54 protein-coding genes (1 of these 54 cut by a window edge) are annotated in these 55,932 nt (G+C 69.8%); 20 read left to right on the forward strand and 34 right to left on the reverse strand.

Features of this window, described 5'->3' with window-relative positions; all coding sequences use genetic code 11:
• The 3 genes from AW270_RS20135 to AW270_RS20145 form a co-directional block, all read right to left on the reverse strand.
• Positions 1-801, reverse strand: partial view of an RNA-binding domain-containing protein gene (locus AW270_RS20135; protein ID WP_061296603.1) — the start only. It extends 960 nt beyond the left edge of the window; only the first 801 of its 1,761 coding nucleotides appear in the window; its start codon is at positions 799-801; the stop codon falls past the left edge of the window.
• A 122-nt stretch (positions 802-923) separates the two neighbouring features.
• Complete coding sequence (locus AW270_RS20140) at positions 924-1,895, reverse strand: alginate O-acetyltransferase AlgX-related protein (RefSeq protein ID WP_061296605.1); 972 nt, start codon at positions 1,893-1,895, stop codon at positions 924-926.
• 10 nt (positions 1,896-1,905) lie between these two features.
• Complete coding sequence (locus tag AW270_RS20145) at positions 1,906-3,219, reverse strand: MBOAT family O-acyltransferase (RefSeq protein ID WP_245674781.1); 1,314 nt, start codon at positions 3,217-3,219, stop codon at positions 1,906-1,908.
• 168 nt (positions 3,220-3,387) lie between these two features.
• Between AW270_RS20145 and AW270_RS20150 the strand changes: the two genes are divergently transcribed.
• Positions 3,388-4,149, forward strand: a complete 762-nt coding sequence (locus AW270_RS20150; RefSeq protein WP_061296609.1) for a hypothetical protein — start codon at positions 3,388-3,390, stop codon at positions 4,147-4,149.
• Positions 4,150-4,225: 76 nt separating this feature from the next.
• On the opposite strand, the gene AW270_RS20155 is transcribed toward AW270_RS20150, so the two are convergent.
• The 3 genes from AW270_RS20155 to AW270_RS20165 are packed head-to-tail and all read right to left on the reverse strand — an operon-like array spanning position 4,226 to position 7,060.
• Positions 4,226-5,368 carry an alpha/beta hydrolase gene (locus AW270_RS20155; RefSeq protein WP_082801689.1) on the reverse strand — a complete coding sequence of 381 codons (1,143 nt, stop codon included), beginning with the start codon at positions 5,366-5,368 and terminating at the stop codon, positions 4,226-4,228.
• Between the two features lie 10 nt (positions 5,369-5,378).
• A complete protein-coding gene (locus tag AW270_RS20160; RefSeq protein WP_061296614.1) occupies positions 5,379-6,047 on the reverse strand; it encodes a response regulator in 669 nt (222 codons plus the stop codon).
• Positions 6,044-7,060 (reverse strand): sensor histidine kinase, encoded by a 1,017-nt coding sequence (locus tag AW270_RS20165; RefSeq protein ID WP_061296616.1) that lies wholly within the window; start codon positions 7,058-7,060, stop codon positions 6,044-6,046. Before AW270_RS20165 ends, AW270_RS20160 begins: the two co-directional genes overlap by 4 nt.
• Before the next feature lie 82 nt (positions 7,061-7,142).
• On the opposite strand from AW270_RS20165, the gene AW270_RS20170 reads away from it, so the two are divergent.
• A complete protein-coding gene (locus tag AW270_RS20170; protein WP_061296619.1) occupies positions 7,143-7,826 on the forward strand; it encodes a response regulator transcription factor in 684 nt (227 codons plus the stop codon).
• Here the strand turns inward: AW270_RS20170 and AW270_RS20175 are convergent.
• Complete coding sequence (locus tag AW270_RS20175) at positions 7,786-8,424, reverse strand: TetR/AcrR family transcriptional regulator (RefSeq protein WP_061296622.1); 639 nt, start codon at positions 8,422-8,424, stop codon at positions 7,786-7,788. The genes AW270_RS20170 and AW270_RS20175 overlap by 41 nt on opposite strands.
• A 71-nt stretch (positions 8,425-8,495) precedes the next feature.
• Here AW270_RS20175 and AW270_RS20180 point away from each other — a divergent pair, with 71 nt between their 5' ends.
• Positions 8,496-9,203 (forward strand): SDR family NAD(P)-dependent oxidoreductase, encoded by a 708-nt coding sequence (locus tag AW270_RS20180; RefSeq protein WP_061296625.1) that lies wholly within the window; start codon positions 8,496-8,498, stop codon positions 9,201-9,203.
• The gene (locus AW270_RS20185; protein ID WP_061296627.1) at positions 9,200-9,577 is read left to right on the forward strand and encodes an SgcJ/EcaC family oxidoreductase; all 378 of its coding nucleotides are present in this window, start codon (positions 9,200-9,202) and stop codon (positions 9,575-9,577) included. The genes AW270_RS20180 and AW270_RS20185 overlap by 4 nt, the downstream gene beginning before the upstream one ends.
• Here the strand turns inward: AW270_RS20185 and AW270_RS20190 are convergent.
• Positions 9,563-10,789: a sensor histidine kinase gene (locus tag AW270_RS20190; RefSeq protein ID WP_061296629.1), complete on the reverse strand. Its 1,227-nt coding sequence runs from the start codon at positions 10,787-10,789 to the stop codon at positions 9,563-9,565. The genes AW270_RS20185 and AW270_RS20190 overlap by 15 nt on opposite strands.
• A gap of 90 nt (positions 10,790-10,879) precedes the next feature.
• Between AW270_RS20190 and AW270_RS20195 the strand changes: the two genes are divergently transcribed.
• Complete coding sequence (locus AW270_RS20195) at positions 10,880-11,500, forward strand: phosphatase PAP2 family protein (RefSeq protein WP_082801690.1); 621 nt, start codon at positions 10,880-10,882, stop codon at positions 11,498-11,500.
• Here AW270_RS20195 and AW270_RS20200 read toward each other — a convergent pair.
• Positions 11,488-11,862: a DoxX family protein gene (locus AW270_RS20200; RefSeq protein WP_061296634.1), complete on the reverse strand. Its 375-nt coding sequence runs from the start codon at positions 11,860-11,862 to the stop codon at positions 11,488-11,490. The genes AW270_RS20195 and AW270_RS20200 overlap by 13 nt on opposite strands.
• A gap of 77 nt (positions 11,863-11,939) precedes the next feature.
• On the opposite strand from AW270_RS20200, the gene AW270_RS20205 reads away from it, so the two are divergent.
• On the forward strand, positions 11,940-12,416 hold the full coding sequence (locus tag AW270_RS20205) for a MarR family winged helix-turn-helix transcriptional regulator (protein ID WP_061296636.1): 477 nt from the start codon (positions 11,940-11,942) through the stop codon (positions 12,414-12,416).
• A 130-nt stretch (positions 12,417-12,546) separates the two neighbouring features.
• Positions 12,547-13,818 (forward strand): C40 family peptidase, encoded by a 1,272-nt coding sequence (locus AW270_RS41320; protein WP_245674782.1) that lies wholly within the window; start codon positions 12,547-12,549, stop codon positions 13,816-13,818.
• On the opposite strand, the gene AW270_RS20215 is transcribed toward AW270_RS41320, so the two are convergent.
• Positions 13,815-14,192 carry a DUF2255 family protein gene (locus AW270_RS20215; RefSeq protein ID WP_061296640.1) on the reverse strand — a complete coding sequence of 126 codons (378 nt, stop codon included), beginning with the start codon at positions 14,190-14,192 and terminating at the stop codon, positions 13,815-13,817. The genes AW270_RS41320 and AW270_RS20215 overlap by 4 nt on opposite strands.
• An 83-nt stretch (positions 14,193-14,275) precedes the next feature.
• Entirely contained in the window at positions 14,276-14,752 is a 477-nt protein-coding gene (gene rraA, locus AW270_RS20220) for a ribonuclease E activity regulator RraA (RefSeq protein WP_061296642.1), read from the reverse strand.
• 54 nt (positions 14,753-14,806) lie between these two features.
• Between rraA and AW270_RS20225 the strand changes: the two genes are divergently transcribed.
• Both AW270_RS20225 and AW270_RS20230 read left to right on the forward strand, forming a co-directional pair.
• Positions 14,807-15,202: a hypothetical protein gene (locus AW270_RS20225; RefSeq protein ID WP_063819279.1), complete on the forward strand. Its 396-nt coding sequence runs from the start codon at positions 14,807-14,809 to the stop codon at positions 15,200-15,202.
• Positions 15,199-15,525: a hypothetical protein gene (locus AW270_RS20230; protein ID WP_061296644.1), complete on the forward strand. Its 327-nt coding sequence runs from the start codon at positions 15,199-15,201 to the stop codon at positions 15,523-15,525. Before AW270_RS20225 ends, AW270_RS20230 begins: the two co-directional genes overlap by 4 nt.
• Here the strand turns inward: AW270_RS20230 and AW270_RS20235 are convergent.
• The gene (locus AW270_RS20235) at positions 15,522-16,652 is read right to left on the reverse strand and encodes a cytochrome P450 (protein ID WP_245674783.1); all 1,131 of its coding nucleotides are present in this window, start codon (positions 16,650-16,652) and stop codon (positions 15,522-15,524) included. The genes AW270_RS20230 and AW270_RS20235 overlap by 4 nt on opposite strands.
• Before the next feature lie 59 nt (positions 16,653-16,711).
• Here AW270_RS20235 and AW270_RS20240 point away from each other — a divergent pair, with 59 nt between their 5' ends.
• A complete protein-coding gene (locus AW270_RS20240) occupies positions 16,712-17,680 on the forward strand; it encodes a TetR/AcrR family transcriptional regulator (RefSeq protein WP_369408998.1) in 969 nt (322 codons plus the stop codon).
• On the opposite strand, the gene AW270_RS20245 is transcribed toward AW270_RS20240, so the two are convergent.
• The 3 genes from AW270_RS20245 to AW270_RS20255 are packed head-to-tail and all read right to left on the reverse strand — an operon-like array spanning position 17,654 to position 20,608.
• Positions 17,654-19,159, reverse strand: coding sequence for a tripartite tricarboxylate transporter permease (locus AW270_RS20245; protein WP_061296652.1), 1,506 nt, complete (start codon positions 19,157-19,159; stop codon positions 17,654-17,656). The genes AW270_RS20240 and AW270_RS20245 overlap by 27 nt on opposite strands.
• Before the next feature lies 1 nt (position 19,160).
• The gene (locus AW270_RS20250) at positions 19,161-19,643 is read right to left on the reverse strand and encodes a tripartite tricarboxylate transporter TctB family protein (RefSeq protein ID WP_061296655.1); all 483 of its coding nucleotides are present in this window, start codon (positions 19,641-19,643) and stop codon (positions 19,161-19,163) included.
• The gene (locus AW270_RS20255) at positions 19,643-20,608 is read right to left on the reverse strand and encodes a Bug family tripartite tricarboxylate transporter substrate binding protein (RefSeq protein WP_061296815.1); all 966 of its coding nucleotides are present in this window, start codon (positions 20,606-20,608) and stop codon (positions 19,643-19,645) included. Before AW270_RS20255 ends, AW270_RS20250 begins: the two co-directional genes overlap by 1 nt.
• 131 nt (positions 20,609-20,739) lie before the next feature.
• On the opposite strand from AW270_RS20255, the gene AW270_RS20260 reads away from it, so the two are divergent.
• Both AW270_RS20260 and AW270_RS20265 read left to right on the forward strand, forming a co-directional pair.
• A complete protein-coding gene (locus tag AW270_RS20260; RefSeq protein WP_245674784.1) occupies positions 20,740-22,302 on the forward strand; it encodes an ATP-binding protein in 1,563 nt (520 codons plus the stop codon).
• Positions 22,299-22,961: a response regulator gene (locus AW270_RS20265; RefSeq protein ID WP_061296660.1), complete on the forward strand. Its 663-nt coding sequence runs from the start codon at positions 22,299-22,301 to the stop codon at positions 22,959-22,961. Before AW270_RS20260 ends, AW270_RS20265 begins: the two co-directional genes overlap by 4 nt.
• On the opposite strand, the gene AW270_RS20270 is transcribed toward AW270_RS20265, so the two are convergent.
• Both AW270_RS20270 and AW270_RS20275 read right to left on the reverse strand, forming a co-directional pair.
• On the reverse strand, positions 22,943-23,869 hold the full coding sequence (locus AW270_RS20270; protein WP_063819272.1) for a nucleotidyl transferase AbiEii/AbiGii toxin family protein: 927 nt from the start codon (positions 23,867-23,869) through the stop codon (positions 22,943-22,945). The genes AW270_RS20265 and AW270_RS20270 overlap by 19 nt on opposite strands.
• Positions 23,866-24,585: a type IV toxin-antitoxin system AbiEi family antitoxin domain-containing protein gene (locus AW270_RS20275; protein ID WP_157522291.1), complete on the reverse strand. Its 720-nt coding sequence runs from the start codon at positions 24,583-24,585 to the stop codon at positions 23,866-23,868. Before AW270_RS20275 ends, AW270_RS20270 begins: the two co-directional genes overlap by 4 nt.
• Before the next feature lie 287 nt (positions 24,586-24,872).
• On the opposite strand from AW270_RS20275, the gene AW270_RS20280 reads away from it, so the two are divergent.
• A complete protein-coding gene (locus AW270_RS20280; RefSeq protein WP_061296664.1) occupies positions 24,873-26,660 on the forward strand; it encodes an elongation factor G in 1,788 nt (595 codons plus the stop codon).
• 51 nt (positions 26,661-26,711) lie between these two features.
• On the opposite strand, the gene AW270_RS20285 is transcribed toward AW270_RS20280, so the two are convergent.
• The 5 genes from AW270_RS20285 to AW270_RS20305 all read right to left on the reverse strand — a co-directional run bounded on the left by AW270_RS20285 (position 26,712) and on the right by AW270_RS20305 (position 30,643).
• The gene (locus tag AW270_RS20285; protein ID WP_061296666.1) at positions 26,712-26,957 is read right to left on the reverse strand and encodes a hypothetical protein; all 246 of its coding nucleotides are present in this window, start codon (positions 26,955-26,957) and stop codon (positions 26,712-26,714) included.
• Complete coding sequence (locus AW270_RS20290; RefSeq protein WP_245674785.1) at positions 26,958-27,248, reverse strand: DUF6247 family protein; 291 nt, start codon at positions 27,246-27,248, stop codon at positions 26,958-26,960. It abuts the gene before it with no gap.
• Between the two features lie 68 nt (positions 27,249-27,316).
• The gene (locus AW270_RS20295; protein WP_061296671.1) at positions 27,317-27,916 is read right to left on the reverse strand and encodes a YoaK family protein; all 600 of its coding nucleotides are present in this window, start codon (positions 27,914-27,916) and stop codon (positions 27,317-27,319) included.
• Positions 27,917-27,933: 17 nt separating this feature from the next.
• On the reverse strand, positions 27,934-29,472 hold the full coding sequence (locus tag AW270_RS20300) for a glycosyl hydrolase family 18 protein (protein WP_061296673.1): 1,539 nt from the start codon (positions 29,470-29,472) through the stop codon (positions 27,934-27,936).
• 217 nt (positions 29,473-29,689) lie between these two features.
• On the reverse strand, positions 29,690-30,643 hold the full coding sequence (locus AW270_RS20305) for an SDR family oxidoreductase (RefSeq protein ID WP_061296675.1): 954 nt from the start codon (positions 30,641-30,643) through the stop codon (positions 29,690-29,692).
• A 60-nt stretch (positions 30,644-30,703) separates the two neighbouring features.
• On the opposite strand from AW270_RS20305, the gene AW270_RS20310 reads away from it, so the two are divergent.
• Both AW270_RS20310 and AW270_RS20315 read left to right on the forward strand, forming a co-directional pair.
• Positions 30,704-31,252: a TetR-like C-terminal domain-containing protein gene (locus tag AW270_RS20310; protein ID WP_061296676.1), complete on the forward strand. Its 549-nt coding sequence runs from the start codon at positions 30,704-30,706 to the stop codon at positions 31,250-31,252.
• 591 nt (positions 31,253-31,843) lie between these two features.
• The gene (locus tag AW270_RS20315) at positions 31,844-33,331 is read left to right on the forward strand and encodes an endo-1,4-beta-xylanase (RefSeq protein ID WP_061296677.1); all 1,488 of its coding nucleotides are present in this window, start codon (positions 31,844-31,846) and stop codon (positions 33,329-33,331) included.
• Positions 33,332-33,410: 79 nt separating this feature from the next.
• On the opposite strand, the gene AW270_RS20320 is transcribed toward AW270_RS20315, so the two are convergent.
• The 5 genes from AW270_RS20320 to AW270_RS20340 form a co-directional block, all read right to left on the reverse strand.
• A complete protein-coding gene (locus tag AW270_RS20320) occupies positions 33,411-35,069 on the reverse strand; it encodes a glycoside hydrolase family 27 protein (protein ID WP_061296678.1) in 1,659 nt (552 codons plus the stop codon).
• A 34-nt stretch (positions 35,070-35,103) separates the two neighbouring features.
• Positions 35,104-36,918, reverse strand: a complete 1,815-nt coding sequence (locus tag AW270_RS20325; protein WP_061296679.1) for a family 43 glycosylhydrolase — start codon at positions 36,916-36,918, stop codon at positions 35,104-35,106.
• Positions 36,919-36,982: 64 nt separating this feature from the next.
• Positions 36,983-38,461 (reverse strand): non-reducing end alpha-L-arabinofuranosidase family hydrolase, encoded by a 1,479-nt coding sequence (locus AW270_RS20330; protein WP_245674786.1) that lies wholly within the window; start codon positions 38,459-38,461, stop codon positions 36,983-36,985.
• Between the two features lie 12 nt (positions 38,462-38,473).
• Entirely contained in the window at positions 38,474-39,940 is a 1,467-nt protein-coding gene (locus AW270_RS20335; protein ID WP_061296681.1) for a glycoside hydrolase family 10 protein, read from the reverse strand.
• 87 nt (positions 39,941-40,027) lie between these two features.
• Positions 40,028-42,088 carry an RICIN domain-containing protein gene (locus AW270_RS20340; RefSeq protein WP_061296682.1) on the reverse strand — a complete coding sequence of 687 codons (2,061 nt, stop codon included), beginning with the start codon at positions 42,086-42,088 and terminating at the stop codon, positions 40,028-40,030.
• A 590-nt stretch (positions 42,089-42,678) separates the two neighbouring features.
• Here AW270_RS20340 and AW270_RS20345 point away from each other — a divergent pair.
• Positions 42,679-43,719 (forward strand): LacI family DNA-binding transcriptional regulator, encoded by a 1,041-nt coding sequence (locus AW270_RS20345; protein WP_061296683.1) that lies wholly within the window; start codon positions 42,679-42,681, stop codon positions 43,717-43,719.
• A 220-nt stretch (positions 43,720-43,939) separates the two neighbouring features.
• Here AW270_RS20345 and AW270_RS20350 read toward each other — a convergent pair whose 3' ends face one another.
• The 4 genes from AW270_RS20350 to AW270_RS20365 form a co-directional block, all read right to left on the reverse strand.
• A complete protein-coding gene (locus AW270_RS20350) occupies positions 43,940-44,998 on the reverse strand; it encodes a threonine synthase (RefSeq protein WP_218009292.1) in 1,059 nt (352 codons plus the stop codon).
• A 113-nt stretch (positions 44,999-45,111) separates the two neighbouring features.
• A complete protein-coding gene (locus AW270_RS20355; protein ID WP_061296685.1) occupies positions 45,112-49,455 on the reverse strand; it encodes a galactose-binding domain-containing protein in 4,344 nt (1,447 codons plus the stop codon).
• 180 nt (positions 49,456-49,635) lie between these two features.
• A complete protein-coding gene (locus AW270_RS20360) occupies positions 49,636-50,274 on the reverse strand; it encodes a response regulator (RefSeq protein ID WP_061296686.1) in 639 nt (212 codons plus the stop codon).
• On the reverse strand, positions 50,271-51,227 hold the full coding sequence (locus AW270_RS20365; protein WP_061296687.1) for a sensor histidine kinase: 957 nt from the start codon (positions 51,225-51,227) through the stop codon (positions 50,271-50,273). The genes AW270_RS20360 and AW270_RS20365 overlap by 4 nt, the downstream gene beginning before the upstream one ends.
• Positions 51,228-51,541: 314 nt before the next feature.
• Between AW270_RS20365 and AW270_RS20370 the strand changes: the two genes are divergently transcribed.
• Positions 51,542-52,192 carry a DUF2306 domain-containing protein gene (locus AW270_RS20370; protein WP_061296688.1) on the forward strand — a complete coding sequence of 217 codons (651 nt, stop codon included), beginning with the start codon at positions 51,542-51,544 and terminating at the stop codon, positions 52,190-52,192.
• On the opposite strand, the gene AW270_RS20375 is transcribed toward AW270_RS20370, so the two are convergent.
• Entirely contained in the window at positions 52,134-52,562 is a 429-nt protein-coding gene (locus AW270_RS20375; protein WP_157522294.1) for a hypothetical protein, read from the reverse strand. The genes AW270_RS20370 and AW270_RS20375 overlap by 59 nt on opposite strands.
• A gap of 58 nt (positions 52,563-52,620) precedes the next feature.
• Between AW270_RS20375 and AW270_RS20380 the strand changes: the two genes are divergently transcribed.
• The 3 genes from AW270_RS20380 to AW270_RS20390 are packed head-to-tail and all read left to right on the forward strand — an operon-like array spanning position 52,621 to position 54,650.
• Positions 52,621-53,607: a DUF6745 domain-containing protein gene (locus AW270_RS20380; protein WP_061296690.1), complete on the forward strand. Its 987-nt coding sequence runs from the start codon at positions 52,621-52,623 to the stop codon at positions 53,605-53,607.
• A complete protein-coding gene (locus AW270_RS20385; RefSeq protein WP_061296691.1) occupies positions 53,607-53,996 on the forward strand; it encodes a DUF8820 family protein in 390 nt (129 codons plus the stop codon). The genes AW270_RS20380 and AW270_RS20385 overlap by 1 nt, the downstream gene beginning before the upstream one ends.
• Positions 53,997-54,053: 57 nt before the next feature.
• Positions 54,054-54,650, forward strand: coding sequence for a class I SAM-dependent DNA methyltransferase (locus AW270_RS20390; protein ID WP_061296692.1), 597 nt, complete (start codon positions 54,054-54,056; stop codon positions 54,648-54,650).
• A gap of 4 nt (positions 54,651-54,654) precedes the next feature.
• On the opposite strand, the gene AW270_RS20395 is transcribed toward AW270_RS20390, so the two are convergent.
• Positions 54,655-55,014: a PASTA domain-containing protein gene (locus AW270_RS20395; protein WP_061296693.1), complete on the reverse strand. Its 360-nt coding sequence runs from the start codon at positions 55,012-55,014 to the stop codon at positions 54,655-54,657.
• 41 nt (positions 55,015-55,055) lie between these two features.
• Entirely contained in the window at positions 55,056-55,823 is a 768-nt protein-coding gene (locus tag AW270_RS20400) for a putative protein N(5)-glutamine methyltransferase (RefSeq protein WP_061296694.1), read from the reverse strand.
• Between the last annotated feature and the right edge of the window lie 109 nt (positions 55,824-55,932).

Below are 55,932 nucleotides of genomic sequence, written 5' to 3' on the forward strand. Positions count from 1 at the left end.
TCCCTGCCGCGATCCAATGGACTGAAGTACCTCCTCAAAGGCCAGCACCGCTGGTGACTGCAAGCGGATGATCGCATCCGCTTCTCCTGCCTGTGTCCGACGGTGCTGGTAGACGACAAGATCGTGAGCGGTTGATGACGCGCTTTCGCAGAGCAGGATCTCCCCGGCCCGGTTCAGCGAACCGTCATCCGCGATGACTTTCAGGACTCGGAGGAGGTCGAGGTCGGACAGGCGGCCATATGACTGGCGTGCCGCGTCCGAGGAATATTGGAGGAGGCGTCGGCAATATCGAATGGCGAACGGGTCGACGTCTTCCGTCGTGCGTCCGCTGGGAGTCGACGACCAATCGATTCCGCGCCGTTCTTCAGTGAGACGACTGATGTCCAATGGACGCATCGGAACGCACTGATCGTTGATGCGATGGTAGGCGTAACCCTTGGTCGTGGAGTAGACGTCGAGGCCGGCGGGGACGGAGATCACCAGCAATCTCGCACCCGCGAAATCCACTGAGGAGATCTCTACCAGCAGGTTGGGACTCGTCAGTTGATGGATTCTTCCTCGCAGTACCACCGGGTCGATGGCACAACCTACGAACGCGTCCTGTCCCGCCTTGGAGTCGACGACCCCGACGATGATGAAGCCGCCACTCGCATTGGCGAAGCAGACCGCAGCCTCGGTCAGATCGCTGCAGGCCTCCTTGAAGTCGGGCTTCGCCTCCTTGAAGTCCAGCCTCTCGTTCTCGCACTTACGCGCGATGGTGCCCGACTGGACAGCCTTCAGCGCCTGGAGAACGAGGTCCATCGTTTGATGCCTCCTTTGGGGAAAGTAATACAGTGCAGGCTATACCCAAAGGAGGCTCAAAGGAGGGCTTCTTGGCCGTGTCCGCGAGGCCCTGACCTGTGATGACGGGCAGAGACCAGTGTTCAGCCCGAATCGAGCAGGGCCGAGCTGCCGCCGACCAGGTGGCGTTCGACGATCTCGACGATGACCGTCTCCGCGTCGTCCCACTCCACCGGGCCGTCGTTGCGCTGGTAGGTCAGGTTCGCGAAGTAGGGGCGCAGCCAGGGCATCGAGTTGCGGGTGAACGAGTCGCCGATCAGAACGGTCTTGGGCTCGTACCGGGGAGCGCCGTCGCGGGCGAGCTCATACCGGTCGATCAGCTCCTCGCGGGGCGCGCCGAGCAGCGGGCCGAGGTCGCCCTCGCGGTGCGCCTGGCCGGTGAAGACGAGGTCGGTCTCGGCGGCCAGGTCGGGGTCGAGGGCGCGGGCCACCTCGGCGGCGTAGAGGGCGGCGGCGCGGTCGGTCCAGTGGCTGTCGGTGCGCCAGTAGGCGGGTTTCCCCGTCTCCCGCTGGAGTTGCTCCAACGGGGTCCGCAGGTCGACGTACCCAGGGAGGTTCGCGGCTTGGAGCGCGGTCCAGAATTCGGCTTTGCGGTCGAGGAGGCACCGGCGGCCGGGGAAACGGGCGGGGAGCCACTGCGGGGAGATCGTCGTCTTGTCGGGGGCGACCGTGAGGACGAAGCGTTTGCCGGCCGCCTCGACCCGCTCGCCCAGCCGGCGCAGGGCGTCGATCGTCTCGCTGATCGGGCGTCTCTGGTGGCATGCCTCGGTCACGTCGTCGCCGAAGTAGAGCCAGTCGTCCTCGCCCTCGATGACCTTCGGGTAGCCGTGGCCGTAGGCCGGTGCGTGGCCGAAGAGCGACTCGGTCAGGAAGACGTTGGCGCGGACGGCCTGCTGGCGCAGCGGCATGTGGGCGGTGGCCCAGGCGTCCCAGTTCCCGCCGATGGCGGGGACGGGCGGCAACGGCTTGTTCTCCATCTCCACGGCGCGCACGCCGACCGTGAACGCCATCGCCGGGGCGAAGAAGAAGAGCAGCGCGGCCAGGCGGGTCCGCATGGCGTCCACCTCAGAACTGGTAGTAGAGGAACGGGCTGAACGTGCCGGCGGCGACCAGCAGCGCGGTGTAGGGGGCGGCCACCCAGGTCACCGCCGCGCGCAGCGGGCGGGGGCCGCTTTCGAGCCGCAGGCCGAGCGGGCGGCCGGGCAGGAACACGATGACCAGTGCCAGCGCGAAGACGGCGAGGCGTTGCGGGTTGGCGGCGTGTTCGACGAACTCGTCGAGCGGGCCGGGCCGCCACGTCACCATCGCGCCGAGCATGTTCCACGCGACCGGCATGCTCTCGGCGCGGAACACCACCCAGCCGAAGACGACCAGGAGGAGGGTGACGGCGCGACTGCGCAGCGGGCCGAGCAGGCGTTCGGCGACCAGCAGCAGGCCGTGGTAGAGGCCCCAGACGAGGAAGGTCCAGTCGGCGCCGTGCCACAGACCGCACAGAATGAAGATCGCCATCAGGTTGCGATAGGTCTTCCACGGGCCCTCCCGATTTCCGCCGAGCGGGATGTAGACGTAGTCGCGGAACCACCGCGACAGCGACATGTGCCATCGACGCCAGAAATCGGTTATCGACCGGGCCGAATAAGGCCGGTCGAAATTCTCCGGAAGCCGGAAACCGATCATGAGACCCAAGCCGATTGCCATGTCCGAGTATCCGGAGAAGTCGAAATAAATCTGCAGCGTGTACGCCAGCGCGCCTACCCATGCCGTCACGGTGGACATCTCGGCGCCCGGCGCGAAAGCGGCGTCGGCGATCGGCGCCAGCGAGTCGGCGATGACGACCTTCTTGGCCAGGCCCAGTGCGAACCGGGGGAATCCGGCGGCCAGACCGCCTTCCACCGGCTTCTCCAGTTGCCCCGAGATCTCGTGATAGCGCACGATCGGACCCGCCACGAGCTGCGGGAACATCGCGATGTACGTCACGAACCCGACCACGCTGGTCTGTGCCGGAGTGCTGCGGCGGTAGACGTCCACGATGTAAGAGATGTGGTGGAAGGTGAAGAACGAGATGCCGATCGGCAGCGCCAGTTCGACCAGGGGAACGCCTTCCAGGCCGAGCGCGCGAATCTGCTCGGTGGCGAATCCGGCATACTTCCAGATGGCCAGAATGGACAAGTTCCACGTGATCGCCGCGACCACGACGGCCTTGCGGTGACGCTCGATCCGGTCGAGCATTCGCCCCGCCGCGTGGTTCACCGCGATGGCCGACACCAGCAGCAGCGTGTACGCCCCCGCCCCCCACGCGTAGAAAACCAGGCTGGCCGCCGCGACGATTCCGTTGCGTAATCGGGGCAGCAGCCAATAGGCCACCAGGGTGACCGGCATGAAGAACCACAGAAACAGTGGCGAGGCAAAAGACATCGTCGGGCATTCCACCAAAGAACAGATGTGCTCGGCATAAGCGATTTTCCCGGTTCCGTCCGCGATCAGCCCTGATCCTGTGACACGCGGCACCCTCCTGAACCGCCGTGCCCGGCCTTACGTCTCTGGGGCATGAGACTGAGAACCACCCTGCTGGTGGCCCTGTTGTCGCTGGTCACGGCCTGTGGCGGCGGCGAACCCACGGCGACCGCCGCCGAGCCGGAGCAGCCCGCCGCGGCGGCCCCGGCCACCCCGGTCGCGGTCCTGCGGGCCGAAGGCGGGTTCGTCACCGCGAGCATGAACGTGCTGCGCGCCCCCCGGGTCGTCGTCTACAGCGACGGCCTGGTGATCGCCGATGCGGCGTACAAGATGAATCTTTCCGAGGCCGAGGTCACCCAGACCGTCGAGGCCCTGCGCAAATATCTGACCGGTCAGCCCGCGACCGTCACGCCGAAGCCGGGCGCGCCGATGGTGACCGACATCCCGGCGACCGTGCTGGGCGTGGCCGGGGCCGACGGCAAGCTGATCGAGGTGAAGGCTGAGGCGCTCGACCAGGTCGCCGACTTCTACCCGAAGGAGCTCGTCGACGCCAAGAAGCTGCTCGACGGCCTGGTGACCAAGGCGACGGAGAAGAACGAGAAGTACACCGCCGACCGGGTGCGGGTGGTCGCCGAGTCGGTGCCGACCGCCGAGGGCAAGAGGACGCCGTGGCCGGCGGGCGTGCCCGAGCCGTCGGGCCAGATCGACCCGGTCTGGCAGCACGACCTGACCGGCGCCGAGGTCCCGGCCCTGATCAAGGTCGCGCCCCCGGTCCCGGACGGCGGCCTGCCCATCTTCACCACGAAGACGGGCGTGTACGTGCTGTCGTGGCGGTATCTGCTGCCGGACGAGTGACGCCGGGGGTGGCCCCGCCGGGGAGCGTGCGGCGGGGCCTGAAGCCTTAGTTTGTATGGTAACCAAATGAATAAGGCTAGGAAAGGAAGTCCAGCAGGATCTGGCGGCTGTGCTGGGCGGGCAGGCTGCCGTAGGCGTCGTCGGGGGCGTGCTCGGCGAACGGCAGGATCCTGGTGGTCACCGGGACGCGGCTCTCGGTGAGCAGGCGGGCGAAGGCGGTGACGTCCTGCGGCCGGGCGCCGCGGTCGCGGTCGCCCACGACGAGCAGGGTCGGCATGAGGCCGGGCCTCACGAAGCTCGTCGGGGAGACCTCGCGGTAGCGGCCGGGGACCTGCGCGGGGGTGCCGCCGGTGTACTGCTCGGCGGCGTGGCGGCTGCCCATCTCGTTGCGGGTCCACATCGCGGTCACGTCGGTCACGGGGTAGAAGCCGACCACGCTGGCAGGGGGCGGCGGGGCCTCGCCGCAGCTCGACCCGATCTCACCGGCCCGCAGACGGTAGGCGGCGTTCAGGGCCAGCCCGCCGCCGGCCGACATGCCGCCCATCGACAGCCGGTCGGGGTCGAGCCGGAAGCGGGCCGCGTTGGCGCGGGTCCAGGCCAGCGCGCAGACGAAGTCCTGCGGAGCCTTGTCCCAGGTGGGAGCGCCGGGGGCGGACAGCCGGTAGTCGACGGCGATGGCGGCCACGCCGTGGTCGGCCAGCCAGCGGCCGGTGCCGCGCAGGTCGCTCCGGTCGAAGGTCTGGAAGCCGCCCGCGTGGGCCAGCACGATCGCCGGCGCCCGGGAGACCCCGCGCGGCAGGTAGACGTCGGCCTTGAGGTCGCCGCCGAACGTCTCGGTGACGTCGGGCTTCACGTCGGGGTAGGCGAACTCGGTGAACATCTCCGTCCACCGGACGTCGGTCCCGGCGGCGTAGGCCGCCTTGGCCTGGATCCCGGCGACGACGACGGCCGCCGCCGTCGACACGGCGGTGATCACCGTCAGCGCCCGGCCCCACCGCCGCAGTCCCAAGCGCCAGGCCAGCAGGCCCAGCAGCAGACCGGCCAGCCCGATCAGGGCGACGTGCAGGGGATACTGGCCGGTCAGGACCGGGCCGATGATCCCGGCCTTCGGGATCGCCGGGACGTACGCCCCCAGGACCAGCGCCCCGGCCACGAAGGCGAGCAACGAGGCCAGCAGGGCGAGCAGGATTTTGGGCACGGCGAAGAGAACTCTTGTCATCAGGGGTTCCTCAGAAGGTCAGCCGGCCGGGGGTGACCAGGCCGGTCTCGTAGGCGAAGACGGCCGCTTGGGTGCGGTCGCGCAGGTGGAGCTTGGACAGGATGCGGCCGACGTGTGACTTCACGGTCTGCTCGGCCACGTGGATGGCGGTGGCGATCTCGGCGTTCGACAGGCCCTGGGCGACCAGGACCAGCACCTCGGTCTCCCGTTCGGTCAGCCCGGCGATCCGCTCGGTGACGCCGGGGAGAAGCGGGCCGCCCTGGCGGGCGAACCGGGTGATCAGGCGGCGGGTCACCCCGGGGGCGAGCAGCGCGTCACCGGCGGCGACGACCCTGATCGCCTCGGCGAGCTGACCGCCGGAGGCGTCCTTCAGCAGGAACCCGCTCGCCCCGGCGCGGAGCGCCTCGTAGACGTATTCGTCGAGGTCGAAGGTGGTGAGGATGAGCACCCGGGCCGGGCGGGTGCGGGTGATCTCCCGGGTGGCCTCGATACCGTTCATCTCCGGCATCCGGACGTCCATCACGATCACGTCGGGGGAGAGCCCGGCCGCCTTCGCGACGGCGTCGGCGCCGTCGACGGCCGTGCCGACGACCTCGATCCCCGGCTGGACGCCGAGCAGGATCGAGAAGCCCTCCCGGACCATGGCCTGGTCGTCGGCGATGAGCACGCGGATGGTCATGACGTCTCCGAGACGGGCAGCACGGCGCGGACGGCCCAGCCGCCGTCGCCGGTGGGTCCGGTGGTGAGGGTGCCGCCCAGCATGGCGGCGCGTTCCCGCATGCCCAGGATGCCGTGCCCCGCTCCGGGCGAGGGCGCGGGCGGCCCGCCGGGCGCGGTGTTGGTGACGTCGATCCGGAGCTCGCCGCCGTCGAGGGCGACCCGCACGCCGACGGTCGCGCCGGGGGCGTGCCGCATCGCGTTGGTGACCGCCTCCTGGACGATCCGGTACGCGTTCAGGCTGACCCCGGGCGGCAGGCTGCCCAGGTCGCCGGAGGTGTCCGCGCCCTCCACCAGCCGGTCGAGATCGGCCAGCGACGGCTGCGGCGCGGTCGAGGGGTCGGCGCGGAGCACGCCGAGCAGCCGCCGCAGCTCGGCCAGACCCTCCAGAGCGGTCGCCCGGATCGTGGCGAACGCCTCGGTCAGCTCCGGCGGCGGATCGCTCACCCGGTAGGGGCCGGCGTCGGCCTGGATCGAGATCACCGACATGTGGTGGGCGACCACGTCGTGGAGCTCGCGGGCGATCCTGGCCCGCTCTTCGAGGACGGCGTTCTCGGCGAGCTGCCCGGCCAGCCGGTCACGCGCCTCCTGGCGGCTGTGGACCAGCCACCCGGCCGCCCCGGCCCCGGCGACGGCGGCCACCGCGACCGGCCCGCCGAAGACCGCCGGCAGCGCGCCGACCAGCGTGAACGCGGCCGTCGTACGCGGCGTCTCCCGCAGGGCCAGCAGCAGGACGATCCCGGCCTGGACGGTCCAGCCGTACACGGCGTCGGTGGCGGTCGGCGGGTGGACCAGGTGCACCCCGGTCAGCAGCGCGGTCGACGCCGCCCAGGCCGGGACCGGCCACCACAGCGCCGCCACCAGCATCGCGGCGTGCACGATAGCCGTGACCTGGGCGAACTGGTCGTCGCCCGTCATCGCCAGGAGCGCCGCGGCCACCACGACCAGGGCCCTGAGGAGCAGTCGGAACGTCATGGCTCCCACGGTAGGAACCGGGGCCCCTGGTCCGCGTCACTCTCAGGTAGGGGCCGGGAGGCCGGTGCGGGAGGATGAGCGGATGGCAGGAACGAAGGTGCTCGTCGTCGAGGACGACCCGGCGATCGGGGCCGAGCTCACCGAGGCCCTCGGCGTCAACGGGTACGCCCCGACCCTGGCCGTCGACGGGCGCGCCGCCCTCCGGGCGGTCGAGGAGGAGGCGCCCGACCTGGTGCTGCTCGACCTCGGGCTGCCCGACCTCGACGGGGTGGTGGTGTGCCGCAAGCTGCGGCTGGCCGCGCCCGAGGCGGTGATCGTCGTGCTGACCGCCCGGACCGAGGAGCTCGACGTGGTGGTCGCCCTCGACGCGGGGGCCGACGACTATCTGACCAAGCCCTTCCGGCTGGCCGAGCTGATGGCCCGGCTGCGGGCCCACCTGCGCCGCCAGGCCGTGGTCGCCCCCGGGCGCGCGCTGACGGTCGGCGGCCTGCGGCTCGACGTCGCGGCCCGGCGTGCCTACCTCGACGGCGTCGAGCTCTCGCTCCGGCCCAAGGAGTTCGACCTGCTGGCGGTCCTGGCCGGGCAGCCGGGCGAGGTCGTGACCCGCGAGGAGCTGATGGACCGCGTGTGGGACGAACACTGGTTCGGCTCGACCAAGACGCTCGACGTGCACGTGTTCGCGCTGCGCCGGAAGCTGGAGGAGCCCGGCGGCAAGGCCCCCCGCATCACGACGGTGCGGGGGCGCGGCTACCGGATGGAGGCCTGACCGCCTCGCCGACCTGGAGCAGGCGCAGGCTGCTGGCCCAGAGCTGGTCGAGCTGACCCGGGTCGTTGAAGAGTTTGGCCAGCATGACCATGCCCTCGATCTGGGCCACGATCGACTTCGCCGCGCCCGGCGCGTCGATGGCGGGCACCTCGCCGAGCGCCTGGGCCGCCTCGATGGAACGGCGGATCATCTCGGCCTGCTCGTCGAAGATCACCCGGAGCCGTTCTCTCATTGGGTCGTCGCCCGAGCTCAGCTCAAGGCTCAGGTTGCCGAACAGGCAGCCGCAGACCACGCCCGACTCGTTCAGCGAGAACTTCTGGATCTCCACCGTGAAGGCGAACAGCTCTTTGAGCCGCCCGGCCAGCGGCCCCTCGCCGTCGAGCACCCGCTGCCAGTGGCCGCGCTGCGAACCCCACTGGAGGTCGATGATCTCCAGCGCGAGGGCCTGCTTCGACTCGAAGAAATGGTAAAAACTGCCCTTCGGCGTGCCCGCCTTGGCGCAGATCTCCGCGACTCCGATGGAACCGTAGGAGCGCAGGGAGAACAGTTCGGTGGCGGCGGTGATGATCCGCTCTCGAGCGTCTGACGTGCGTCCCATGGTTGCGAGTATACGACCGGTCGGCTAGAACTGATAGAAATAGTTGACCGACCGTCTACTAGGAGCGAGACATGTCAGATCAGCGCGCCGCCGTCATCACCGGCGCATCCCAGGGCATCGGGGCGGCCCTGGTGACCGCCTACCGCAAGATCGGATTCGCCGTGGTGGCGAACTCCCGATCCATCCGGAGCAGCGACGACCCCGGAGTGGTCACCGTGGCCGGCGACGTCGCCGACCCCGCCACCGCGACGGAGATCGTCGCGACCGCGCTCGACCGGTTCGGCCGGATCGACACGCTGGTCAACAACGCGGGCGTCTTCGTCGCCAAGCCGTTCACCGACTACACGCCCGACGACTACGCCACGGTGATGAACACCAACGTCGGCGGCTTCTTCCACCTGACGCAGCGGGTCGTCGAGCCGATGGTGCGGCAGGGCGGCGGCCACATCGTCAGCATCACCACGACGCTCGTCGAGTCGGCCCGCTCCGACGTCCCGTCGGTGCTCGCCTCGCTGAGCAAGGGAGGCATCGCGGCGGCCACCAAGTCCCTGGCCATCGAGTACGCCGACCGCGGCATCCGGGTCAACGCCGTCTCGCCCGGCCTGATCGACACCCCGCTCCAGGGCGGCGCGACCCCCGAGCAGCTCGCCGAGTTCCACCCGCTGAAGAAGGCCGGGACCGTCGAGGACGTCGCCCACGGCGTGCTCTACCTGGAGCAGGCCCCGCTGGTCACCGGCGAGTGGCTGCACATCGACGGCGGACAGAGCGCGGGCCGATGAGCGAGACGATCTTCGCCGAGGTCCTGGCCGTGTGGAAGCACGGCATCGACGCCCACGACCCCGAAGAGGTCGGGACGGTGTTCGCCGAGGACGCGCTGTTCCAGGGCGCCCGGCCCGAGCCGTCCCGGGGGCGTGCGGCGGTGGTCGCCTACTACGACGGCCAGCCCCCGGGCCTGCGCGTCGACTACGAGATCGTCGACGCGCGCCCGTCGTCGCCCGACGTGATCACCGGTTACGCCGCCGTCGCGTTCACCTTCGCGGGCGGCGACCGCCTGACCGGGCACGTGACGATGGTCCTCGAACGCGCCGGCGACCGGTGGCTCGTGGGTCACTACCACGTCACCCTGAAGCGCGAGGGGTCAGCGGCTCGGTAGCAGGAGGCTGAAGATCGGCGGGCGGTCGCGGCGCAGGACCAGCCGGCCGCCCTCCGCCTCCGCCAGCGACCGGGCCAGGCCCAGGCCGATGCCGTGGCCGTCGCGGGGGATGCGGCCGAAGACGTCGTGGCCCTCGCGGACGCCCTCGCCCTGGTCGGAGACCTCGATGGCGATGCCCGCGCCCACGTCGGCGACGGTCAGCGCGACCTCGCCCGCTCCGTGCCGCCGGGCGTTGTCGAGCAGCACCAGGAGGATCTGGCGGACCGCCGCCGTCGAGGCGGTCACCTCCGGGAGGTCGTCGTCGACGCGGATGGTCACCTCGTCCCAGTCGGCGCGGATCTCCGCGAGCAGGACCGGCAGGTCGAGCGGGGCGTGGCCGGTGTCGCGGGACAGGGTCACCAGGTCCTCGATGACGGTCCGCAGCCGCTCCGCCCGGGACAGCGCGCTGGCGATCTTCTCCGGCGACGGCCGGTCGAGGGCCGACTCCAGGCCCAGCATCAGGCCGGTCACCCCGGTCCTGAGCTGGTGGGACACCTCGCCGCTGAACGCCCTCTCCCGGGCCAGCACCTCCCCGAGCCGCCCGGCGGTGGCCGCGAGGGCCTCACCCGCCTGGTCGACCTCCAGGACACCTGATCTGGGGGCCCGTACGGTGAAATCGCCGTCGCCCAGCGCCTGCGCGGCGCCCGTCAGGCGTTCGAGGGGGATCGCCAGCCGCCGGGACAGGTAGATCGCCACGGCCGCGCCGACGCCGAGCGCGGCCACCGCGAGGATGGCGATGAGCTGCCAGGCCTCGTACACCTCCTCGGTGATCTCCTCGTAGGGGGTGGCCACCCTGACCACGCCCGTGCCTGACGGGATCGGCGCCGCCGCGGCGTAGTCGGTTCCCTCCTCGCCCTGGTGGGGCAGGCCGTCGCGGGTGCGGGCGGCGAGCGAGGAGGTCGCGGGGCCCACGCCGGCCTTGAGCCTTCCGTCGGTGGTGTAGACGCCGATGACGACGTCGTCGTCGTCCGGCCGGGGCGCGGCGGCCGGGTCGTCGCGGAGGACGGCGGCGTGGCGGTAGGCGTTGCGGGCCAGCTCGGAGGCGGTCCGGTCGTGGTAGCGGTCGCTGATCAGCACCGCGAGCGGCACCGCGAACAGCACCACCGCGAGGGCGGTCACGCCGAGGATCGCGGCCAGGGCGCGCTGCCGGAGTGGGGTCCCTTCGGGCGTCATGTCGGTATCGTCCCAGCTGTTTCTCAAGGTGAACGCAGGGTTAACCCAACCCTCATCGGGCGCTGACCAGGCAGTCCTTAGCGTGAAAGAGTGATCAGGCTTGTGGCGGGGCTGCCCCTGCTGGTTCTCGTGACGGTGCTGGGGTTCACCGCCGAGACCCCCGGCTGGACGTCCGCCGATCTGGCGGTGGGTCAGGTCGTACAGGACGGAAGAAACCCCGTCCTGACGGCGGTCGCGCTGCTGCTGAACCTCGGGTTCGGCACCGAGGCGGGTGTCGTCATCTCGGTGTGCCTGGCGCTGTTCGCCCTGGTCGTGCGGACCCCCGAGGCGGTGAGGGCGCTCCTGGTGGTGCTCGCCGGGTGGGGCGCCGGGGCGGTGTTCAAGGTCCTGGTGCACCGGCCCCGGCCGCCGGGCTCCGGCTCGATGCTGGGCCTGACGGGCGAGACGAGTTTCCCGTCGGGGCACGTCTGCCTGACCGCCGCCGTCGCGGTCGCCGTCTGGGTGCTGGTCCGGCGCGGCTGGGTGATCGCGGTGGGCGTGGTGCTCGTGGCGGGCCAGATGTTCGCCCGCGTCTACCTCGGGGTGCACTATCCGACCGACGTGCTCGCCTCGATCATCGTGGTCGCGGCGACGTCGATCCTGGTGCTCGCGGGCGGGGCTCACCACGATCCGAGGGCGTCCCGCAGAGCCCTGCCGTCCTACAGCGGGTAGGGCCCGAAACGTCCCCACGCCACGAACGCCGACAGCACCAGCAGCACGATCGCCGGGATCGCCATCGGCAGTTCCCTGCGCCGCACGTGGACGAGCACCGCGCCTGCCATGGCGACGGCCAGCCCGGTCGCCGCGATCGGAACGAGGATCGGCGCGATCCCGGTCACCCCCGGCACGACCAGTCCCAGGCCCCCCAGCCCCTCGATCGCGCCGATGGCCTTGACCTGGGCGGCCGAGAAGTCCTCGGTCCAGGCGAGACCCGATTTGGCCAGCTCTTCCTTGGGCCGGCCGATCTTCATCGCCCCCGCGCCGATGAAGGCGAGGGCGAGGAGGGCCGCGACGACCCAGAGGACTATGTTCATGGGGGTTCCTTTGTGACTTGAAGATTCAACCGCAACCTAGCCCCCGATCACTTGAAGCGTCAAGTAAAGTAACCCCCATGGACGACCAGCCGCGATGGCTCACCGACGAGGAGATGGAGGCCTGGCTCGCCCTGATCAGCATGCTGATCAAGCTCCCGCAGGCCCTCGACGGCCAGCTCCAGCGCGACGCCGGGATCAGCCACTTCGAATACCAGGTGCTCGCCGGCCTGTCGATGAGCCCCGACCGCACCATCCGGATGAGCGAGCTCGCCCAGCTCGCCGACGGCTCGCTCTCGCGGCTCTCCCACGTGGTCAGCCGCCTGGAGAAGCGCGGCTGGGTGCGCCGCTGCGCCGATCCCGGCGACGGCCGCTACACGCTGGCGGTGCTGACCGACGACGGCTGGGAGAAGGTCGTCGCGACGGCCCCCGGCCACGTGGCGACCGTGCGCGCGAGCGTCATCGACCCCCTCACCAAGGCCCAGATCCGCCAGTTGCGCGACATCGGCCGCCGGATCACCGAGGCCGTCGACCCCGGCGGCGCCTGCCCCGGGTGAGCCGGCCGTTTCAGACAGACGGAAAAGCGGGATCAGGCTCAGACGTGGGGACGGCTCGATCGGGTTCCCTTTGATGCCAATTGTCACTAGCGACCCGTAAGGCCGGTGATGGCCCGGCATGCTCCGCTTCATGCGAAGGATCGTGCTCGCCTGTGTGATGTTCCTGGCCTTCCTGACGGTCCCGGCCCGTGCCGCCGCACCGCCGGAGGAGTGCCCGCCCGGCGAGATCGCCGCGATCGCCTCGCTCGACGGCGGATACTGGCTGGCCGGCAAGGACGGCCGCGTCCACGCCTACGGCACCGCCAAGCTCTTCGGCTCTCCCGGCAAGCCGGTCGCCGCCATCGAGGCGACCGCGTCCGGCAACGGCTACTGGCTCGTCGCCGCCGACGGCTCCTTCCGGGGGTACGGCGACGCCACGGCCTCCCGCGAGACCCCGCTCAAGCTGGCCTCACCCGTGGTCGGCGCGACCCGCACCGAGACCGGACTCTGGCTGACCACCGCCGACGGCACCGTGATCGCCCCCGACGGCACTCTCACGGCCCGCAAGCGAGCGGTCGTCGACATCGTGGCGACGTCCACCGGAAAGGGCTACTGGCTCGTCGGCGCCGACGGCTCGATCCGCGGCTACGGAGACGCGAAGGCCGTCTCCGGCACGCCCGTCGACCTGAGGGCCCCCATCGTCTCGGCGACCGCGCTGGGTCCCGGCCTGGTGCTGGCCGGCGCGGACGGCGCGGTGTTCGCCCTGGCCGGGGCCACCTTCCACGGCTCGGCGGCCAACCTCCGGCTGGCCAGGCCGGTCATCGGCGTGACCGCCGCGACCCCCGGCGGCTACACCCTCGCCGCCGGCGACGGCGCGGTCTTCACCTTCGGCACCGACGGCTTCATGGGCAACGCCGTCACGACCTCCGACGCCTGCGAGCCCACCGAACCGGCCCCCGGCTCGGAGATCGTCAAGATCGCCAGAGCGATCAAGGACGGCCAGGTGGTGCCCGGCTGGACCGGCGGCCCGGTCCCCTACGCCTGGGGCGGCGGCCACGGCTCGGCCCCCGGCCCGTCGTTCGGCACCTGCAACTGGTACACCGGCCCCCAGCCGTGCCGCGCCAACGTGACCTACGGCGTCGACTGCTCGGGCTTCGCCCGCTGGGTCTACCACCTGGCCTACGGCCGCGACGTCCTGGGCGGCGAGAACACCAACGGCCAGCTCAGAAAGCTGACCAAGGCGACCACGGGCCGCCCCGGCGACCTGGTCTTCTACGGCAACAGCACTTCGGACACCCGCCACGTGGCGGTCTACGTCGGCAACGGCAGGATCATCAACGCGCTCCGCACCGGCACGGTCATCCGCGAGGACCCGATCGACGTGAGCCGGGGCCGCCTGCCGGGCTTCTACCGGGTGAGCTAACGCGGAACGAGCTTGAGCGTGGTCTCCTTCGCCGGTGAGGCGACCAACGGGTCGACGTAGGCGGTGTCCTGGTCGCGGTATTTCATCCGGTAGGCAAGGTCGACGGCGTCGTTGGTCGGCGAGTCGTGCTCGCGGACGAACCGCACCTCCTTCCGCACCCCGCCCGCGGTGATCTGACCCTCGCCGGCGATCTGGGAGACGGTGAACCAGTGGCTGTCCTCGCCCCGGTAGGAGCGGACGAACAGGTCGTCGTTGTGGCGGACGACCCAGATGGTGACCGGCTTGATGAGGGTGCCGTCGACGAGCCGGGGCGCGATCTCCAACTCCGCGGCCTCGCCGATCGCGACGAGTTCGTCGTTGGTCCAGGTAGCCATGATGATTCCTCCGTGCCGGTTGTCCCTGCCGCCATCGTCCGATCGGGAGGGGGCGGGCGACCGGAGGCTCGCCGTTCCCGAGGTCAGCCGCCTCGGGTGGTCACCAGGATGCCGTCGTCGTCGCTGTACATCGTCGCGCCGGGGTGGAACAGGGCGCCGCCGATGATCAGGGCGACGTCACGGGTGCCGAGGCCGTGTTTGTGGCTCTTGCGGGGGTTGCTCCCGAGGGCCTTGATGCCGAGATCGAGGGCGGACAGCGCCGCCACATCGCGGACGGCGCCGTTGATCACCACGCCCTCCCAGCCGTTGGCGACGGCCGTGCCCGCGATCACGTCGCCCATCAGCGCGGCCTCCAGGGAGCCGCCGCCGTCGACGACCAGGACCCGGCCGTGGCCGGGCTCCGCAAGGACCGACTTGAGCAGCACGTTGTCCTCGTGGCAGCGGACCGTGGTGACGAGACCGTGGAAGGCGCGGCGGGAGCCGTACTGACGGAACTGGAGGCTGCACGACTGCAGGGCCTCGCCATGCTCGTCGTAAAGATCGGCGGTGGACATGTGCATGATCCTCGCATGCCGTCACTCCGGGTGGCGGTCCACTCACTAGGGTCGCGGACCATGAGGTTCTTGGTACGGGCTGTCGTGGCCCTGGTGGCCGCCGGTGGGGTGGCGTTCGGCGCGCCCGCGGCCCACGCCGACCCGAAGGGGTCGCTGCTCGGGGGGCTCGTCGGGGCCGACCTCGGCACCGTGGTCGGGCTGGTGCCGAGCCTGGTCTGCGGCAACCGGCTGATCAGCTACAACTCGTCGGCCGACAACTCGCCGACGCTCTGCGTCAACGGCGCCATCGCGAGCGGGAACTCCGTGGACAGCGGGAATTACCACAATTCGGGGAACCCGGTGAACAGCGGGAACTTCTCCAACGCCAACGGGGCCACCAACAGCAACAACTCGACCAGCAGCGGCAATCTCGCCAACGGGCGTCAGAAGACCGCGATCGGGGAGCGGTTCCGATGATGATCGTCGCGGCGCTGGCCATCGTCCCGGTCCTGATGAGCGGGGGCGGCCCCGCGCTCGTGGCCGGCCCCGTGTTCAGGGGCGGCCCCGGGCCGGGGGGCACCTCGGCCGCCATCACCAACGTCAGCAAGGACCGCGGTGGCATCACCAACACCGGCAACAGCTACAACAGCGGCAATTACCGCAATCGCAAGAACGGCGTGAACAGCGGCAACTTCTCCAACGTGAACGGATCGGCCAACAGCGTCAACGCCTCGGTCGCCTCCAACTTCGCCGACGGCCGGCAGAAGATCATCGTCATCGGCGGAAAACGCAGACGCTAGAGCCGGACCGGCAGCGCCGTCAGGCGGTAGGTGCCCGGGTCGGGGGCGCGGAGGGTCGCCGGGTCGGCGGCCGGACGCGGGTCGCGCTGGAGCAGTTCGGTCAGCGCGACCTGCGTCGTCACCCGGGCGATCGACGCGCCGACGCAGAAGTGCGGGCCGTGGGCGAAGCCGAGATGCGGGGCGCGGTCGCGGCTGACGTCGAGGGACCCGGGGTCGTCGAACACCCTCGGGTCGCGGTTGGCGCCGACGATCGCGCAGGTCACCGCCGTCCCGGCCGGGATCTCGACGCCGCACAGGTCCAGGTCCTCCCGGGCGTAGCGGGGGATGGAGAGCATCGTCGGGCCGCAGAACCGGATCAGCTCCTCGACCGCGCGCGGCATCAGTTCCGGCCGCTCGCGGAGCAGGGCGAGCTGCTCGGGGTGGGTCATCAGGGCCAGCGCCGCGTTGGCGATCAGGTTCGTCGGGGTCTGACCGGCCATGACCAGGTGCCAGACCATGGTGACGAGTTCCTCGTCGGTCAGTTCCGAGGCCACCAGGTCGGTCAGCAGGTCGTCGCCGGGTTCCGCGCGCCGCCGGGCCACCGCCGCCTTGGCGCCGGCGATGATGCCCGGGACCGCCGCCGCGAAGTCGGCCCCGCCGCCGCCCGCCACCGTCGCGCCGTGGGCGCGCCAGGTCTCGCGGTCCTCCTCCGGCACGCCGACGAGCGCGCAGATCACGTCCATGGGAAGCGGGCGGGTGAAGGCGGGGATCAGGTCGGTCTCGCCGCTCAGGGGGTCGAGGAGGCCGGTGACGATCGCGGTGATCCTGGCCCGGAACGCCTCGGCCCGGCGCGGGGTGAAGGCGGGGGCGGCGGCCCTGCGGAGGCGGGCGTGCTCGGCGCCGTTCATCTCCGACATGGTCCGCATGTACGGAAGGCAGTCTTCCGGCACGTCAGGACGCATGAAACTCTCTGCCCGGATCTCCAGCCGGGGGTCGCTGAGCGTCGCGCGGACGTCGTCGTAGCGCGTGACCACCATCCACTCAAGGCCACCCGGCATCCGCAGGAGGGCGACCGGCCCGGCCTCCCTGGCCTGACCGTACACGCCGAAGGGGTCGGCCATGGTGGCGGCGAGGTCGATCTCGTACACGTATGCTCCAAGCATTCCGATGATGAGAACATCTGAATGGTGAAGCTATCCTGGTGGCCTTGATCCGGCAAGGCGGAGGCGACATGGCCCGGCTGTCCCGTGCGGAACACCAGCGGCTCACCCGCGAGCGGGTGCTCGCCGCCGCTCGCGAGGAGTTCCTGCTGTACGGCTTCCGCGACGCGAAGATCGACACGATCGCCGAGCGGGCCGAGCTCACCCGGGGCGCGGTCTACTCCAACTTCCCCGGCAAACGCGCGCTCTACTTCGCCGCCCTGGCCGCCGAACGCCCCGCCGTCAGCGGCCCCCCGGCGACCACCCGCGCCGAGGCGCTCCACGGGTTCGCCCGCGCCTGGCTGGCCGGGGTCCCGATCAGCTCCGACCCGTGGCTGGGCCGCGACCTGCTGCCCGAGGTCATGGCCGACGAGTTCACCCGCAAGCCGTTCAGCCAGCTCGTGAAGCTGAGCGCGATCCTGCTGGGCCTGGCCCTGGAACGTCTCGAACCAGGCGCGGGCCGCCAGGTGCGCATAGCGGAACAGGCCCTCACGATCCTCCACGGCGCCGGCCAGTTCGCCGCCCACGCCGACCTCTTCGACGTGATCCGGACCTGCGAACACCTCGCCACCCTCGACCTCGGCGACTCGTGGCCGCCCCCTCACCTGGAGTTCGCGGCGAAGGTGGAACCGGCCGACGAACCGGCCGGCGACCTGCCCGAAGGCGTCGTGGTCACGCTCGCGCCGCACCGGGTGCCCGCGGTCGAAGAGGCGATCCGGGCGACGTCCGACGACGTCACGCTGATCGTGGCGGCGGGCGCCGAGCTCACGCTGCTCGCCCAGCTGGTCATCGGCGACACCCTCAACTGCCTGACGCCACTCCAGACGGCCCCGCCGTTGCGGGTGCTTTACGGGCCGGAGGCGGCGGAAACGACGGAAACGGCCGTCCGGGTCACGAACGGCCGCATCGTCGCCAGAGCCGAGGGTTTCGGCGCCAGCCACGCCGTCGCCTCACACCTTGTCCGCCCCCTGCGCTGACAGCCGGCGGGTGAGCAGGCGCCGCACCAGGGGAGCGGCCAGGATCAGGGCCGACAGTCCCAGCAGGATGGCCGCGATCGGGCTGGTGACCAGCACCGTCGCGTCTCCGGCGCCGATGGCCAGAGCGCGGCGGAGCTGGATCTCGGCCATCGGCCCGAGGATCAGGCCGATCACGGCGGGGGCCAGCGGCAGCCCGAAGCGGCGCATCGCGAAGCCGATGAGGCCCAGCACGTACAGGACCACCAGGTCCACCCACGACGCGTTGAGCGCGTACACACCCAGCGCCGCGAACAGCAGGATGCCCGCGTAGAGATAGGGCCTGGGGATGTGCAGGACCTTCGCCCACAGCGGGGCCAGCGGCAGGTTCAGGACCAGCAGCATCGCGTTGCCGACGAACAGCGAGGCGATCATCCCCCACACCAGCGCGGGGTTGTGGTCGAAGAGCTGCGGCCCCGGCTGGAGGCCGTACTGCTGGAAGGCGGCGAGCAGGATCGCCGCCGTCGCCGAGGTCGGCAGGCCGAGGGTCAGCAGGGGAACCAGGGTCCCGGCCGCCGAGGCGTTGTTGGCCGCCTCCGGCCCGGCCACGCCCTCGATCGCGCCCTCGCCGAACTCACGCCCCTTGGCCAGGCGCTTCTCCACCGAGTAGGACAGGAACGTCGGGATCTCGGCCCCGCCACCGGGCAGCGCGCCGAAGGGGAATCCGAGCGCCGTCCCGCGCAGCCACGGCTTCCACGAGCGGGCCCAGTCCGACCGGCCCATGAACGCGCGCCCCACGGGGATCACCTCGGGGTTGCCGTGCCGGAGCCGGGAGGCGACGTACAGGACCTCCCCGAGAGCGAACAGCCCCACGGCCACCACGACGACGTCGACGCCGTCGAGCAGTTGCGGGATGCCGAGGGTCAGCCGCGCCTGCCCGGTCTGCTGGTCGATGCCGATCAGGCCGATGACCAGGCCGATCCCGAGCGAGGCCAGGCCGCGCACCACCGACCGGGACAGCACCGACGACACGGCGGTGAATGCCAGGATCGCCAGCGCGAAGTAGTCCTCGGGCCCGAAGGAGATCGCGAAGTCGACCACGAGGGGCGCGGCGACCACCAGGAGGCCGGTCGCGATCGTACCGGCGACGAAGGAACCGATCGCCGCCGTGGCCAGCGCCTGGGCGGCGCGGCCCCGGCGGGCCATCTTGTTGCCCTCCAGAGCCGTGATCATGGACGAGCTCTCACCCGGCGTGTTCAGCAGGATCGACGTGGTCGAACCGCCGTACATGCCGCCGTAGTAGATCCCGGCGAACATGATGAACGCACTGGCGGGAGGCACGTTGAACGTGATCGGCAGGAGCAGGGCCACGGTCATGGCCGGGCCGATGCCGGGGAGCACGCCCACGAGGGTGCCGAGGGTCACGCCGACGAGGGCGTACAGGAGATTGACGGGGGTCAGCGCGGTCGCGAAGCCGTCGAGGAGCAGGCCGAGGGAGTCCACGTCAGAACAGCCCTTCCAGCGGCCCGCCGGGCAGCGTGACCCCGAGGCCCTTCACGAAGGCCAGGTAGGACGCCACGGCCAGCACGATCGCCAGCGCCCCGGCCCGCAGCCGGTTCTCGGCCCCGAGCACCCACGACACCCCGAAGAACAGCAGCGCGCCGGCGATCACCCAGCCCAGGAAGTCGACCGACACCGCGAACGCCAGGAAGATCACGCTGATCAGGGCGACCGACCTCTTGTCGGAGGTCGCGGACGGGTCGACGTCCTCGCTCTCCTCCGGGTCGCCCTGACCGCCGCGCAGCACGTCCACCACGTAGAAGACGCCGGTCGCGATCATGGCCGAGCCGACGATGATCGGGAAGAACCGCGGTCCCAGCCCGAGCGTCGAGGCCGCCGCCGTCACGTCGGCGGTGCCGACGATGACGAACACGCCGAGGGCGAGCACGGCCCCCGCGAGCAGCAGTTCCGGGTTCCTCCACCGCATCAGGACACGAGCCCCATCTCGGCGATGATGCCTTTCACCCGGGCCGCCTCGGAGTTCAGATAGTCGGCGAACGGCTGCCCGGTCTGGAAGACGTCGATCCAGCCGTTCTTGGCCACCGCGTCCTTCCACGCCGCCGAGTCGTGCATCTTGGTCACCAGGTCGGTGAGCGACTGCCTGGCGGCGTCGTCGAGCCCGCCCGGGGCCACGAACCCGCGCCAGTTGGCCAGCTCGACGTCGAGCCCGCCCTCCTTCAGCGTCGGCGCGTCGATGCTCTGGAGACGGTCCGGCGAGGACACCCCGAGGGCGCGCAGCTTGCCCGACTTCACGTGCTCGGCGAACTCGCCGATGCCGGAGATGCCGATGGCGACCTTGCCGCCGAGCAGCGAGTTCAGCGCCTCGCCGCCGCCGGAGTGGGCGATGTAGTTGACCAGCTTGGGGTCGACCCCGGCCGCCTTGGCCATCAGCCCGGCCAGGATGTGGTCGGTGCCGCCGGCCGAACCACCGGCCACGGCGACCTTGGCGGGGTCGGTCCGCCAGGCGTTGGCGAGGTCCTGAAGAGTCTTGAAGGGCGAGTTCGCGGGGACGACGACGATCTCGTACTCCTCGGTCAGCTTGGCGATCGGCGTCGTCTCGGCCAGCGTGACCTGGGACTTGTTCTGCTCGATGGCGCCCACCATGACCAGGCCCATCGTCATGAGCAGATTGCCGTTGCCCTTCTCCCCGACGAGCTGGGTGAGCCCGATCGTGCCGCCCGCGCCGGGCACGTTGTAGACCTCGACCTTGAGGTTCGGGTCGGCCGACTTGAAGGCCTGCTCGGCGGTACGAGAGGTCGTGTCCCACCCACCACCGGGAGCGGCCGGCGCCATGATCTTGATAGCGGAGGTCCCGCCACCGGACGACGACTGCGCACCGCAGCCCGTGACGGCGACCAGCAACGCCGCCGCGAATATCAATGATCGTCGCATCGCCGACTCCCACATTGGTTTCCTGAACGTGGTGAGGATGCTGAGCGACGGCGCACGATCCGTCGATCCTTTATGTGATAGACGTCATATAGGTCATATTGGTCATGGACCGGGCCTCTTATAGTGAACCCGTGAAACGGCTGCTCAACGCCTCATTGGGCACCCAACTCTTCGTCCTCCAGATGGTGATCGTGCTGCTGACGGTCGTGGGCACCGCGACCGTCTGGGTCAGCCACACCCGCCGTCAGCTCGACGAGCAGTATGAACAGCGGGCCCTCGCCATCGCCGAGTCGGTCGCCGGCCTGCCCGGCGTCCGGGAGGCCTTCGACGACCCCCACCCCGAGGCCACGCTCCAGCCGATCGCGCTGAGCATCCAGAAGGCCACCGGCGCCGACTACGTCGTCGTCGCCAACCGCGACCAGATCCGCTACGCCCACCCGACCGCCTCCCTGATCGGTCAGAAGCTGTCGACCGACGGCACCGAGGTCCTGACCACGGGCGAGGAGTGGACCGGCGTCCAGACCGGCACCCTCGGCACCTCCGTGCGCGGCAAGGCCCCCATCTTCGGCCTCGACGGCCAGATCATCGGCCTGGCCAGCGTCGGGATACTGGAACAGACGGTCGCCGCCGAACTCGCCGACGCCCTCCCGCCGCTGATCTGGACGGTCTGCGGAGTCCTGGTCCTGGGCTCGGCCGCGGCGGCGTTCATCACCCGCCGGGTCCGGCGGCAGACCTTCGGCCTGGAACCCAAGGAGATCGCCGGCCTGCTCGAACAGCGCGAAGGCGTGCTGCACGGGGTCAAGGAGGGCGTCGTCGCCCTCGACCTCGACGGCCGGATGACCCTGATCAACGACGCGGCCCACGAACTCCTCGGCGACGTCGGCGGCTCCCTCGACGACCTCCCGGCGGGCGACCGCCTGCGCGACGTCATGGCCGGCGACGACGTCGGCGAAGACCGGATCGTGCTCCGCCACGGCCGCACCCTGGTGCTCAACCGGACCCCGGTCGAGGTGCGCGGCCAGTTGCGCGGCTGGGTGGTGACGCTGCGGGACCGCACCGAGCTGATCCGCCTCTCCCACCAGCTGGACGAGGCCAGCAACACCACCGACATGCTGCGCGCCCAGGCCCACGAGTTCGCCAACCGGATGCACACCGTGGTGGGCCTGCTGGAGCTGGGCGAACACGAGATGGCCGTCCACTACATCACCGAATCGGCGGGCGGCCGGTACACCACCGACATCCGCGAGCAGGTCAAGGACCCGACCCTGGCGGCCCTGCTGCTGGCGAAGTCGGCCCAGGCGGCGGAGCGGGGAGCCGCGCTGCGCCTAGCCGACGACGCGAGCGTCGAAGAGGGGACCCTGGGCGACCCCCACGACGCCGTCCTCGTCGTCGGCAACCTGGTCGCCAACGCCCTCGACGCCCTCGACGACCGGGGCGGGACGGTGGAGGTGTGCGTCCGGACCTCCGAGGAGGGTCTGCACGTCCGGGTCAGCGACGACGGCCCCGGAGTGGCCGCCGACCTGGCCGAAGAGGTGTTCCGGGAGGGCTTCACCACCAAGGCGGCGCAGTCGGGCCCGCGAGGCCTCGGCCTGGCGCTGACGAGGCAGGCCTGCCTACGTCGCGGCGGCTGGGTGAAGGTGCACAACGAGCGCGGCGCCGTCTTCACCGCGCTGCTGCCGAGGCGGTCAGGATGATCAGGGTTCTCGTCGTCGACGACGACTTCATGGTGGCGCGGATCCACGTCGGCTACGTCGGCCGGGTGCCCGGCTTCTCGGTCGTCGGCACGGCCCACGGCGGCCGCGCGGCCATCACCTCAGTCGAGGAACTCCGGCCGGACCTCGTGCTGCTCGACGTCTACATGGCCGACATGTCAGGCCTCGACGTCCTCCACCACCTCAGAGGCCTGGCCCACCCGGTCGACATCCTGATGATCACAGCCGCCAACGACATGCCGACCGTCCGCGCGGCGCTACGCGCGGGCGTGGTCAACTACCTGGTCAAACCCTTCACCGCCGCCGAACTCACCGACCGCCTCGACCAGTACGCCCAGACCCGCCGCCGCCTGGCCGCAGCAGGCCCGGCGGCCCAGGACGACATCGACCGCCTCCTGGGCGGCACGACCCGCACCGTCCTCCCGAAAGGCCTCTCCACCACCACCTGCGCCCTGGTCGCCGACGCCCTCCGCACCAACGGCGGCGACCTGTCAGCTGCGGAGACGGCGGCGGCGACGGGCCTGTCCCGGGTGAGCGCCCGGCGGTACCTGGAGTACCTGTGCGCCACGGGCCAGGTCGAACTCCGCCCGAGATACGGCACAGCGGGCCGCCCGGAACACCGCTACCGCTGGACGTCCTGAGCCGACCACATCGCAGCGGCCGGATCCCACTCTCCGGGGTCGGGCCCGTGCAGCACTGGCGACAGGAACGCGTCGGCGGCGGCCCCGGCCTCAGCCATCGATCGGCATCCGCGCAGGCCGGAGACGTCACCGGCCGCAGACTCGTAACCGCGAGCCCAAGACGGGCCGGGGACCCGGAACTCCTGAGGCACCTGAAGGTCGATGCCCAGGCCTGTCCGCCGCCGTATCTCGCTGTCGAGCGCGACCCGGACCGCCGCGCCGCGCAGCCGTTCACGCTGGCTGATCAACAACAGATCGGCGAGGTCGCGCCAGCGGCTCGACGCGATTCCGTTGTGGCGTTCGTACATGGCGCAGATCTTGTCGGCGACGTGGTCGGCCAGAGGATAGAGCCGCGCGTCAGGCCAATCGACAGGCCAGGGCATCGCGATTCCGGGGGAAAGCGGAACGACATCGGGAACGCTTGTCGGATGGCGACCCGTGACGAAATCCACGGCCACCGAATCGAGTCGCCGGATTCCCAGCATCACATCGAAGGATTGCTTCGCGCCGCCGATCTCATCCGCGTGTTCGGCGTAGCTGGTGGGGACGAACACAAAGAAATCGCCGAGGTCCACTCGGGCGGCAGCGAGCAGTGCGGTGCGGGCCTCTCCGATGTCTTCGGCCGACGGGTACTGTAGATCGATGTCCCGGCTGAGCCGGGCGGCGGACGGATAACGCAGCAGCAGGGCCTGGCCTCCCTTGAGCAGCCAGCCCTCCGGGTCGTGGTGGAAGACGCGGGCGGCCAGGCGGCTGAAATAGAAGCCGCGGAACACCATGGTGAGATTGAGCCCGTGCTGTTTTCCGTAGGCGGTGAGCCTGCTTTTCATCGCCTTCTCGAAGTCGCGCGGGCTGGCATAGGGCCTGCTCAAGGTCCGTCCTCCGGGGAGCGTTCTTCGAGTGGCCTTTTTATCGCACCGAGTCCGTCTGATTTATAAGTTTCGGCGATGAATCCCAGAAGGTAGGTCAGGAACTCGCGCCCCGAGGCTGAGCGTGGCAGGCCATATGCCGTGGCGAAAGGGGCAATCCTGACCGCGAGTCGATCCTGATCGGTCAGACCCAGCCTCAGCGCGTCCGCGACTACCCCGCCGACATGTCCGCCGTCGACGCGGGCGGTCAGCAGGTCGGCGACCGTTCGGTCGGCCGTCGTCACCGGGAGTCCGTCGACTAAGGTGACGTCGGATGCGTCGACGGCGGCGCGGTGAAGGCGGACCCCGGGCGCCCGGGTGGTCCGCCGGGTGGGGACCGTGATCTCCACGAGCGAGGTCGGGATGTCACCGAGCCGGTGGAGCGCGCAGGCCGAGCCATGGGACACGATGCCGCCGAAGGTCTCCGGTTGATGCCGCTCCCAGGCGGGCCGAGCCGGATCGAGCCTGAGCCAGGCCAGCTTGATCTCCAGATGCTCCGGCACCGGCGCACCCCCGACCAGGTAGACCCCGCGGCCGACGCCCTCGATGAGCCCGACTTCACTGAGACGAGCGAGGTCGACAGAGCTGAGCCCCGCGAGTTGGGCCTGGGTCGTGGTCACCAGGCCCCACTGATCGGTCGCTCGGCCGCTCACTGCTCGGAGCGCCAGATGACGCTTCATGCAGCAAACGCTACATCCTGGGTGTAGGGATCGCTGCACTCGACTCTCGGAAATAAATCGGTTGCTGCCAGTAGGCCCTGTTTTGCTACGGTCGCTCTGCCAGCGGAGCCGATCAGCGGGAGGGACGTCATGCGGTACGCCGTCGTGCCCTTCCGTGCCTTTCAGGTGATTCGCGTGTCTTCCGGTGCCCGGCTTCGGCTGCGCGCCCGATTCCGGCTGTCCGCCTTCTCGTAGAAGGCTTCATCGCGCCGTCCTTTCCGGATCCACCTCGCGAAAGCGCAACGGCCATGACTCTTCGTAACATCGGCATCCTCGCCCATGTCGACGCCGGCAAGACCACCGTCACCGAACGCATCCTGTTCGCCACCGGGACCACGTACAAACAAGGCGAAGTGCACCACGGCACCACCGTCACGGATTTCGACCCGCAGGAACGCGACCGCGGGATCACGATCTTCGCGGCGGCGGTGACCTGCCACTGGCAGGGCACCCAGATCAACCTGATCGACACCCCCGGGCACGTCGACTTCTCCGACGAGGTCGAACGGTCCCTGCGGGTGCTCGACGGCGCGATCGCGGTGTTCGACGCGGTGGCGGGGGTGGAGCCGCAGAGCGAGTCCGTCTGGCGACGGGCCGACCGGTACGGCATCCCGAAGATCGTGTTCGTCAACAAGATGGACCGGCCGGGGGCCGACCTCGGCGCGACCGTCGAGGCCATCCGGCGGCGGCTCCATCCGAGGCCGCTCGTTCTCGGCAGCCCTGACCTGGTCGATCAGGTCGCGGAGCTGCATCCGGACGTCCTCGACGAATATCCCGACGTCTCCCCGGCGACCCTTCGGCGGGCGCTGCGGGAACTGACGGCCAGGAACGAGGTGGTCGTGGTGCTGAGCGGGTCGGCCTACCGCAACCAGGGCATCGAGGCGCTGCTCGACGCCGTGGTGGCCTACCTGCCGGAACCCCGGGTCGACGACCGCCCGTTCGCGGGGCTGGTGTTCAAGGTGGCGGAGCGGCTGGCGCTGCTGCGCGTCTACTCCGGCACGCTGCGCAAGGGCGACACCGTCCTCGACGCGACGACCGGGAGGACCGAGCGCGTGTCCAGGATCCTGCGCGTCCAGGCCGACCGGCACACCGACCTCGACCGCGCGGAGGCCGGTGACATCGTGGCCATCGCCGGGCCCAAATCGGTCCGGACCGGGGCGACCCTGACCGACCCGGCCGCGCCGCTCGTGCTGGAACCGCCGTCCACGACGGAACCGGTCGTGTCGGTCGCGGTCGAGGCCGCGACCCGCGCCGAACACCAGCGGCTGGTGGCGGCCCTGGTCCGCCTGGCCGAAGAAGATCCTTCCATTCGTGTACGAACAGACCCCGAGACCGGCCAGACCATCCTGTCCGGCCTGGGAGAACTCCACTTGGAGGTGGCCGTGGAGAAGATCCGCCGCGACCGCGGCCTCACCATCCGCGTCGGCGCCCCGCAGGTCGCCCTGCGGGAGACCGTCGTCACGGGCGTGACCGGCGTGCTCTACCGCCACGTTAAACAGGACGGCGGCGCGGGCCAGTACGCCCATGTCGTCATCGACGTGGAACCGTGCGACGAGCCGTTCGCCTTCGTCAGCACGGTCGTCGGCGGCCGCGTGCCGAAGGAGTACGTCAAAGCGGTCGAACAGGGCTGCCGCGACGCCCTGGCCGACGGCCCGCTCGGCGGGCACCCCGTCATGGGCCTGCGGGTGACCCTCACCGACGGCGCGACCCACGTGAAGGACTCCTCGGAACTGGCCTTCCGCACGGCGGGCCGCCTCGCCCTGCGCGAGGCCCTGCGCCGGTGCGCGATGGCCGTCCTCGAACCGGTCACCGAGGTGACGGTGACGGTGCCCGACGACCTGGCGGGCGGCGTCCTCGGCGACCTGGCCGCACGCAAGGGCCAGGTCTCCGGCACCGAGGCCCGGCCGGGCACGGTCGTCATCACGGCGACGGTGCCCCTGGCCGAGGTCTTCGGCTACGCGACCCGGCTCCGCAGCCGCACCCAGGGCCGGGGCGCTTTCACGACGAGACCGGCCGGCTACGCGCTGACGCGCTGATCGACCATGGCGATGGCGGCTACGGCCGCCATCGCCACCCATCAAGCATGGTCAGGGCCACTCGACGCGGATGAGATACACCTCGCGTTGGCGGTCGAGGATCACGTAGGTCGCGAGGCCGCGCTCACCGAAAGCGTGGGTGAGCATGTTGGCTTTGAGATTGGCCGGATCGTAGGGCTGGCCACTCCACGGCGCCACTTCCAGCAGGGCGAACAGGTCCGCCAGCGGGCGCAGCGCCTCTTCGGGAAGCGCTGCGATCTGGTCTTCGGCGATCGGATCGAGGATGAGTTCGAACACTTAGAGGTCGATGCCTCGGTCTCGGAGAGCCTCGCGCCATGGCCTTCCCTTCGGAACCGGCTCACCGGCAAGGGCTTGCTCGGCCTTGGCGTGCATCTGGTGACGTCCCTCGGGATCCCGCACCGAATCACACGCGGAGATCCACCAGCGGTGCAGGAAGTTGTTCAGAGCCGAGAGGTCGAGACTCACCCGGACCTCGTCGAGGACCGCTTTGAGCCCCGAGTCGAACGCCTCCCGGTCCTGTGGAACGACCAGGGCGGCGCGGATCGCCCGCAGATTCTTCTCCGGCATCGGCAGATCCGACGGCGCGAAATCATGTCGCTCCGCAGTCATGGCGACCCCCTCTCCGCTCGTCAAGCCTACAGAGGCCGAGTCCGTCGGGCGGGCGGTAGCAGGAAGATCGCGCTGATCAGGAGCAATACCGCCAGCACGGGCGCGAACGGCCGGGCGGCCATCAGCAGCATGGCCGTCGTGGCCGCCCCTACCGCCAGGGCGCCGATCTGGCGGAGGGCCGTCACGAAGGTGTCTCTCCGGCCGGTCGCCAGGTCGTGGAGGGAGGTGGTCAGGACGCCGGTCATGTACGTCGTGTTCGGGCGCAGGCCCAGCATCATCGCGCTCTGGCCGCCCATCGCGATGCCCGCCAGGGCCAGCAGGACCAGCTGCCCCGACAGGTCGGGGCGGGTGCCGGTGCCGATCCAGCCGACCGCCACGACGACGAGCAGGACCAGTTCGGCGATCAACCCCCATGTCCTTCTCGAACGGAAGGTCACCGACCACGCGTAGGCCCCGGCGCCGAACCCGGCCACGGCCGTCAGGGCGGCGAGCCACTTGCCGGACGCCGCCGTGACCACGTTGCCGGTGATGATGCCGGCGAACGCGCCGCCGAGTTCCTGGAAGGTCAAGAGGTCGACCGCGCCGGCGCAGCAGGCCAGCGCGGTCGTGCCCCACATGATCCGCATGGCAGGGGGTCTACCCCCTAGCGGCCCTGCAGTGCCTTCACGTTGTCGCCGAAGGTCCAGTTCCGGGAACCGTCCCAATTGATCGACCAGGTCATCAGGCCCTTGAGCTGGCCGTTGAAGCTGTTCCAGGCCTGCGACACCAGGGCCGGCGACATGTGCCCGCCGCCCGCGCCGATCTGGGCCGGGAGGCCGGGGACCTGCTTGTCGTACGGCACCCGGATCGTCACGCCCTGGATCACCAGGCCGTTGTTGAGGCAGGTGGTCTGGGCGACGAAGCCCTGGACCGTCCCGGCGGAGTAGGAGTCGCCGGAGCAGCCGTACATCGAGCCGTTGTAGTACTGCTGGTTGAGCCACCACAGCCGGCCGTTGTCGGCGTACTTCTTGATGATCGGCAGGTACGCGCCCCAGATCGAGCCGTAGGTGACGCTGCCGCCGGTCACGTAGGCGGTCTCCGGGGCCATGGTCAGGCCGAAGTTCGACGGCATCTGCGCGAGCACGCCGTCGATGATGCGGATCAGGTTCGCCTGCGAGGGCGACAGCGTGTTGATGTTGCCGCTGCCGGTCAGGCCGGTCTCGATGTCGATGTCGATGCCGTCGAAGTTGTACCGCTTGAGGATCGGCACGATCGTCGCGACGAACCGGTCGGCCACCACGCTGGAGGACAGGTCGATCCCGGCGGTCGCGCCGCCGATCGACATGAGGATCGTCGCCCCGGCGGCCTTGGCGGCGCACATCTCGGCGGGGGTGGCGACCTTCACGGTCGCGTCCATGCCGTCCTCCCACAGGACCGTCCCGTCAGAGCGGATCACCGGGAAGGCGGCGTTGATCACGTTGTAGCCGTGCTGCTTGATGCGCGCGTCGGTGATCGGGATCCAGCCGAGCGGCGGGTGCACGCCGTTGACCGCGCCGTCCCAGTTCTCCCAGTAGCCCTGGAGCACCTTCCCGGCCGGCTTGCCCTTGACCGCGCAGGTCGGCCCGCCCGTCGGGGTGACCGTGGGCGTCGGCGAGGGCGAGGGTGACGGGGAAGGCGAGGGAGAAGGCGAAGGTGAGGGGGAGGGCGAGGGCGAGGGCGAGGGCGAGGGCGAGGGGTTGGTGCCGCCGGGCCCGTCGAAGACGACGTCGTCGGCGTAGTAGGTGCCCTGGCCGTACCAGCCGTGCAGGTAGACCTGCGCCGAGGTCTGGCCGGCGGCGGTGGTGAAGTTCAGGGTGAGCTGACGCCAGTCGGCCGACGAGGTCCAGACCGAGCTGCCGCCCTGGACGCCGAGGTAGACGTAGTTGCCCCGGACCCACGCCGTCACCACGTAGGCCGTGCTCGGGCGCACCGACACGTTCTGGCTGCAGCGGGCGTTGTCAGAGGCGCTGGCCGCGCCGGAAAGAGCTCTCGATCCGGTACGAACAGGGGAGGCCACCACCGACCCGAGGCCTCCCGTGCACGTCCAGGGAGACAGCGCCCCCGATTCGAGGCCCGGGTTGGCGAGCAGGTTGGCCGCGTTGGCCTGGGAGGGGATGAGCAGCGCGGCCACCACGGCCAGCGCCAAGAACACAGCACGTCTCACGGAGGAAACCCTTCTGTCGCCCGGGCAGCGCAGATCACCGGGTGTGGAGTGCGGGCCACGGTGACTGGGGCTCGCGAGCAACAGCAGTCGGATTATCTGACAATGATCGCGCCGGAGTCCATAGCGGGATTTGTCGGACCGCACTGCCGGGCTGCACCCCATGATCACTGCTGCTGACTACGCCTGGGAGGCGGAGGAGGGCTGGTACGAGAGATGATCAGACGTAGCCGCCCTCGATGAGGCTGCGGCCGGTGTCGGCGACGACGTCCTCGGTGGGGCGGGGGTTCCAGCCGAGGACCGAGCGGGCCTTGGCGTTCGACAGGTGGCGGATGACGCCGACGTTCCTGGCCAGTTCGGCCATCCGGGGATCGGTCGCGGCCCTCGCCCTGACCACGTCGTCGGGGATCACCTCGGTCGGGGTCGCCGCGCCCAGCCGCTCCCTGAGCACCCGCGCGATCCAGGCCATCGACACCGCGTCGCCGGACGCGCCGATGAAGCGCTCGCCGGCCGCCTTCGGGGAGGTCATGGCGCGGAGGTGGAGGTCGGCGGCGTCCCGGACGTCCACCAGCCCGAACCACATGTTCGGGATGGCCGGCATGCTCCCGTTGAGGAGCCCGGCCAGGATGCCGATCGAGCTGGCGTAGTGCGGGCCCAGCACGGGGCCGAAGATGCCCGTCGGGTTGACGACGGCCAGCTCCATGGCTCCCCGGTCGAACGCCCAGGCCGCCCGTTCGGCGATCAGCTTCGACTTCGGGTAGGCGGCGATGTCGCCGTCCTCCCGGCTCCAGTCGTCCTCGGTGAAGGGCCGGCCGGTCTGCGGGTGGCCGTAGCCGATGGCGGCGAACGACGAGGTCACGACCGTGCGGCGGACGCCCGCGTCGCGCGCCGCGCGCAGCACGCGCAGAGTCCCGTCGCGGGCTGGAATGATCACCTCGTTCTCGTCGGCGGGCTGGGCCGCCGGGAAGGGGGAGGCGACGTGCAGGACGTAGTCGCAGCCCGCGACGGCCTCGTCCCACCCCTCGTCGGACGTCAGGTCGGCGACGACCGACTCGACCCCCTCGACCGGGGTCTTCCTGACGGTGGTCCGGACGGTGTAGCCCGCCTCTTGGGCGGCGGCGATGACGCGGGCGGCGAGGAAGCCCGTCCCGCCGGTAACCAGAACTGTCTCCATGTTCATGACGATACGATAGAAAACGGACAGTCGAAAACGCGTTTTCGCTAAGGAGGTCTCATGCGCAGCCGCCTGACCGAGGAGCGGGAACGCGAACTGCTCGGCATCGCCCTGGCTCTCGTCCGGGAGAGGGGCTACGACGCGGTGACGATCGACGACATCGCCAGGGCCGCCCGCGCGAGCACGGCGACGCTGTACCGCCGGTGGGGCGGGAAGGCGAAGATGGTGATCACGGCGGTGAAGGTGAGCAAGCCCGAAGGGCCGGCGGAGATCGACACCGGCTCGCTGAGGGAAGACCTGCTCGCCGCGACGCGGCGCGGGACCGTGCCCCGGCCGCTGACGGGGCTCGCCCAGGCGGTGATGCTCGACGACGACCTGCGCGCCGCCTTCCACGAGCTGATGATCGAGCCGGAGCTCGAAGTGCTGCGCCGGGCGCTGCGCCGCCATGTCGAGGCGGGCGAGATCGACGCGGACAACCCGGTTCTGGGCCTGGTCGACCGGCTGCTCATCGGGCCGCTGGTCGCGGAGGCGGTGTGGCTGGGGGACACGCCCGGCCTGGCCGAACGTCTGGTCGACGAGGTCGTGCTGCCGCTGCTGGTCCGGAAGTAGAGGGGGCGCCGCGCCGCTCCGCCTCCCGTCGGAGGCGGAGCGGCCGACATGGAACGACCCGGGAGAGTGGTGTCACCCAGGCCTGCCGGCTTCGCGCTTCTCAGGAGCCGAAACCCCGGTTAGCGCTAGCATCAAACGGTGCGACCTCCTTCACCCTCGACGTCCTCGGTGGTGTGAGGGCGAGTAAAACCAGCCGACCCGGCGGCGTCAAGGGCGGGTGATCCGGCCCCCCCGGCCGAGCGAACCGAACGCCACTCGCCTGCCGCTCTCCGCTCCGGGGCTCCGCAAGTTGCGGGAAACTCGTGAAAGTTTCAACTTCACGAACCGACTTAACTTTCACGCCATCGCCCGAGGTTCTGCGGCTCTGACGCCTTCATGTGGGCCTGGCTTCACCGAAAATTTCTTTCGAGTATTGACATGTTTCGGTGGTGTTTCCAGACTGATCCCCGAGGCGTCGGCCCCCTGATGTGGTGATCGGTGTGGGCCGCAGGCAAGGCGCCTGGTGGTGTGGGCCTCCGGTCAGGGGTGCGGCATGTCGTGCGCCGATCCCCGTGTATCCCCTCTTTCCGTAACTTCAGTATGGAGTCAGGCATGGGTAGGAACGCGTTACCCGCGTCCAGGTTCGGACGTTTCGGTGCTCTCACCAAGGTCATCGGCATCGGCGCCGTGGGTGTCGTCAGCGCGGCGCTGATGGTCACGGTGCCGGCGGACGCGGCCGGGAGCACGCTGGCCGCCGCCGCGCAGCAGAGCGGACGCTACTTCGGCACCGCCATCGCGCAGGGCAAGCTCGGCGACTCGCAGTACACGACGATCGCGAACCGCGAGTTCGACATGATCACCGCCGAGAACGAGATGAAGATCAACGCCACCGAGCCCAACCGGGGGCAGTTCAACTTCCAGGCCGGCGACCGGATCTACAACTGGGCGGTGCAGAACGGCAAGCGGGTCCGCGGCCACACGCTGGCGTGGCACTCCCAGCAGCCGTCCTGGATGGAGCAGACGTCCGGGAGCTCCCTGCGCCAGGCGATGATCGACCACATCAACGGCGTGATGGGCCACTACAGGGGCAAGATCTACGCCTGGGACGTCGTCAACGAGGCCTTCGCCGACGGCAACGGCGGCGGACGCCGCGACTCCAACCTCCAGCGGACCGGCAACGACTGGATCGAGGTGGCCTTCCGCACCGCGCGGGCCGCCGACCCGGCCGCCAAGCTCTGCTACAACGACTACAACATCGACAACTGGAGCTGGGCCAAGACCCAGGCCGTCTACAACATGGTCCGCGACTTCAAGCAGCGCGGCGTGCCGATCGACTGCGTCGGCCTCCAGTCTCACTTCAACAGCCAGAGCGCCTACAACAGCAACTACCGCACCACGATCTCCAGCTTCGCGGCCCTGGGCGTGGACGTCCAGATCACCGAGCTGGACATCCAGGGCGGCTCGGCGCAGACCTACGCCGCGGTCGTGAACGACTGCCTCGCGGTGGCCCGCTGCACCGGCATCACCGTGTGGGGCGTGCGTGACAGCGACTCCTGGCTGGGCGCCAACACCAGCCCGCTGCTCTTCGACACCAGCGGCAACAAGAAGGCCGCCTACAACTCGGTGCTGAACGCTCTCAACGCCGCGACCCCGAACCCGTCGCCCTCGCCGAGCACCTCGCCGTCGCCGGGCACCTCGCCGACCCCGAACCCCACGCCCACCCCGGGTAACGGGACGCAGATCCGCGGTCAGCAGTCCAACCGGTGCGTCGACGTGCCGAACGCCTCGACGACCGACGGCACGCAGGTCCAGCTCTACGACTGCCACTCCAACTCCAACCAGCAGTGGACCTACTCGTCCAACGAGCTGCGGGTCTACGGCAACAAGTGCCTCGACGCCGCCGGCACGAGCAACGGCGCGAGGGTGCAGATCTACTCCTGCTGGGGTGGCGCCAACCAGAAGTGGAACCTCAACTCCGACGGTTCGATCACCAACCAGCAGTCGGGGCTCTGCCTCGACGCCGCCGGCTCCGGCAACGGCGCCGCGCTGCAGGTCTACTCCTGCTGGGGTGGCGCCAACCAGCGCTGGTCCCGGACCTGAGCCGGTTGACACCTTCTAGTTGACACACGAAGCCGGGCTGGACGGATCGGGGATCCGCCCAGCCCGGCGCTTTCGTGTCCTAGCTTCGGGTCCAGCGCTGGTTGCTCTGGCCGTTGCAGTCCCAGATGTTCAGCCTGGTGCCGTTGGCCGTGGCGTTGTTCGGCACGTCCAGGCACTTGTTCGCGCCGATGGCGGTGATGCTGCCGTCGCTGTTCAGGCGCCACTTCTGGTTGTTCTGGCCGTTGCAGTCCCAGATGAGGACGCCGGTGCCGTTGGCGGTGCCGTTGTTGTTGACGTCCAGGCACTTGTTGCCGTAGACGCGCAGCTCACCGGCGGCGGTGGCGGTCCACTGCTGGTTGCTCTGGCCGTTGCAGTCCCAGATCTGCACCAGCGCGCCGTTGGCCTGCGAGACCCCGCTCACGTCCGCGCACTTGCCCGATCCGACGCCGCGCAGCGGGCCGGAGGTACCGGGGTTGGGCGTGGGAGTGGGAGTCGGGGAGGGCGTCGTGGGGGTGCCTCCGCTGACGCGGTACACGACGGTGCCGTGGGCCGGCACGCTCGCCGAGATGGTCCCGGTGGACGAGGTGACGGCGTTCGACCAGGCGTCCCGCAGGGTGAAGGCGTTGCCCGACAGGCCGATCGTGGCGGCGGTGGTGCTCATCGTGATGGTGCTGCCGCCCTGGTTGAACAGCGCGACCGCGACGTCGCCGTTGCTCAGGCGCTTGGCCAGGATGCGCCGGGTGCCGTCGTTGCTGATCTGGGTCGCCTGAAGGCCCAGCGAGTCCTGGTTGATCGCGATCAGGTTCTGGTTCTTCAGGATCGTCTGGGTGGCGCTGTCCATGTTGCGGACGTCGTTCCCCGCGATCAGCGGCGCGGCCATGATCGCCCACAGGGCGAAGTGGCTGCGCATCTCGGTGTCGTTCATGCCGCCCCGGCCGACCACCATCATGTCGGGGTCGTTGAACGAGCCGGGCGAGGCGTAGCCCGACAGGGGCGCGGTGACGTTGACGATGTTCTGGATGCCCATGGGGTAGCCGTTGGTCTGGCCCGAGTTCCAGGTGTTGGTGATGTCCTCGGTCGTGCGCCAGATGTTGGCGATGTCGCCCCAGTTGCGGCGGGGCCCGGTCTTGTCGTGGATGCTGTTGGAGTTGATGCTGTACAGGATCGGCCGGCCGGTGGCGGCCAGCGCGTCCCGCATCTTGGCGAAGGTCCTGATCTGGTCGTCGATGGTGCCGGTGGGGGAGCACCAGTCGTACTTGAGGTAGTCGACGCCCCAGGCGGCGAACTGCCGGGCGTCCTGCGCCTCGTGGTTGAGGCTGCCGGTCGCGCCCGGGTAGGAGCCGAAGTACTGGGCGCAGGTCCGGTCGAGCGGCGCCTGGTAGATGCCGAACTTCATGCCCTTGGAGTGGATGTAGTCGCCCAGCGCCTTCATGCCGCTGGGGAACCGCGACAGGTTGGCCTGGAGGTTTCCGGCGGAGTCGCGGTTGGGGTCCATCCAGCAGTCGTCGACGACGACGTACTGGTAGCCCAGGTCGCGCATGCCGTTGTTGACCATGGCGTCGGTGGTCTGCTTGATCAGCGTTTCGTTGATGTTGCAGCCGAAGGTGTTCCAGGTGTTCCAGCCCATCGGCGGGGTGCGCCCGACGCCGTTGTTGAGCGCGTTGGCCTGGACGGCGGGGATCAGCGCCACGGCGAGCGTGGTCAGCGCCAAGATGGCCCGCGTTCGCTTCTTTCTCATGAGAGCTCCTCGTCGGATGGTGCGGCGCCGTCCGTCACTGGAAGGAGGCGTCGTCGATGTACAGGCCGTCGGTGCCGGCGGCGGTCTCGACGTACACGGAGGCGTTGGTCAGCGTGCCGGTCCACGAGACGGTCGCGGTGCCGGTGAGCTGGGTCCAGCCGTTGGCGTTGACCGTCTGCGCGGGGGTGAGCTGGAGGTAGCTCGTGGTCCCGTTCGCGGTGAGGGTCAGCGTGGCCTTCGCGCTGGGGGTCCCGCTCTGCGAGCGGACCCAGACGCTGGTGGTGTAGCTCTTGCCGTTCGTGAGCTGCGCGGTCACGTTCTGGTGCGGGCCCTGCCAGGAGGCGGTACGACCAGAGTTCAGCAGCGCCCGGCTGCCGCCGTGGACCGGGCTGGTCACGGAGGAGAGCGTGCCGCCGGAGGAGGTCCAGCCGGTCGTGCCGTCCTCCATCGCGGGGTTGCTCAGCAGGTTCCCGCCGGTGCCGCCGCCCCCGGTGAACTGCCACCAGTTGAGGTTGAACAGGTAGCCGCTGTTGCCGGCGAACCGCAGGAACAGGTCACGGGTGCCGGTCGCGCCGGAGATCGGGCAGGTGACGGTGGTCCAGGTCTGCCAGCCGCCGGTGCCGCCCACGTTGCAGGTGCCCACGAGCGTTCCGGTGGCGCTGCCGAGCCGGACCTCGATCCGGCCGCCGCTGGTGCCCGAGGCGACCCGGGCGCTGAACGAGGTGGCCCCGTTGCCGAAGGCGACGCCCTTGGCCTTGACGTAGTCGTTGTTCTCGATGAACCCGACGTTCATCCCGCCCTCGGTGGAGGCCTCGGTCTCCACTCCCTGCGCCCAGGCGAGCGTCTCCGCCTCCTGGCGCGTGTACGGGTTCAGCGTGCCCACCTGGGGAGGTCCGGCGGTGGTCATGTTGATCTGCGGGATGGTGCCGTCGGAGTTGTAGGTGAACTTCTCCACCGCCACCGACCTGGTGTAACCGCTGCCGCCCGGTAGGGCGCCGTTGTGGTAGAAGAAGTACGACCCGCCCGCGAAGTCGACGACCCCGGCGTGGTTGGTGAAGCTCGCGCCCTGCCGAGGCATGACCGTTCCCCGATAGGTCCACGGCCCGGTGGCACTCGGAGCCGTGGAATAACCGATGAACTCCGAGCAGCACTCGGCGGCGAACACGTTGTAGTAGAGGCTGCCCCGCTTGTAGACCCAGGGCCCCTCCTCGTAGAGGGTCGGCCGCTGGGCGTTGCCGCTGCGCGCGCCGAAGCCGGCGGCGGTGAGCTGGACGTAGTTGATCCCGCCGGAGTAGGAGATCATGTCGCTGTTCAGGCGCACGTACGCGAGGCGGGGGTTGCCCCAGTACAGATAGGCCTGCCCGTCGTCGTCGATGATGACGTTGGGGTCGATCTCGTTGTTGTCGACCAGCGGACGGCCCAGCGCGTCGGTGAAGGGCCCGGTGGGGCTGTTGGCGACGGCCACGCCGATGACCATGCGGCCGGTGGAGCGCTGGCGGACCGGGACGTACCAGTAGAACTTGTTGTTGCGGTAGGCGACGTGGCCGGCCCAGGCGTTGGCGTCGGCCCAGGAGAAGGTGGCCAGGCTCATGGGTGAGCCGTGGTCGGTCCAGTTGGCCATGTCGCTGGAGGAGTAGACGCGCCAGTCGCGCATCGTGAAGTAGGTGGAGCCGTCCTCGTCGTGGCCGGTGTAGAGGTAGACGCGGCCGTTGTGGACGAGCGGGGCGGGGTCGGCGGTGTAGATCGTCTGGACGATCGGGTTGTCGGCCTTGGCCGGAGCCGCGGGCAGCAGGGCCATGAGGCAGAGCACGCTCATGACCCAGGCCAGGCGGCGTGGAGCGGATCTCATGATGATCCTTTCCGCGTGACACGGGCGGGCCCGGTGGTCTACCGAGCCCGCCCGCGTCATGCCGTCATCGCTGGAGGGTCAGCAGGCCCGGCCGGTAGGGCAGCAGACCGTAGTCCACGCCGTTGGAGTTGGGGTTGCGGCCCTGGTAGAGCAGCTGCAGGTTGCAGGGGTCGACCGTCATGGTCTGGTCGGCGCTGGTGCGCAGGAGCTCACCGTGGCTGATGTCGTTGGTCCAGGTCGCGCCGCTGTTGGCCTTGCCGGCGAACGGGTTGGACTCGGTGGTGGCGTTCGGGGTCCAGGTGCCGCCCAGGCTGGTGGCGGTGAAGGACCGGAAGTAGCGTCCCTGGGAACCGATCGCCTCGACGATCATCAGGTAGCGGTTCTGGCCGGCCAGCTTGTAGACCTGGGGCGCCTCGAACAGGTTGTTGGTGGTGTCGGTCATGATGGTCTGGTAGCTGGTGCCGAAGCTGCCGGGGAAGTTGCCGATCGGCATGCTGGCCCGGTAGATGCGGCCGTTGTCACCGGCGAAGAACAGGTACATGTTCTGGTCGTCGCCGATCAGCGCCTGGTCGATCGGACCGGTCTGGGAGTTGGAGATGCTGCCCGAGAACAGCGTCTGCGGCGAGGACCAGCCGTTGGCGTTGGTCGGGTTGGTGGAGGTGCGGTAGGAGAAGGCCGGGCCGCCCCACTGGTAGGCCAGCACCCAGATGCTCTTGGGCGCGAAGTAGAACAGCGACGGGGCGACCGTGCCCGAGTTCATCGCGTTCTGGGTGGCCGAGCCCATCTGGTTGTAGTTGCTGAACAGGGAGAAGTTCATCGAGCCCCAGCTCGACCCGAAGTCGTGCGTGGTGGCGTAGACGAGCTGCTGCCCGTTGTAGGGGGCGACGGTGAAGTCCTTCAGCGAGACCCAGCCCGACCTCGGCTGCGCCAGCGCGCCCGAGGAGGTCCAGCGGTAGGTCGAGGGAAGGTTGCAGTTCCCGGTCGGGCTCGGCGTCGGCGTGGGGCTCGGGCTGGGGCTCGGGTTGGTCCCGCCGACCTGGGCGAGCTGCCACTGCTGGTTGGCGCCGCCCCAGTCGTCGTACTGGACGACGTTGGCGTTGTCGGCCGTGGACGCGCCCTGGACCTCCAGCGCCTTGTTGCTGTGGCGCGCGATGAAGCGCACGTAGCCGTCGGGGCTGTCGGCCAGCCGCCACTGCTGGTTGGTGCCGTTGCCGTCGCTCCACTGGATGATCGCCGCGCCGTTGGCGGTGGAGACGCCGGAGACGTCCAGGACCTTGCCGCTGAGGCGCGACTTGATCCGGTAGTAGCCGCCGCCCGAGTCGACGAACTGCCACTGCTGCTGGTTGCCGTTGTTACGCGTCCACTGGGTGATGCGGGCGCCGTCGTTGGTGGCCAGGTTGTAGACGTCCAGGGCCTTGCCGCTGTTGCGGTTGACCAGGACATACCAGGCGTTGGTGTCGACGGTGGCCGCGTTGGCCGAGGGTAACGCCACGAACAGGGCCGCCACCAAGGTCGCGATGACAGCGATGGGTTTGAATCTCACATTTGCTCCGATTTATCCGACGCGGACGAGTTGCCACTGCTGGTTGGTGCCGTTCCAGTCGTCGTACTGGACGATGTTGGCCCCGTCGGCCGTGGAGGCTCCCTGAACCTCCAGTGCCTTGCTGCTGTTGCGGTTGATCAGCCGGGCGTAACCGCTGCTGTCGGCGATCCGCCACTGCTGGTTCGTGCCGTTGAGGTCGGTCCACTGCACGACCGCGCCGCCGTTCGCGGTGGAGAACCCGGAGACGTCGAGCACCTTGCCGCTCAGGCGGGACTTGAGCCGGTACCAGCCGCTTCCGGAACTGACGAACTGCCACTGCTGGTTGTTGCCGTTGTTACGGGTCCACTGGGTGATGCGTCCGCCGTCGGCGGTGGACAGGCCGTAGACGTCCAGGGCCTTGCCGCTGCCGCGGTTGAGCAGGACGTACCAGGCGCTGGTGTCGACGCTCCCGCCGGGGCTGGGGGAGGGAGTCGGGGTCGGGCTCGGGGTGGCGCCGTTGTTGAGCGCGCTCAGGACCGAGTTGTACGCGGCCTTCTTGTTGCCCGAGGAGTCGAAGAGCAGCGCGTTCTCACCGCCGCGCCACGAGTCGCTGTCCCGGATGCCCCACACGGTGATGCCGTTGCAGCGGGCCACGGCGAGGCAGGCGCGGGTGACGCCGGCGAAGATGTTGGCCTGGTTGGACCCCTGGGCGACGTCGAGCTCGGTGATCTGGACGTCCACGCCGAGGTCGGCGAAGCGCTGGAGGTTGGCCTGGTAGTCGCTGGAGAGCGAGCCGCCCAGGTGGGACTGGAAGCCGACGCAGTCGATCGGCACGCCGCGCTGCTTGAAGTCGCGGACCATGTTGTAGATGCCGGTGCTCTTGGCGTTGATTCCGTCGGTGTTGTAGTCGTTGTAGCAGAGCTTGGCCCCGGGGTCGGCGGCCCTGGCCGCGCGGAAGGCGGCCTCGATCCAGTCGTTGCCGGTGCGCTGGAGGTTCGAGTCACGGCGTCCGCCGGAGTTGCCGTCGGCGAAGGCCTCGTTGACGACGTCCCACGAGTCGATCTTGCCGCGGTAGTAGGTGGCGACCCGGGTGACGTGGTTGATCATGGCGCTGCGCAGGTCGGAGCCCTCCATCCCGCGCGCCCAGGTGGGCATCTGCTGATACCAGAGCAGGGCGTGGCCGCGGATCTTCATGCCGCGCGAGATGGCGTGGTTGGCGATGCGGTCGCCGTTGGTGAAGTTGAAGCTGTTCCGCGAGGGCTCGGTCGCGTCCCACTTCATCTCGTTCTCGGCGGTGACCTGGTTGAACTCGCGGTTCAGGATGGTCATGTACGTCGAGTCGTTCATCCGGCCGGCGGCGACGGCCGTGCCGAAGTAGCGACCGCCGCGCTCGGCCGCCGAGGCCCCGAGTGTGGAGGCGGCGTTGGCCTGCCCGGCCAGCGTCACCGACAGGCCGGCGCCGAGCAGCGCCGCGGTGACCACGGATAACAGTCTTCTCATGAGACCTCGTGCCTTTCTTGGTGGGGGGTTCGGCCCGGTCGCCCGGCCCGTTCGTCCTGCCACGAACGGACCAGGCGGTTGGGTCGGCTAAGGAGTGGTCAGGTCGAAGCGGTTGACGGTCACCGCTCCACCGAGGGACTGCGTGGCGTAGTTGAAGATGCCGAAGCGGTAGCCCATGAAGAACTGCCAGGCGTTGTTCAACGTGAAGGCCGGGCCGAGCGTGGTGAAGTTCGTCCCGTCGGTGCTGTACGAGAAGCGGGCCGTCCGGCCCGATCCCGGCCGGATGTCGGCGTTCACCCGCAGCCAGATCTTGCCGCCCGAGATGTTCGCGCCCGCCTGTTCGCTGCCGGTCCCGGTGGTGGCCCAGCTGCTGTTCATGGTCAGCCCGTTGGTCATCGAGACCCGGTAGGCGCCGTTGTCGCGTCTGACCCCGATCCAGGCCGACTGGTCACGCAGCATCGCCAGGCCGGCGCGGTCGCCGTTGGCCATCTGCGAGTAGTCGAGCTCGATCGTCGCCGTGGACGACGGGCCCTGGATGCGGTGCGTCAGTGTGTTGCGGGCGTTGTACAGGTCGTTGGTGACCGTCGCGGTCTGGAGCCGCAGGCCGCTGCCGGTGGAGAAGCGGCTGGTGTCGGGGTTGTGGTTCCACTCCCACCGATGGCCCAGGCTGCTTCCGGTGAAGGTGTCCGGCCCGATCATCGAGGCCACCGTGCGGTTGGTCTGGATGTTCGGCTTGGGGTAGTTCACGCCCCAGCCGCCGTTCACCGTCTGGATCACCGGCCAGTCGTTGACCCAGTTGATCGGCGCGAGCGCCGGCACCCGGCCACCCGGGTAGGCGTCGACGAAGGACATGTAGTACCAGGCGCCGCTCTGGGTCTGGACGAGACCGCCCTGGTGCGGGGTGCCGCCGCCGGAGATCGGGCTGGGCATGTTGAGCAGGACCTGCTGCATCGTGTACGGACCCCACGGAGAGGTCGAGCGCAGCACGTACTGGCCGTTGGCCGGGCGGGTCAGCCAGATGTAGTAGTAGTTGCCGCGCTTGTAGAAGCGCGCGCCCTCAAGGGTGCCGACGCTGCTCGGGGTCTGGAAGACCTGCTGGGCGCGGACCTGGCTGAGGCCGTCGGCCGAGAGCTGGGCGACGCTGATGGTGCCGTTGCCGTAGGCGACGTACATCGTGTCGTTGGTGTCGATCAGCAGACCGGCGTCGTAGTAGCACTGGTTCATCCGGGCGCGCTTGGTCCACGTGCCGTCCACGGCGGAGGCGGTGTAGACGTAGGTCCGGTTGAACTCGGTGCAGCCGTACCAGTAGTAGGTGCTGTTGCTGGGCCGGTAGTTGAGGGTCGAGGCCCAGATGCCCTTCACGTACGCCCGGCCGCCGTTGAGGTCGTAGGCGTTCGAGTCGAAGTCCAGGCGCGGGACCGAGTGACCGGCGTACTCCCAGTCGACGAGGTTGTACGAGCGCAGGATCGGCGCGCCCGGCGAGTAGTGCATCGTCGAGGCCGAGTAGTAGTAGGCGTCGCCGACCCGGATGATGTCACCGTCGGCGAAGTCCTGCCAGACGACGGGGTTGGTGTAGTTGCCGCCCGGGTTCGGGGTCGGCGTGGGGCTCGGGCTGGGGCTCGGGTTGGTCCCGCCGACCTGGACGAGCTGCCACTGCTGGTTGGCGCCGCCCCAGTCGTCGTACTGGACGATGTTGGCGCCGTCGGCCGTGGACGCGCTCTGCACTTCCAGCGCCTTGTTGCTGTGGCGCGCGATGAAGCGCACGTAGCCGTCCGGCGAGTCGGCGAGCCGCCACTGCTGGTTGTTGCCGTTGTTGTCGGCCCACTGGACGACGGCGGCGCCGTTGGCGGTGGAGACGCCGGAGACGTCCAGCACCTTGCCCGAGTGGCGGGACTTGATGCGGTAGTAGCCGCCGCCGCTGTCGACGAACTGCCACTGCTGCTGGTTGCCGTTGTTCCGCGTCCACTGGGTGATGCGTCCGCCGTCGGCGGTGGACAGGTTGTAGACGTCCAGGGCCTTGCCGCTGGTGCGGTTGACCAGGACGTACCAGGCGTTGGTGTCGACGGTGGCCGCGTTGGCGGCCTGGGCGGTGACGAAAGCGGCGACGAGGAGCAGCACTGATGAGAGAACCGCGAGCACACGTCTCACACGAACCTCCGGGGGGTGGGAACGTCGTGGTGACGGGCGGTGGCACGACCGGTCAACCACAGAGCTGTTAGCGATAACATTCGGATCATGACGTCAGGGCGTCATACAGGAGGTCAGGGGGCATCCATGGCTCCCTGGGCAGGCAGGGTGGGAAGGCCATCGAAATCTGTTACCGCTAACATCATTTGGTCCCGGATCTCCATGGCGCTCCTGACGGGGTGTGTCGACGCGGAGTACATCCGACAGGTTGATCTGTCGTCAACGAAGTGCCGTGGCCTCAGCCTGGGGGCGGCTGTGGACACGTTTCCCTGCCTGGACATTCGCGGTCGCGGAGATCGCGCCCGGAACCCTCAGTCGTGAAAATTTCATAGAAGTTACTAGTTCGCAACCGCAGATTTCGGACCGAATTCTCCTAACTTGCCACCGGCCCCCGTGTCGAGGGGGCGAAGGCTGGATGAAAATTTCGAGGTCACGTCGACAATTTTCGGTTCCAGGCCCGTGGGTGATGATCGAAGACTGCCTGTCAAGTAAGGAGGAGCAGCGAAAACGGGAATCCCAACTGCCGAAAGTCACTGGATAGACTGCCCCTTATGACCTCGATCGAGGATGCCACCTACACCAGTCCGGCTCCCCCCGAAGCGCTGACCCTCGCTCAGCTGGCCGAGATGGCAGGGGTCTCCGTGGCCACCGTCTCCAAGGTCGTCAACGGCCGTTCCGAGGTCGGCTCAGAGACGCGGGCACTGGTCGAAGGACTCATCCAGGAACACGGATTCCGCCGCCAGCGCCGCCGGATCCGGCCCGCCGGGCTCATCGAGGTCGTCTTCCACGAGCTGGCCGGTGACTATCCGATAGAGATCGTCAAGGGTGTCCAGTCGGTGGCCCGGCACCACCGCCTGAGCGTGGTGGTCTCCGAACTCGGCGGCCGCCACGTGCCCGGCTCCCACTGGATCGAGGACGTGCTCAGCCGCCGCCCCGCCGGTGTCATCACGGTGTTCTCCGGCCCGACCGAGGAGCAGCGCGTCCGGCTGGCCACCCGCGAGGTGCCGCTGATCGTGCTCGACCCGGCGGGCGACCCGGGCCGGGGCGTGCCGTCGGTCGGGGTCACCAACTGGAGCGGCGGCCTGGAGGCCACCCGCCACCTGCTCGAACTCGGCCACCGCCGGATCGCCATGATCACCGGCCCCGAGTTCGCCCTGTCCAGCCGCGCCCGCCTCGACGGCTACCGGGCCGCTCTCGACGGAGCCGGGGTGCGGGTCGACCCCGACCTGATCTGCAAGGGCGCCTTCCAGATCGACGACGGCATCGTCCACACGCGCCGGCTGATGGCCCTCCCTCACCCGCCCACCGCGATCTTCGCCGCCAACGACGGCCAGGCCATGGGCGTCTACCAGGCCGCCCACGAGCTGGGCCTGCGCATCCCGGTGGATTTGAGCGTGGTCGGCTTCGACGACATGCCCCCCTGGCGCTGGGCGATTCCGCCCCTCACCACCGTCCGCCAGCCGCTGATGGAAATGGGCGCGACGGCGGCCACTATGGTGGTCAGCATGGCCGAAGGCGAGCCCTTCCAGAGACGAGTGGAACTCGGCACCGAACTCGTGATCCGGGGAAGCACGGGCCCTGTCCAGGCGTGACGGCGAGCCGCCGCGGAGACGCGTGAAGGCGGGTCTCGTTTAGGCGTGACCGAAACCTGCGTGCGTTTCCTCCGTGTGAACTGCTGCTTTCGGTGGTTAGTGATGAGGCGGGCGCGTTTCGGGTGCCCTTCGCCGACCACTTCTCCGAGGGCTCGGCCAGGTAAGGCTGCCGTGGGACATCCAGTCCTTGGCGGCGAGCGTCTACAGGCCCGCTGTGACCCTAGGCGGGGGATTTGAGGCCGGTGGCGGTGATGGGGACCAGGACTTTCTTGCCCGCCAGTCGATCGGCCAGTGCGGACAGGCCCGCCAGGGCGATGGCTGAGGTTGGTTCGGTGTAGATGCCGGACAGGTGGAGGCGTTCGCGGGCTTTCCACAGGGCGGTGTCGTCGACGGCCAGAACGTCGGTCGCGTGCGCGAGGATGGCCCGGCCCCTGGGTGGGTGGGCGATCTTGATGCCCTCGGCCGCCGTGTCGCCCGCCACCACCTCGACCGGCTCCGGCCCGTCGGACACCAACGGCGCGCAGGCGGTCGACTGGATCGCGTAGATCTCCGGGACCCGGTCGGTCAGGCCCGCGTCGCGGAGGTCGGCGAAGCCGTGGGCGATGCCGAGCATCAGCGTCCCCGCTCCGACCGGGAGCACGACCGCGTCGGGCACGCCCATCTGCTCCCACGCCTCGAAGGCGAAGGTCCTGGTCCCGGCGACGAACATCGGGTGCCAGGCGTGCGAGGCGTAGGCGTCGCCGGTCACGCGGGCGTGTTCGACGGCCGCGTCGGCCACCGCCTGGCGGGTGCCCGGGACGGCGTGCAGTTCGGCCCCATAAGCGGCGATCTGCCGTAGCTTGCCCGGCGAGGCCGAGGCGGGCGCGTAGACGTGACACTTCAACCCCGCTCGTGCGCTGTACGCCGCCAGCGACGCCCCGGCGTTCCCAGAGCTGTCGATCACGACGGAGGACGCGCCGTGGGCTTTCAGCCACGACGCCAGCACAGCGGTGCCCCGGTCCTTGAAGGAGCCGGTCGGCAGCGCCCCCTCCAGCTTGAGCGTCAGGTCGACCCCGTCCCACGGCAGCCGCACCAGCGGGGTGACCGGTTCGCCGAGCGAGATTGGTCCGGAGACCGGCAGCCAGTCGAGGTAACGCCACACACCCTCCCCGGAGGGCGACCCTTCGAGCGCGATCCGGGGCACGTCCAGCACACCTCCACACGAGGAGCAGGCCCAGGACAGCGGATCGACGGCCAGGTCACATGAGGAGCAGCGCAGGTCCATCGCATCAACGTACATAAGCGGACGAAGGAGGCTCCACCGCATATGCGGCGGCTTCCACGTCTTCCGTCCACGAACGGAAATCGGCCGTGAGCCCCTCGGGCTCACGGCCGATCCTGTTGCGGGAGCGGCTACTGGTTGATGATGAACTGCGTGCCCGGCTGGCGGACGATGTCGCCGTCGGCCGAGTTGGTGATGGTCACGTTCGTGAGGGTCGCCGTGCCGCGGGCTCCGGACATCGCCAGGATGCCCGCGCCGTTGTTGGACTTGTCGATCTTCACGTTGGTGATCGCGGCGGTCACCTCACCGCCGCCCGTCTTGAACTGGATGCCGTCGTAGGTCGAGTCGACGATGTCGGTGTCCCGGATGGTCACGCCCGGGATGCCGGTCGACTGCGCGAACAGGGTGATCGCGCCGAACTCCTGGTCCTCGTTCCAGAACGCCCCGCCGGTCCGGTAGAGGCCGTTGTTGGCGATCAACGTCGTCCCGCTGAAGGGGATCGGGTCGTGGTCGGTCGCCAGCATGATGCCGGGGTAGTTCGCGGTGTCGTAGATCAGGTTGTTCTCGATCTTGTTGCCGAAGCCGCCGTAGACGGCGATGCCGTTGGCGCGCCAGGGCAGCTGGATGGTGTTGTTGGTGAAGCTGTTGTTGGAGCCGATGTCGACCGAGACGTCCTTGACGTACTTGGACGCCCACACGGCCAGCGCGTCGTCACCGGTGGTCCGGAACGAGCTGTTGAACACCTTGGAGTTGCGGGTGCCGTTGGCGAAGTTGATGCCGTCGGCGTAGGTGTTGCGGATCCGCATGCCGCTGAACTCGACGCCGTTGCCGGGGCCCCAGAGCTCGGGGATGTTGGAGTAGTCGCGGCCGGCCCAGACGCCCACGTTGGCGTGCTCGATCCAGACGTTCGTGATCTTGGTGCCGACGCCGAACCGGCCGTTCAGGCCCACGCCGCCCTCGGCGCCGCCGGGTCCGCCGCGGATGCGGCCCGAGCCGAAGATCGCGATGTCCGAGATCTGGGTGTTGTTGTCGATGTCGAAGCCGAAGTTGCCCTCGTGCGGGTGGTTGATGCCGCCCTGGACGAGGTGCGGCTCGGTCAGCGTGTAGAGCTGCGAGTGCCACATGCCGGCGCCGCGGATCGTCACGTTGCTGATGCCGACCTGGTTGTGGTTGCCGCGGTTCAGCGGGTCGTCGGTCAGGATCTTCTGCTCCTGACGCCACTGGCCCGCCGGGATCCACACGCAGCTGATGACGCCGTTCTGGTCGTCGGTCACCGCGCGCTGGATGGCCTGCGTGTCGTCCTGGCCGTCGTTCGGGATCGCGCCGTACTGGGTGATGCTGGTGCAGCCGGACGGCTGGCTCAGCGGGGGAGCGACCTGCTCCAGGTCGATCAGATCGATGATGTAGAACGCCGCGTCGTCGGAGGCGTCCCGCTGGAGGCGGAACTTGGTGCCGACCGGGTAGCTCTGGCTGAGCAGGGCGTTCGACTCGTCGAACAGACGCCGGGCGTCGCCGCCGGGGGTCTGGCCGAGGCCCTCGGGGTCGTCGGTGGAGCCGTACAGCCACGAGTGCTTGGAGCTGAGCGTGATCTTGCGGTTGAAGGTGCCGTTGATGTAGAGGCTGATCGTCTTGTCCTGGCCACCGCCGCCGGCGGCGTCCGGGATCGAGTTGCGGATGACGATCGAGTTCGACGGCACGGTCGAGGTGAACTCCACGTACTGGCCGGTGCTGTTCAGGCGCACCGAGCTGCGGCCGCTCGACTCCGAGGCGAAGTTCGTGTGCCCGAAGGTGCGCAGCGCGTCGGCGGTCAGGACCGTCCCGTTGTGCTGAGCGGCCTCGGCCTCGTACTCGGTGTACGGCACCGCGGCGCCGCGCCCGACCACGATGGCCTGCGTGAACGTGTTGTTCGACTCGTTGGTCTCGGCGACCGTGCCGGTCGCGTCGGCCGTGGCGGTGATGGTCGCGCCGCCGGAGGTGGCCGTCCAGGTGCCGCTGATCGCGACGGCGGCGGTGGCCCCGGCGGCGATCGAGGCGGTGCTGGTGTTCAGCGTGGTCGAGCCGACCTGGACGCGGGTGACGCTCGTGCCGCTGGCGGTGGTGCCCCGGTTGTTGACCGAGACGGTGAAGCTGACCGCCGAGCCGACGGCCGGGTTGGCCGGGCTGGAGGTCACGCCGGTGATCTGCAGGTCGGGGCCGGGGGCCTGGGAGACCTGGAGCTGGGTCGGCGCGGTGAAGGTGTTGTTGGTCTCGTTCTGCTCGAAGACCGTGTTGTCGGCGTCGACCGTGGCGGCGACCGCGTAGGCGCCCTGCGGGCGGGTGCCGATGGTCTGCGTGAACGTCGCCTGCGCGCCCGCCGCGAGGGCCGGGATGCTCGCGGTGCCGACGAGGCTGCCGCCGACGGTGACGTTGACGCTGTCGGCCGCCGAGGCCGCGGTGCCGTTGTTGCGGACGGTCCCGGAGACGGTGATCGCCTGGACCTCGCTGGGCGCGGTGGGCGTCCAGCTCAGCGCGGTGACCTGGAGGTCGGGGTTGGGAGCGGGGGTGCCGAACACCTGGAACTCGGCGATCTGGCCGGCGGGCGCGCCGGTGTTGCTCGCGATCCGGATCTGCACGTCGGCGGTGGTCGCGGTGACCGGGATCGTCACCGTGTTCTGGGCGGACGGGTTGAACGTGTAGTTCGTCGCGCCGACCAGGTTCGTGTAGGTCGTCGCGGCCTGGTCACGGCCGAGGACCTGGATGTTCTGGGTGCGCGAGCCCCACGCCGACGACGGGTTGAGCTTCAGCACCACCGAGGTGACCGAGGCGTTGGCCCCGAGCTTCACCGTGAGCACGCTCGGCCAGACGCCGGACGCGCCCTCCCAGTAGGTGTCCAGGTTGTTGTCGTTGGCGTTGGCCGCGACGAACGTGTGGACGTGGCCCGACTCGGTGATCTCCTTGCCCTGGGCCAGGTTCGTGCCGGTGGGCGGGTTGGAGCCGGTCCGGGTCACCGAGTTGCCGAACGGGCCGTTGTTGCCGGCCGCGTCCCTGGCCCTGACCTGGTAGGAGACGGTCGCGGTGGCCGGCTGGGAGTCGGTGTAGGTCAGCCCCGTGACGGTGGTGACCGAGGTCCCGTTGCGGAAGACCTCGTAGCCGGTGACGCCGACGTTGTCGGTCGCGGCGGTCCAGGCGAGCTGGATCTGACCAGAGGCCGGTTCGGTGTAGCTCAGCGTCCCGGGGGCCGAGGGCGCCTGGGTGTCGCCGCCCGACTGGCCCTGGCGGGTGATCGAGTTGCTCTGCCCCGAGGTGTTCCCGGCGGCGTCCCGGGCGCGCACGGTGTAGGTCACCGTTGCGGTCGAGGGCTGGGTGTCGGTGTACGTCAGCACGTTGCCCGCGACCGTGGTGACCGAGGCGCCGTTGCGGAAGACCTCGTAGCCGGTCACCGCGACGTTGTCGGTCGAGGCGCTCCAGGCGAGCCGGATCTGGTTGTTGGCCGGCTCGGTGAAGGTGAGGTTGCCCGGCGTGCTGGGCGCCTGGGTGTCACCGCCGGTCGTGGGGCCGTACACCTCGAACTCGGAGATCTGCCCGGCCGCCCAGCCGGTGTTGCCGGTGATGTTCAGGCGGACGTACCGGGTCGAGGTCGCGGTGAAGTTGATCGTCACCGTGTTCCCGCTCGACGGGTTGAAGACGTAGCCCGTCGACCCGACGATGTCGGAGAAGGAGCTCCCGTTCGAGCTGCCCTGAACCGCCAGGGTCTGCGTACGGGTGGCCCACCCGGAGGCCGGCAGCTTCAGCACCACCCGGTTGACCGAGGTGGACGCGCCGAGGTCGACCTGGAGCCACTCGGGGAAGACGTTGTTGTTGCTCTCCCAGTAGGTGCCCTGGTTGCCGTCGTTCGCGTTCGAGGCCACGTAATTCTGCGACACGGAGCTGCCGGTCATCGTACGGCCAGAGGCAAGATTGCCACCGGTTCCGGTGCCGCTGGTGCCGTAGATCTCAAATTCCGAGATCTGCGCGGCGGGCCAGCCGGTGTTGGCGGTGACGTTGACCCGCCAGTAGCGGTGGGTGGCCGAGCCGAAGTTGATCGTGACCGCGTTGCCGCTGGCCGGGTTGAAGGTGTAGTTCGCCGAGGCCACGACGGTGGAGAAGTTGCTGCCGTCGGAACTGCCCTGGACGGTCAGGGTCTGCGTGCGCGTCTGCCAGTCGCTGGGCGCGGGCACCTTGAGCACGATCTGGTCCACGGCGGTGGCACTGCCGAGGTCGATGCGGGCCCACTGCGGGAAGCTGTTGTTGACGCTCTCCCAATAGGTCGACTGGTTGCCGTCGTTCAGGTTGGAGGCGGCCTGACCTGCGGTGGAGCTCGACACCGCAGTGGCCTTGCCCAGGGAGAGGTTGGGTCCGCCGGCGGCGGAGGCGGGTGGGGCGAGGAGCCCAGACGCGACGAGGCCGGCGGCGACGACCGTCGCCACCAGCCTGAATCGTCCGTGCAGCTTTCTCATTCGCGTTCTTCTCTCGTCAGGGGGCGACAGGGTGAGACACGGATGGGGGCGGGAGCACGGACGCAGTGCATTCCCTGAAGAGTTGCGGGAAACAGAGAGAAATTAGACGACAAATTGCAAGATTCTTGCGTAGCGCTGGTCGAATGTTACATACGTGCTACGAAGCCGTCAATGTTCCTGTCACCTGCGGATGAAGCCGCTCCGGTACGCCCACACGACCGCCTGAGTCCGGTCGCGGACGCCCAGTTTGGTGAGGATCGCCTTGAGATGGGTCTTGACCGTCTCGACCGAGACGTTCACCGCCTCGGCGATCTCGGCGTTCGACCGGCCCTCGGCCAGCGCCCGCAGCACCTCGGCCTCCCGCCCGGTCAGGCCGTGGTCGCCCGGGTCGTCCGGCCGGGCGGCGAGGATGCCCATCAGCCGCCGCGTGACCGTGGGCGCCAGCAGCCCCTCACCCCCCGCCACGGTCCGGACGGCCGCCACGATCTCGGCCGGCGCGGCCCTCTTCAGCAGGAACCCGTCGGCCCCCGCCCGGATCGCCCGGTCGACGACCTCGTCCTGGTCGAAGGTGGTCAGCACCAGCACGCGCGGCCGGGGCTCCGGCCAGCCGGTGATCAGGCGGGTGGCCGCGACGCCGTCGTGCCCGGGCATCCGGACGTCCATCAAAATCACCGCCGGGCGGTGCAGCCTGGCCTGGTAGACGACCTCCAGCCCGTCGGCGGCGACCCCGGCGACGGTCATGTCCGGTTCGGCCCCGAGCAGCACCGCCAGTGCCTGCCGCACCAGCGGGTCGTCGTCGGCGATGACCAGGCGGATCACGCGGGCAGGACCGCCCTGACGAGGAACCCGCCGGGCGTCGGCCCGGCCTGGAGGGTGCCGTGCTCGGCCTCGGCCCTGGCCCGCATGTTCGCCAGCCCCCGCCCCGGCACCGGCTCGCCGAAGCGCCCCTCGTTGGTCACCTGGATCTCGACGCCGCCCCCTCGGCGGCCGACGACCACCGAGATGCGCCCCTCGGCGGTGTGCCGCAGCGCGTTCGTCACGGCCTCCTGGACGATGCGGTAGCCGTTGGTCGTCAGCGGGACCCCGCCCGCGTCGAGGACGAGTTCCCGCCCCGCCGCCCTGACCCGCGCGGCGAGCGTGTCCAGCTCGGTCGACGGATCGAGCACGTGCAGCAGCCGGTCGAGCTCGTCCAGCGCGCCGCGCCCGAGCTCCTCGATGTGCCCGAGCGCCTGCTCCCCGAACGCGGGGACCCGCCTCCCAGCTCCGGCCTGCATGACCATCACGTTCACCGTGTGCCCGAGGGAGTCATGGAGCTCCCGCGCCAGCCGCACCCGCTCCTCCATCAGCACGACGGCCCGCCGGTTCCGCGCCGCCACCCCCGCCGTCGTGGACAGCACCAGGCACATCGCCACCCCCGCCAGATCGGTCGCCGCCGGCGGGCAGTGGTCGAACACCGCCCACCCGCCGACGGCCGCCAGCGTCAGCAGCCCCCCGGCGGTCCACCGCCGATCCAGCGAGTGGAACGCGAACACCGCCACCCACGCGGTCCACTGAACGAACACGACGGAGTACCCCGCCGCGGCGTTGACGGAGAGGACCACCCCCTCGAACACCAGCAACGCCATCGGCGCCCGGGTCCGCCAGAGAAACCCCAGCGCCGCCACGACGGGCAGGGCGAACCCGAGGGCGTCGGGCCGCCGATAGAGCGGCCCGGTCTCGACGAGCAGGGTGACGGCCACCGCCCCGGCCAGCAGCGCGAGAGTGATCAGCACATCCGAGCTAGGCGGCCACGGGCTCGTCCCTCGTGTCGGCCGAACGGTGAGCCCGGAGCTGGGCAGGGAGATCAGTCTCGTGGGCTCGGGAGCGCCTGAACGGTGATCCCGCCACGTGGTCAGCATGGTCATCCGTGCTTTCGGCTGGAGGCCTGGAAAGTGACGGCGCGCGGGGTTGCCGGAAGCCCCTCCGAGTTCCCGCGCGCCGTCGGCATGAGCGACATTTCCGGATCTATTCTCCAAGCGCCCGGGCGGCTGCGCCTCCCTCCTCGGAGGGAGGCGGCCTCGTCCTTCTCGTCCTTAGCCTCTCCTCCGTGAAGACGACCGTGTACTGGTGGTTCCTGTTGACGGCGGTGGCCGTCGCCGTGCTTTTCCCGCTGCCCTATCTGCTGGATTCCCTGGGCGAACTCGCGAAGGACAGTCCGCTCGCCGCCAATTACGCCTCCCAAGGCGTCGTCGTACGGACGGCTTTCTACGCCCACATCGTTTTCGGCGGCCTCGCGCTGCTGCTGTCGCCGGTCCAGTTCGCCGCCCGGATCAGGAATCGCGCTCCGCGCGTGCACCGCGTCGTCGGCCGGATCGCGCTGGCGTCGATCCTGGTCGGCGGGGTCTCCGGAGTGGTCATCGCGCCGGTCAACATGGCGGGGCCCATCGGGACGGCCGGGTTCGGGACGCTGGGCGTGCTGTGGGTGGCGTTCGCCGTCATGACGTTCGCGGCCATCAGGAAAGGGGAGGTGGAAAGGCACCGCCGATGGGCCACCCGCACGTTCGCGCTGACCTACGCGGGGGTCGCGCTTCGGCTGTGGCTGCTGGTGCTCATGCCGGCGCTGGGGTCGTTCGAGGCGGCGTACGCGACAGTGCCCTTTCTCTGCTGGGTGCCGAACCTGGTCGTCGCCGAATGGGTGATCAGGAGATCCCGTAGATCGCGAGGAACAGCCGGAGTCGCGGCACGTCCTCTTCGGTGAGAAGCCGGTCGAGCATCGCCATGACGGGCGTCCGGTCCCGGCCGCCCAGGCGCTTGCGCAGCAGCGGCGGCAGGGCCCGGTTCAGTTCGGCGAGGGCGAGCTTGCGGATCTCGCCGTCGGCGCGTTCGGCGATGTCGAGCAGCCGCACGACGGCCTCGTCGTCCTCGGCGGGCGGGCGGACGCTGGTGCGCCAGGCCGCGATGGCCGAGATGCCGGCGGCGAGGGCGGAGATGAGGGCGCTCATCGAGGTCACCACGCCTGAGCCGATCCCGAACGACGTCATCGTCTGCGACGTCAGCGTGCCGACGGAGATGACCCCGGCGACGACGACGAGCACGAGGATGACATAAATCGTTAAGTTCGAGCGCATTTGATCAGGTTATGATCGGAAACATGATCGTTGGAAAGGACGACACCACCTTCATCTGGTGAGTGTCCTGACGCGGCGCACCGCCGCCGCCATCCGCGAAGAATGGCTCAGGATCGCCCTGTCGACCGAGCCCGCCGACCGCCCCGAAGCCGAGTCCGCCATCGCGGGCCTCTACCGGCTGAACGGTCTCCCCCCGCCCAGGTTCCACTGGGTCTCCTCCCCGGCCGTCGCGGTCGGGCACCCTCCGCCGGGCAAGGCGCTGACCCGACTGTTCCGCGCGCGGCGCGAGTCGATGGAGGACGCCCTCCACTCCGACCCGGCCGTGGGCTGGGACAGGAGCGCCGAGGTCCGCCGGCTGGTGACCGATCCGCTGGGCCGCAGACTCCGGCCCTTCAAGCTGGTCGTGTACGACCACGACCCCGAATGGCCGGACGTCCACGACGTGTCCTGGCTGGCTCACCACGACTGCCTGCCCTGGGTGCCCGGGGTCGACGGCGTCGACCTGTGGGACCGGGCGGCCCGTGCCGGGGGCTGGTGGCTGCCCTACCGCGAGGTGTGCGTGGTGGCGGACCGGCCGCAGGTCGTGCACACCCAGCCGGGCGCCGACGGCGACGGGGTGGTCCTCCACAAGGAGGACGGACCGGCGGTCGTCTACCGCGACGGCCTGTCGGGCTACTTCTGGCGTGGCCGGAACGTGCCCCGCTGGGTCATCGAAGCGCCGACGCCCGGCCGCATCCAGAACGAACCCGAGCCCGAGATCCGGCTCGCCGCGCTCCAGCGGATGGGCTGGCCCGAATACGTCGACCAGGCCGGGGCCCGTCTCATCGCCACCGCCCCCGACCCGGGCAACGACGCCGAACTGCGCCTCTACGACGTCATGGAGCACACCGTCCTGATCGTCGTCAACGGCACCGTCGAACGCGACGGCGGTCGCCGCCGCCACGGGCTGGTCGTCCCCGCCGACATCGCCGACCCGGTCGAGGCCGCCGCCTGGACCTACGGAATCCCCGCCCCGCTCTACAGCCAGCTCGTGAGGAGGACCTGATGACCACACTCGACACCCTGACCACCCGTACCGGACACGTCTTCGACGACCATCTCGACCGCACCCTGACCATCCCGGTCCTCGACGGACTCCAGGCGCAGGGCGACCTGCTCGTGATCCCGGCCCCACTGGCCGGGGAACCGGCGGAGCCGGAAGCCGAGTGGCGCCCGGTGCCGCCGGAGGGACACGTCCTGCTCGACGGCGTCCACCCCCACGTGCTGGTGGCCGACCCCGGCACCTGCCTCTGGACGGAGGGGTCGTTCACCGCCACCGCCCCCGTCTACCTGATGCACCCCGAACACGGCGCGACCGGGCTCGCGCCCGGTACCTACGTGACCCGCCGCCAGCGGGAATGGCGACGGGCCGCCCCGGAGTGGGCCGGCGACTGACGGGTGACTCCGGGCGGACCGGCACGTCCGGTTCGCCCGGAGTTCTATCGTGTCCGGGTGGCTGACTTCCTCACCGAGACCCGCGCCGGATACGACGCGCTCGTCACCGAATACGTCCAGCTCTTCCCCGACGTCACCGAGCCTGAGGCGGTCGCCCTGGCCGCCTTCGCCGAGGCGGTCCCGCCCGGCAGGGTGCTGGAGGCCGGGAGCGGGACCGGCCGGGTGACGGGCTGGCTGCACGCCAGGGGCCTGGACATCTCGGGCGTCGAGCTGTCGCCCGGAATGCTCGCCGTCGCCCGCGCGACATGTCCGGACATCACCTTCACCGAGGGCGACCTGCGCTCCCTCGGCCACGACGACGCCTCGCTGGCCGGTCTGGTCGCCTGGTACTCGCTCATCCACATCCCGGCCGACCTCCACCCGGGCGTCTTCGCCGAGTTCCACCGGGTGCTGCGCCCCGGCGGCCTGCTCCTGACCGGCTTCCAGGTCGGCGACGTGACCGCGCGCGTCCGCGACATCGACTTCCACCGCCTCGACCCCGATCGGATCGCCGCCCTGCTCAAGGAGGCGGGCTTCGAGCCGGTCGCCCAGGAGGTCAGGGAGCCGGTCGGGACCGAGTCGACCCGCCAGGGCTGGGTGATGGCCCAGCGGTGATCGGTTAGGTGTCGGTGATCAGGGTGATCCTCGTGGAGTAGGGCACCCGGCTGCCGGCCACCGGGTCCTGCCGGGTGACGAACCGCGACTCGTCCGCGATCGTCACCTCGGTGCGGTTGAGCAGCCAGTAGCCCGACCCCTGGAGCCGCTCGACCGCCTCGGCCCAGGTCAGGCCGGTCACGTCGGGCAGCGTCCCGCCCTTCCTGACCAGCGCTTCTCTGGCGTCGGCCCGGTTCTCGTAGTACTCGGCCTGGGAGCCGACGAGGATGGCGCAGCCACCGCCCAGGATGAGGGTCGCGAGGATCAAGCCCATGATCACGGAGGAGCGGTCCCGTTCGCGGAGCGGTGGTGCGGTGTCGTTCATGGAGACAATCTGACGCTGTTGGGGACGGCCGGAAATACCTGTTACCGAATCGGCATTTGCCCGACGATGACAGTCGCGTCAAGCTCCTCGGAAGACGTGATCGAGGGCTCCAGCCCGGCCTTCAGCAGCGCCGTGCAGGCGCTCGCCGCCTGCTCGTCGGAGGTCTCCACGAGCACGGATCCGCCCGGCGCCAGCCATTCGGGCGCCAGCCGGATCACCCTTCTGATCAGCTCCAGCCCGTCTTCGCCCCCGTCGAGCGCCACGAGGGGCTCGTGCAGGCGCGCCTCCGGCGGCAGGAGATCGACTTCTTCGGTCGGCACGTAGGGGCAGTTGGCCACCAGCACGTCGATGCGGCCCCGCAGGCACAGCGGGAGGGCCTGGTAGAGGTCGCCCTGCTGGATCCGCGCCTCCGGCAGGTTCCGCCGGGCGCACGCGACGGCGGCGGGGTCGATGTCGGTGGCGTACAGGAGGACTCCGGGAACCTCGGCGGCGACGGCGGCGCCGACGGCCCCCGTCCCGCAGCAGAGATCGACGACGACCGATCCCGGCCGGGCCCGCGCGATGGCCTCACCGGCCAGGAACTCGGTCCGGCGGCGGGGCACGAAGACCCCGGGATCGACCAGGACGCACAGGCCACGGAACCGGGCCCAGCCCAGCACGTGTTCGAGGGGGAGCCCGGCGACCCGTTCGCCGACCATGCGGCGGAGTTCGGCGGGGGACTTCGCGGTGGCGAGGATCAGCCGCGCTTCGTCTTCGGCGAAGACGCAGCCCGCGGCGCGGAGCTCGGAGACGACGGATGAGAGGGACACGAGACCTGCCTTCCTGGGCGGAACTGGGCGGGAATGGGTCTCACCTCCTCGTCTCACGGGCCATACCAAACGCCATCACTCTACCGCACACCCGGAAAACCGGTATGCG

Source organism: Herbidospora cretacea, from assembly GCF_001570605.1.
Taxonomy (GTDB): domain Bacteria; phylum Actinomycetota; class Actinomycetes; order Streptosporangiales; family Streptosporangiaceae; genus Herbidospora; species Herbidospora cretacea.

Excerpts from the sequence above, each read along its gene's own strand:
- AW270_RS20140 (WP_061296605.1), bottom strand. The coding sequence starts at position 1,895 with ATGCGGACCCGCCTGGCCGCGCTGCTCTTCTTCTTCGCCCCGGCGATG.
- AW270_RS20145 (WP_245674781.1), bottom strand. The coding sequence starts at position 3,219 with ATGCCGGTCACCCTGGTGGCCTATTGGCTGCTGCCCCGATTACGCAAC.
- AW270_RS20150 (WP_061296609.1), top strand. The coding sequence starts at position 3,388 with ATGAGACTGAGAACCACCCTGCTGGTGGCCCTGTTGTCGCTGGTCACG.
- AW270_RS20155 (WP_082801689.1), bottom strand. The coding sequence starts at position 5,368 with ATGACAAGAGTTCTCTTCGCCGTGCCCAAAATCCTGCTCGCCCTGCTG.
- AW270_RS20160 (WP_061296614.1), bottom strand. The coding sequence starts at position 6,047 with ATGACCATCCGCGTGCTCATCGCCGACGACCAGGCCATGGTCCGGGAG.
- AW270_RS20165 (WP_061296616.1), bottom strand. The coding sequence starts at position 7,060 with ATGACGTTCCGACTGCTCCTCAGGGCCCTGGTCGTGGTGGCCGCGGCG.
- AW270_RS20170 (WP_061296619.1), top strand. The coding sequence starts at position 7,143 with ATGGCAGGAACGAAGGTGCTCGTCGTCGAGGACGACCCGGCGATCGGG.
- AW270_RS20175 (WP_061296622.1), bottom strand. The coding sequence starts at position 8,424 with ATGGGACGCACGTCAGACGCTCGAGAGCGGATCATCACCGCCGCCACC.
- AW270_RS20180 (WP_061296625.1), top strand. The coding sequence starts at position 8,496 with ATGTCAGATCAGCGCGCCGCCGTCATCACCGGCGCATCCCAGGGCATC.
- AW270_RS20185 (WP_061296627.1), top strand. The coding sequence starts at position 9,200 with ATGAGCGAGACGATCTTCGCCGAGGTCCTGGCCGTGTGGAAGCACGGC.
- AW270_RS20190 (WP_061296629.1), bottom strand. The coding sequence starts at position 10,789 with ATGACGCCCGAAGGGACCCCACTCCGGCAGCGCGCCCTGGCCGCGATC.
- AW270_RS20200 (WP_061296634.1), bottom strand. The coding sequence starts at position 11,862 with ATGAACATAGTCCTCTGGGTCGTCGCGGCCCTCCTCGCCCTCGCCTTC.
- AW270_RS20205 (WP_061296636.1), top strand. The coding sequence starts at position 11,940 with ATGGACGACCAGCCGCGATGGCTCACCGACGAGGAGATGGAGGCCTGG.
- AW270_RS41320 (WP_245674782.1), top strand. The coding sequence starts at position 12,547 with ATGCGAAGGATCGTGCTCGCCTGTGTGATGTTCCTGGCCTTCCTGACG.
- AW270_RS20215 (WP_061296640.1), bottom strand. The coding sequence starts at position 14,192 with ATGGCTACCTGGACCAACGACGAACTCGTCGCGATCGGCGAGGCCGCG.
- rraA (WP_061296642.1), bottom strand. The coding sequence starts at position 14,752 with ATGCACATGTCCACCGCCGATCTTTACGACGAGCATGGCGAGGCCCTG.
- AW270_RS20225 (WP_063819279.1), top strand. The coding sequence starts at position 14,807 with ATGAGGTTCTTGGTACGGGCTGTCGTGGCCCTGGTGGCCGCCGGTGGG.
- AW270_RS20230 (WP_061296644.1), top strand. The coding sequence starts at position 15,199 with ATGATGATCGTCGCGGCGCTGGCCATCGTCCCGGTCCTGATGAGCGGG.
- AW270_RS20250 (WP_061296655.1), bottom strand. The coding sequence starts at position 19,643 with ATGCGGTGGAGGAACCCGGAACTGCTGCTCGCGGGGGCCGTGCTCGCC.
- AW270_RS20255 (WP_061296815.1), bottom strand. The coding sequence starts at position 20,608 with ATGCGACGATCATTGATATTCGCGGCGGCGTTGCTGGTCGCCGTCACG.
- AW270_RS20265 (WP_061296660.1), top strand. The coding sequence starts at position 22,299 with ATGATCAGGGTTCTCGTCGTCGACGACGACTTCATGGTGGCGCGGATC.
- AW270_RS20275 (WP_157522291.1), bottom strand. The coding sequence starts at position 24,585 with ATGAAGCGTCATCTGGCGCTCCGAGCAGTGAGCGGCCGAGCGACCGAT.
- AW270_RS20280 (WP_061296664.1), top strand. The coding sequence starts at position 24,873 with ATGACTCTTCGTAACATCGGCATCCTCGCCCATGTCGACGCCGGCAAG.
- AW270_RS20290 (WP_245674785.1), bottom strand. The coding sequence starts at position 27,248 with ATGCCGGAGAAGAATCTGCGGGCGATCCGCGCCGCCCTGGTCGTTCCA.
- AW270_RS20295 (WP_061296671.1), bottom strand. The coding sequence starts at position 27,916 with ATGCGGATCATGTGGGGCACGACCGCGCTGGCCTGCTGCGCCGGCGCG.
- AW270_RS20305 (WP_061296675.1), bottom strand. The coding sequence starts at position 30,643 with ATGGAGACAGTTCTGGTTACCGGCGGGACGGGCTTCCTCGCCGCCCGC.
- AW270_RS20310 (WP_061296676.1), top strand. The coding sequence starts at position 30,704 with ATGCGCAGCCGCCTGACCGAGGAGCGGGAACGCGAACTGCTCGGCATC.
- AW270_RS20315 (WP_061296677.1), top strand. The coding sequence starts at position 31,844 with ATGGGTAGGAACGCGTTACCCGCGTCCAGGTTCGGACGTTTCGGTGCT.
- AW270_RS20320 (WP_061296678.1), bottom strand. The coding sequence starts at position 35,069 with ATGAGAAAGAAGCGAACGCGGGCCATCTTGGCGCTGACCACGCTCGCC.
- AW270_RS20325 (WP_061296679.1), bottom strand. The coding sequence starts at position 36,918 with ATGAGATCCGCTCCACGCCGCCTGGCCTGGGTCATGAGCGTGCTCTGC.
- AW270_RS20335 (WP_061296681.1), bottom strand. The coding sequence starts at position 39,940 with ATGAGAAGACTGTTATCCGTGGTCACCGCGGCGCTGCTCGGCGCCGGC.
- AW270_RS20345 (WP_061296683.1), top strand. The coding sequence starts at position 42,679 with ATGACCTCGATCGAGGATGCCACCTACACCAGTCCGGCTCCCCCCGAA.
- AW270_RS20350 (WP_218009292.1), bottom strand. The coding sequence starts at position 44,998 with ATGTACGTTGATGCGATGGACCTGCGCTGCTCCTCATGTGACCTGGCC.
- AW270_RS20355 (WP_061296685.1), bottom strand. The coding sequence starts at position 49,455 with ATGAGAAAGCTGCACGGACGATTCAGGCTGGTGGCGACGGTCGTCGCC.
- AW270_RS20375 (WP_157522294.1), bottom strand. The coding sequence starts at position 52,562 with ATGCGCTCGAACTTAACGATTTATGTCATCCTCGTGCTCGTCGTCGTC.
- AW270_RS20385 (WP_061296691.1), top strand. The coding sequence starts at position 53,607 with ATGACCACACTCGACACCCTGACCACCCGTACCGGACACGTCTTCGAC.
- AW270_RS20395 (WP_061296693.1), bottom strand. The coding sequence starts at position 55,014 with ATGAACGACACCGCACCACCGCTCCGCGAACGGGACCGCTCCTCCGTG.